The sequence below is a fragment of the Streptomyces sp. NPDC006326 genome, assembly GCF_040612915.1.
GTDB lineage: Bacteria > Actinomycetota > Actinomycetes > Streptomycetales > Streptomycetaceae > Streptomyces.
The window spans coordinates 1-57,671 of the sequence record NZ_JBEXRC010000042.1; the positions used below are offsets into that span (position 1 = coordinate 1).

A 57,671-nucleotide genomic window follows, 5' to 3' on the forward strand; every position below is an offset into this window, starting at 1 on the left:
TGTTCAGAAGTGTGCTATTCCGATCTGCTGCGGCTGCCGCCCCGGCACCGGCGGCGGCCGAGGCCGCCGAGCCGGCCGCCGAGGGCCGCCAGCCCGTGCTGGTGGGCTACGGGGTCTCGCAGGCCTCCACCAAGCGCCGCCCGCGCAAGGCCGTGCCGGGCGCCCCCGCCCAGAACGGCACCGCCGCCCCGGCGCCGGTGGCCCCCGCGGTCCCCGCCCAGCCCCAGGCGGCCCCGGCCGCCGGGCTGAACGGCAACGGGCACGCGGTGGCCGGAGCCGAGCGGCCGCTGGCGAAGCCGCCGGTGCGCAAGCTCGCCAAGGACCTCGGCATCGACCTGGCCTCCGTGGTCCCCACCGGGGACGGCGGGGTCGTGACCCGCGAGGACGTGCACGCCGCCGCGGCGGCCGCGCTCGCCCCGCAGGCAGCCCCCGCGGCGGCTCCGGCCGCCCAGGCCCCGCAGGCCACCCAGCCCGCCCAGGCGGCGGTTCCGGCCCCGGCCGCCGTGGTCCCGGGTGCGCGGGAGACCCGTATCCCGGTCAAGGGCGTGCGCAAGGTCACCGCGCAGGCCATGGTCGGCTCCGCCTTCACCGCGCCGCACGTCACCGAGTTCATCACCCTCGACGTGACGCGCACCATGAAGCTGGTGCAGGAGCTCAAGGCCGACCCGGACCTGGCGGGGCTGCGGATCAACCCGCTGCTGCTCATCGCCAAGGCGGTGCTGGTCGCCGTCCGCCGCAACCCGGAGGTCAACGCGTCCTGGGACGAGGCGGCCCAGGAGATCGTGCTCAAGCACTACGTCAACCTGGGCATCGCGGCGGCCACCCCGCGCGGCCTGATCGTCCCGAACATCAAGGACGCCCACGCCAAGACGCTGCCGGAGCTCTCCGAGGCCCTGTCCGAGCTGGTCGCCACGGCCCGCGACGGCAAGACCTCCCCGGCCGACATGCAGAACGGCACCCTCACCATCACCAACGTCGGCGTCTTCGGCGTCGACACCGGTACGCCCATCCTGAACCCCGGCGAGTCCGCGATCCTCGCGGTCGGCGCGATCAAGCTCCAGCCGTGGGTCCACAAGGGCAAGGTGAAGCCGCGCCAGGTCACCACCCTGGCCCTGTCCTTCGACCACCGTCTCATCGACGGCGAGCTCGGCTCCCGCTTCCTGGCCGACATCGCGGCGGTCCTGGAGCACCCCCGCCGCCTGATCACCTGGTCCTGACGGCAGCCCGACGGCCGGTCTCCCCCTGGTGGGGAGGCCGGCCGTCGGCGTACCAAAAAGAGCCGGCCGGGGCCCACGGCCGGTGATGATCATGTCCGGATGAGATTCCGTGCCGCCACCGCAGACCTCGCCGACCTCGACCGCGCCGCCGCCTACCCGGCCGACGGCCCCGTCGCGGCCCTCTCCGCCGGCCGGATCCGGGAGGAGCTCTGCGCGCACCGGTTCCGGCCCGAATGGATCTGGTTCGCCGAGGACGCGCAGGGCGAGGTCCTGGCCAGGGCGTTGTGGTGGGGGCGGGCCGACAGCGAACGGCCCGTCGCGCTCGACTGCCTCCAGGTGCGGGCCCACGTCCCCGACCCGGCCGCCGTCGCCGCCGGACTGCTGGCCGCCGGACACGCGGCCTTCGGCAACCGGCCGCTGTACAACATCTCCCTGCCCGGGGGCCGGCGGACCGGCCCCGAGCTGGTCGCCGCCGTGGACTGGCGCCGGGAAGCGGCGTACCGGACGGGCCTGACCCGGGAGATCGAGCGGCTGCGCTACGAGTGGACCACGAGCGCCGGGACGGCCGGCCCCACCGGGCGGCTGGTCTTCCGGGAGGGCACCGACGAGGAGTTCCTCGACGCCTTCGTCCGCGTGTCGCACGGCAGCCTGGACCTGGCCACGCAGAACGAGCTCCGCACGAGGGACGCCGAGCAGCTGGCCCGCGAGGACTTCGCGTTCTACCGGGACTGCCCCGGCGAACGCTCCTGGTGGCGGCTCGCGGAGCTCCGGGACGGCACCCTCGCGGGCCTGGCCGTACCGTCCGCGACGCCCTACCACCGCAATGTCGGCTACCTGGGCGTCGTACCGGAGCAGCGCGGCCGGGGCCTGATCGACGAGATCCTGGCCGAGATCACCCGCTTCCACGCGGCGCAGGGCGCGCAGCGGATCACGGCGACCACGGACACCGTCAACACCCCGATGGCCGCGGCCTTCGACCGCGCCGGCTACGAGGTCACCGGGATCCGGCTCGTTCTGGAGGAACCGCCGGGGGCCTGAGTACCGTTTTCCCTTCGGGGCGGGAGCGCCCGAAAGGGGGATGCAGACCATGCAACTTGCCGAAGAAATCGCTGCATACCGGGCCGGAAGGGGCAACCCGGGCCGTCTGGTCGGGGAGTTCCGGCGGGCCGTGCTGCTCGCTCCGCTGGCCGACGGTCCCGGGGGCGGCCTGATGTCCGCCGTCGAGGGCGGTATCCGCTGGCTGTACGCGTTCACGGACGAGGAGGCGCTCGCCCGGTTCGCCGAGGCGCGCGGGGCCGCCCACCGGGAGTGGGAGTACCTGTCCGTCCTCGGTGCCCGCCTCGTCGACGCGGTCGTCCCGATGGCGGACGGCCCGGCGGGCGTCGCCGTCAACGTGGCCGACGAGGACGGTTCGATGCTGTTCCCGCCGGTCGTCGGCATCGTCCCCGACGCGTACGCGGTCGACCGTGCGGATGGCGCCTGATGGCCGGCGACGGGGACCTGGAGGTCTCCCCCCAGGCGGTCGCGGCCATCAAGAAGGGCCTGCGGGCGGCCATTTCGGAGCTGCGCGAGTCGTCGGACGCGGCGGGAGCGTCCCAGGGCGAGGGCTTCGGCGACCTGGCGATGACCGGCATGGAGGCCGGTCACATGGGTCTGGCCAAGGACTTCGAGGACTTCTGCGAGCGCTGGGAGTGGGGCGTGCGCTCGCTCGTGCAGAACGCGAGCACGCTCGCCGCCAACCTGGGCATCGCCGCGGGCACGATGTGGGAGGAGGACCAGTACGTCCAGGGTGCGTTCAAGGTCGCCGCGAACGCCGCGTACGGCAATCCGCACGCCAGTGAGGACGAGATCGAGCAGAAGAGCTGGGGGGACATCTTCCGGGCCGACGTCTACAAGCCGGATTACAGCGCGGAGTCCTTCCGCAAGAGCGGCGAGGACATCGAGAAGACCTGGTCGGACACGAAGGACACGGTGACGTCCACGGGCCGGATCGGCTCGTTGAAGGACCTGCTGGACCAGGCTGACGGGGGGAGCCGCTGATGGGGTGGCGGGATTTCGTGCCGGACGTCGTCGAGGACGTCGTCGAGGACGGCGCCGAGAAGGTCGGCGACTTCGTCGAGTGGGGCGGTGACAAGGTCGCCGACCTCGCCGACGAGGTCGGGCTGGACGATGCGGGCGACTGGATCCGCGACAAGAGCCGCTCGGCCGCGAACCAGCTCGGCGCCGATGTCTCCGAGCTGGAGCTCGGCCAGACCGAGGATCCGAAGAAGCTGGTCTACGGCAGCGTCTCCAAGATCCGCGCGCAGGTGTCGCACCTGAGCGACTTCGAGGTGTCGTTCACGCTGGTCGGCAACGGACTGAAGTCCCTGGCGGAGCCGGACGGGCTGAAGGGCAAGTCCGCGGACGCGTTCCGCGAGGCGGCCGCGAAGGAGCCGCCGCGCTGGTTCAAGGCGGCGGAGGCCTTCGGCAAGGCCGCCGACGCGATGAACCGGTTCGCCGACACGGTGGAGTGGGCGCAGGGCAAGGCGAAGGAGGCCCTGGAGGACTACAACAAGGCGAAGAAGGCCTCCCAGGACGCCCGCGACGCCCACAACAAGGCGGTCGAGACCTACAAGGACGCGGTCGAGGCGAAGAAGGACACGCTGCCGCCGAAGCCCGGAGAGTTCCACGATCCCGGGACCGCCATGGCCAAGGCCGCCCAGGAGAAGCTCGACCACGCCCGCACCGAGCGCAACGAGGTGGCCGAGACCGCCGCCGCGGCGGTCCGCGCGGCCCGCGACAAGGCCCCGCCCAAGCCCTCGTACGCGGAGCAGCTCCAGGACGGCATGGACTACCTGGAACTGGCCAAGACGCACCTGGCGGGCGGTGTCGTCAAGGGCACGGCCGGCCTGGTCAACTTCGTCCGCGCGCTGAACCCCACCGACCCGTACAACCTGACCCACCCCGCCGAGTACCTGACGAACCTCAACTCCACGGCCGCCGGCCTGGTCACGATGGCCAACGACCCGTGGGGCGCGGGCAAGCAGATGCTCGACGAGTTCATGAAGGACCCCTCCGAGGGCATCGGCAAGATGCTGCCGGAGCTGATCGGGTCCAAGGGCATGGGCTCCCTGAAGAAGGTGGGCTCGGCCGCCAGGCACCTGGACGACCTGGACGACGTCAAGGGCCCGGGGCGCAACAGGCTGGACGAGCACGGCCCGCACCACGGCGAGCGGCCGGACCCGGACAAGCCCAGCGAGGGGACGGACCCCGTCGACCTCGCCACCGGGCGGATGTACCTGCCGCAGACGGACGTGGTCCTGCCCGGAGTCCTCCCGCTGGCCTTCACGCGCCGCGCGGAGTCCGGCTACACGGCGGGCCGCTGGTTCGGTCCCTCCTGGGCGTCCACCGCCGACCAGCACCTGGAGGTCGACGCCGAGGGGATCGTCCTGGTCACGGAGGACGGCCTCGTCGTCGGCTACCCGCATCCGGCGCCGGGCGTGCCCGTCCTCCCGACCGCCGCGACGGGGCCGCAGTGGCCGCTGGAGCGCGCCCCCGACGGCGACTGGACCCTGACCGACCCGGAGACCGGCCACGTCCGCAGGTTCGGCCCTCCGGCCGACGGCGCGGCGGACGGCATCGCGCCGATCGTCCAGCTCGCCGACCGCAACGGCAACCGGATCGAGTTCGAGTACGACGCGCAGGGCACCCCGCTGGGCATCGCCCACTCCGGCGGCCACCGCCTGCGCTTCGACACGGCCGGCGGGCGCATCACCGCCCTGCACCTGGCGGGCGGCCCGCGCATCCTCGCGTACGGCTACACCGACGGGAACCTCACCGAGGTCGTCAACTCCTCCGGCCTGCCGCTGCGCTTCACCTACGACGACCGCGCCCGCATCACCTCCTGGACCGACACCAACGACCGCCGGTACGAGTACGCCTACGACGGCCTCGACCGCTGCATCGCCGAGGCCGGCGAGGCCGGCCACATCGCCCTCACCTTCGGCTACGACGAGGTGGACCCGCAGACCGGCCACCGGGTGACCCGGATGACCACCGCGGCGGGCCACACCCACCGCTACCTGATCGACGACCGGTACCGGGTCGTCGCCGAGACCGACCCGCTCGGCGCGGTCACCCGCTACCAGTACGACGGCCGGGGCCGGCGGATCGCGCGCACCGACCCGCTCGGCCACACCACCCGCAGCAGCTACGACGAGGCGGGCCGGCTGGTGTCGGTCGTCCGGCCCGACGGCCGCGAGGCGAGAGCGGAGTACAACGAGCTCGGCCGCCCGGTGAAGGTGGTCGCACCGGACGGCACGGTCGTGCGGCAGACCTTCGACGAGCGCGGCAACCGCACCTCCGTCACCCGGCCCGACCGCACCGTCACCCGCTTCACCTACGACGAGCGCGGCCACCTCACCACGGTCACCGACCCGCTGGGCGCGGTGACCCGGATCGCCACGGACCCGGCCGGGCTGCCGCTCGCCGTCACCGACCGGCTCGGCGCCGTCACGACGTACGAGCGCGACGGCTTCGGGCGCCCCACGGCCGTCACCGACCCGCTCGGCGCGGTGACCCGCACGCAGTGGTCGGTCGAGGGCAAGCCGCTGCACCGGAGCACGCCCGACGGCGGCCGGCGCTCCTGGACCTACGACGGCGAGGGCAACTGCCTGACCGTCGAGGACGCGGACGGCGCGGTGGTGCGCTTCGAGTACACCCACTTCGACCTCGTCGCCGCGCGCACCGACGCGGACGGCTCCCGGCACGAGTACACGTACGACGCCGCACTGCAGTTGACCGCGGTGCGCAACCCGCAGGGCCTGACCTGGGAGTACGTCTACGACCCGGCCGGCCGGCCGATCGAGGAGAAGGACTTCGACGGCCGCGTCCTGAGCTACGAATACGACCCGGCGGGGCGGCTGGCCGCCCGCACCGACGCCCTCGGGCAGCGGACCGCGTACGAGCGCAACGCCCTGGGCCAGGTCCTGCGCAAGGACGCCGCGGGCGCGGTGACCACGTACGAGTACGACGTCTTCGACCAGCTGGCCTCCGCGGTGCGCGGGGACTGCGCGCTGACGCGGCTGCGGGACCGCGCGGGCCGGCTGCTCCAGGAGACGGTGGACGGCCGCACCCTCACGTACGCCTACGACGACGCGGGCCGCCGCACCCGGCGGACCACCCCCTCGGGGGCCACCGCCGCGTGGTCGTACGACGCGGCGGGCCGCGGGGACGCCCTGACCACGTCCGGCCGCCGGATCGCCTTCACCCGGGACGCGGCGGGCCGCGAGCTCACCCGTGCCTACGGGGACGAGGTCAGCCTCGACAGCCGGTGGGACGGGGCCGGCCGGCTGACCGGCCGGCAGCTGACCGGCCACGACCGGCGCGTCCTGCAGCGCCGCGGATACACGTACCGGGCCGACGGGGCGCTGACCGGCATCGACGACCTGCTGGCCGGACCCCGCACCTTCGACCTCGACCAGCGCGGCCGGGTGACGGCGGTGCACGCCGGGGACTGGACCGAGCGGTACGCCTACGACGAGGCGGGCAACCAGACCTCGGCGTCCTGGCCGCCCTCCCACCCCGGCGGCCAGGAGGCCACCGGGCCCCGGGTCTACGAGGGCACCCGGCTGCTCACCGCGGGCCGGGTCCGCCACGAGCACGACGCCCTCGGACGGGTCGTGCTGCGCCGCAAGGCCCGGCTCTCGCGCAAGCCCGACACCTGGCGGTACGAGTGGGACGCCGAGGACCGCATCACGGCCGTCACCACCCCGGACGGCACCCGCTGGCGGTACACGTACGACGCGCTGGGCCGGCGCACCGCCAAGGAGCGGATGACGGCCGACGGAGCGGAGGTGGCCGAGCGGACGGTCTTCACCTGGGACGGGAACGTCCTGTGCGAGCAGACCACCACCGCGGCGGACGCCGACCACGAGATCGCCGTCACCTGGGACCTCCAGGGCCTGCACCCCCTCGCACAGACCGAACGGATCCTGACGGCCGACCAGGAGGTGGTGGACGAACGCTTCTACGCCGTCGTCACCGACCTGGTCGGCGCGCCCACCGAGCTCGTCGACGAGCGGGGCGCACTGGCCTGGCGCAGCCGGTCCACCCTGTGGGGGGCGACCGCCTGGAACCGGGACGCCACCGCCTACACCCCGCTGCGGTTCCCCGGCCAGTACTTCGACCCCGAATCGGGGCTGCACTACAACTACTTCCGCACCTACGACCCCGAGACCGCGCGCTATCTGAGCCCGGACCCGATGGGGCTCGAACCCTCGCCCAACCCGTCGGCGTACGTCGCCAACCCGCACCGGTGGTGCGACCCCTTCGGGCTGGCGCCGTACTCGGACAGCACCCGGGCGGCGCAGGGGGTGGACCACCAGCTCAACGAGGCGGAGAGCGGCAAGTCGAACCACTACCTGGAGGGCATCGGCGGCGACGAGGCCAAACTGGACCGGTATCTGAGGAGCCATCTGCAGGGGCCCGCCAACTACGTGGACTCGGAGTCGGGGGCACGGATCATCATCGACCGCAGCCTCGACCCGTCGAGGCCGGTGGCGATCATCCGCCAGGACCATATGATCCACGCCTACCACATCGACGAGTCGGACCTCTCCAACTACATCACCCCGAGGGACGGCAAGGATGCGGCGAAGTGGCGAACCCCGAAACCGGAAGAGTTGAATGAGTAGCGAGGACCCTGGAACGGTGTGGCCGGGCTACCGTACGAAGCCGGGTTACGACCCCGGTCAGAGCCTGGTCTTCCCCGCCCCCGTGCCCGCGGAGCTGCGGGCGCTCGGGGAGGCGGTCCGGGCCGCCGACTGGCCGGTGCGGCTCGCCTTCCGTGCGTCGCGGATCGCGCTGCTGGACACTCTCTGCCGGTGGCAGACCCTGCGCGCACTGGCCTGCCTGCACCTCCTGGCCGCCCGGACGGCGGACGACCGGCTGCCGGCCGCCCTGCGCGTGGTGCCCGGCCCGGAGACGGCCGCCGATCCGGCCCTGCCCGCCCTGCTGGCGGAGCTGGAGCGGGCTGCCCTGGACCTCCCGGCTGATCTCCTGGACGCGGTCGTCCGGGACAGCGGCGGTCTGCTGGCCGACAACCGCTTCGCGGCCTCGGTCCTGGCGGCCGGCCTCACCGCCGACTCCCGCCCGGCGGACACGGACGAGGCGGTCTCGCGCGCCGTGGTGCTCACCAGCTACTGGTACGAGACCCCGGCGCAGCGCGGCGCCCTCGCCCTGGCGTGGAGCGCGAACCTCTTCCTCCGGCGCTGGCTGGACTGGTCGGGACGCCACGTCTACGGGGACCCGGCCGGCGGCATCGGCATCACGGCCGACCCCCGCCCGCGCCGGCCGCAGGCGGCGGCTCTCCCGGACTGGGCGGTGCCCCTGCTGGAGCGCCTCACGGCGCCCGACGCGTAGGGGGGCGCGATGGCCATCGCCGAGCTGCAGGTGTACGAGGTCGAAGAGGCGGACGTCTCGGGCGGGGTGTGCATCGTCCGCGTGATCGGCGGCGTCGCCCGCCCCGGGCAGGTCTACGCCGCGGGCGGACTGCGCCTGCGTCTGACCCGCATCGAGGCGTGGGGCGGCCCCCGCGACCTGGTCGACCCCCCGCACGCGGCGCGGGCCCACCTCACCGGCCCCATGGTCGCCCTGCTGGCGGAGGGGCAGGTGCTCACCTGCGTACCGCCCGCCGGGCACACCCTGGCGGACCTGGAGACCTGGCTGGCCGGTGATCCGCCGCTGTGCGAGGAGCCGCATCCGGAGCCGCTGCGGGCCCTCGCCGTGAACGGCATGCACGACGAGGACCTGCCCGAAGCGGTCCGGCTGCGCTGGGGGAGGGTGGCCCTGGCCGCGATCGGCCGGATGGAGCATCCGGACGCTCCGGCCCGCGCGGCCGGCCTGGTTTCCGTACGGGGCTACCTGATCGGGCGGTTCGGGCCCGGCCGCGGCGGTGACCCGGCCGAGCTGTGCCGCGAGCTGCTGGCCCTGCCGGCCCTGCTGGGTCTGACCCCGGAGCAGGCGCGGGAGCAGGCCCGGGACTGGCGGGCGCTCCCGCGGGGAGGGGCCAGGCGGCTGCGGCAGATCAAGGGCCTGCTGCCCTGGCTGACGCTGGCCCGCCCCCACCTGGCGGCCGACGACCCCCTGCGGGCGGACGTCGACGCCTGGCTGGAGGTCGGTCCCGCACTGCCGTAGGCCGCCTCGCCCCCGGAGCCGTCAGCCCGCCTTCGCGGCGTTGCCGAGGACCTTGGTCGGGGTGATGCGGACGACGACCCTGAGGTTCTCGGCCGGGGCCTCGGCGTACTCCTTGCCGCCGCCCGGACCCAGGTACTCCTCGGCGATGCGGACGGCGACCGCGCGGTCCGTGTCCTCGGTGACGGTGGCGGTGCCGCGGATCTCCACGTACACGTAGGGATTGGCGGTGTCGAAGACGGTCAGTCCGACCCGGCCGTCCCGGACGATGTTGCGCTCCTTGCGACGCCCCTGTTCCGTGGAGACCAGCAGCTCGCCGCCGTCCCGGGACACCCACACCACCGAACTCTGGGGGCTGCCGTCGGGGTTGAGCGTGGAGAGGACCGCCGGGTGCGGGGCGTCGAGCAGCCTGCGTACCGTGTCGTTCAGAGCAATGGTCATGCACAGCAGGCTAGTTGAGGTGGACCGAGCGCCCGGCCCGGTTCCCGTGCCGTCGGGCGGACTACGGGAAGTCGTTCAGTTCCAGGGCAGGTTGAGCCAGGGACTGCCCGGGTCGGACATCAGTGCCTGGTGGGTGGCCGCCATGTCCGTGTACCAGTGCCCGTACTCCTCCTCGTCGAACTGGAGGCAGCGGCCCAGGATGAAACCCGCCGAGAGGTCCTCCCAGGACCGGTACGCGATCCGGCAGACCCGGCCGGCCCGTATCACGGCGTCCTCGGCCTCCTCGACGGTGCCGAAGCGCGCGCCGAGGCCCCAGCGGGCCATCTGGGAGGCCCGTCCGTAGTCCCAGGCCTCCACGGACCGGACGAACCTGTCCTCGCCGAGAATCCCGTCGGCGCGGAAGCGCTGCTCGTAGCGGGCGATGCGGCCGATGACCCGCTGTACCCCGGCGATCTCCCCTTCGATCTCCGCGGTGGAGCGGGGCCGGGCGACGGTGACGCCCTCGGGGGTGATCCGGGGCTCCGCGGCGCGTTCGGCACTGGCCCGCAGGGTGGCCTCGGTGGTGTGGCGCCAGTGTTCGATGTCCACCGGCCCCGCGAACTCCTTGGCCAGGGCGGCGCGGATCCGGAGCGTGAACTCCCACACCGCGCTGACCATGTCCGCCGCCAGCAGCCGCTCGGTGCTGCGCAGCCACTCCTCGCGGGTGGTGACGCCCCAGGAGTCGCGCAGCCTCTCGCGCTGGGCCGTGTATCCCGCGCCGTGGTAGGCGAGGGCGTTCCAGAAATCCCCGTTGCGTACGGCCAGGTGGGCGCCGCAGGCGAGTCCGAAGGCGACCGGCCCGTGCAGCGGTCCGCCGACATGGAGGGCGTGCACCGTGTTCTGCGGCAGTCCGTGGTCGGTGCTGCGGTCCCAGTGGTACATCCACACGGCCCGGTCGGCGGGCGAGGCCGGCAGGAAGGCCTCGCAGGGAGTACCCGGGTTGACCGCCAGGTAGGCGGGGTTGCCGGTTCCGAACCGCTCGGCAACCCAGTCGAGGCCCACCTTCTCGAAGACCGGGTCGGGAACGGGCGCGGGCAGCATGCCGGCGGTGTGGACGACGTAGGCGTTGCCGCGGATCTGAGGGAAGTAGAGGGGCTGGAGCCGCACGAAACCGGGGTGCGCGTCCTGGTACGCACGGGACTGCGGGGTGAAGAGCCAGGAGCGGGCGAGGGTGTCGAAGTAGGCGGGCCAGTCGCTGCGGGTCTTGGCTTCGTACAGCTCTCGCTCGATGGCGCTCGGCGCCTTCCACGTCCCCATGGGGGAACCCTAACCGGGGCCCCTGGTCAGCCCGTCGGTGGTGGGCGGGTCACCATCGGCGGCCACGGCGGTGGTGGGGGGAGCACCACCCGGCGGGGGTGCGGCCGGGCTGGTACGGGTGGGGCGGATGGTCCGGCCGGGCTCCGGCGGCCCTCGACGAGTCTGCGACCGGTCTCCGTCCAGGCCAAGGCCCTGTTGCGCACTTCGTCAAATGATCAACCGCTCCCCGGACGCCGGCGGGGGCTGATGGCCCGCCGTGCACGGGCGGGCCGATCTGTGTGACGGCTCCACCTGGTTCTCCCGCCGTCCCCGAACGCAGGGTTGAGGGGCTGGAGAGAACGCCGGGGGAAGGGATGGATCCATCATGAGCGCACCGAGTCTCGAACGCTTGGAGACCCTGAGCAGCCGGTTCGTGCCGGACCTGATCGTGGACGAGCTCTGCGCCGAGCTGTTCGCCTCGCTGCCGCGCAGCGATCAGCGCCGCAAGGGGGAGGTCTACCTGCGCGGTCTGCTCAAGGCCGAGGGCCGCAAGTCCATACGGAACATCGCGGCGCACGTCGGTGACCGGGCGGCCGAGCAGAGCCTGCACCACTTCGTGGTGTCCTCCACCTGGGACTGGGGCCCCGTACGGGCCGCCCTCGCCCGGTACCTGGAGCGGGCGCTGCGCCCCCGGGCCTGGGTCGTCCAGCCGGTGGTCATCTCCAAGGCCGGTACCGAGTCCGTCGGGGTGGCCCGCCGGTTCGTGCCGGAGCGGGGGCAGATGGTCAACAGCCAGGTCGCCTTCGGGGTGTGGTCGGTCGGCGAGGAGCAGAGCTGCCCGGTGAACTGGCGCCTCGCGCTCACCCAGAAGTGGCGGGACAGCCTGGGCCCGCTCTCCCCCAACGTCCACGAATCGGAGCTGGCGACCACCCCGCTCGAATGCGCCGCCGGAGCGGTCGAGGAACTGCGGGACTGGGTGGGGCACGTCCACCGGCCCGTGGTGCTGGACCTGCCCGACGTCGACCCGGGCGCGGTGGCCCGGCGGCTGGGGCCCTCCGGGACGCACTTCGTGGCCGCCGCCCGCGGCTCGCTGCGGGTCAAGTGCGCCGATCCGGTGCTGCCGTCGAGCGGGAACCGCGAACTGGCCGCGCACCAGCTGCTGTTGATGGCCCGTACGCTGCGCCGCCCGGTGACCTGGATGGATCCGGTGACCCTGCGTCCGCGCACCACGCTGGTGGTCGGCGTACGGGTGGAACTGCCGCAGTCCCCCCGTCCGCTGCTGCTGTTCGGCGAGTGGAACGACCCGCGCGGCTGGCCCGAGCAGTGCTGGATCAGCGATATGACGCAGGCGCCCCCGGGAGCGCTGCTGCGGCTGGCGAAGCGGTCCCAGAACGTCGAGGCCGACTTCGCCAGCATCTCCCGGAAGGTGGGGCTCACCGACTTCGGCGGCCGGTCCTTCGGGGGCTGGCACCGCCACACCACCCTGGCCTCCGCCGCGCACGCCGTACGGATGCTGACGCAGCGCGCGCAGGAGAGTGCCTGACCGCGCACGTGCCCGGCGGGGGCGGCCGGCCTCCGGGGGATCAGCCGATGGTCTGGCGGGGCGCGCCGCGGCGGCCCTGGTTGAGGGCCCGGCGGGTGCGCTGGAGCTGGAGTGCGAGCTGGACCTGGAGGGCCTGGGTGGGCTTCTGCCAGTCCTCGCCGAGGATCTCCGTGATCCGCTCCAGGCGGCGGGAGACCGTGTTGGGGTGGACGTGCAGCGACTCGGCGGCCCGTGAGGGGCTGTTGGCCGAGGCGAAGTACGCCTCCATCGTGCGGATCAGCTCCGTGTACTGCTGGTCGTCGTAGTCCAGCACGGGGCCGATGGTGTCGTTGATGAACCCGGCGATGTCCGGCTTCTCGGAGAGCAGCACGCCGAGGAAGCCGAGCTCCTCGGGGGAAGCGGTGCTGCCGGTGCCGGTGAGCGCCGCCACCGCGTCGAGGCAGCGGCGGGCCTCCTGGTACATGCGGACGATGCCGACCGGGTCGTCGACGGGACCGGCGGAGCCGGCCGTCACCGGCTTGCCGAGTACCTCGGAGAGCTCCTTGGACGCCGTACGGGCGATGGCGCCCGCCTCGGTGCCCGGCAGGAGGAGCACCACCACGTCGCCGTCCACGCTCTTGAGGCCGTGGTGGCGGTTGGCGTACGAGGCCGCCCAGGCGAGCACGCGGCCCTGGACCCCGCCCTCGGGGCGGGCGATCACGATGACGTGGGGTTCGTCGAGGTTGAGCGCGAGCCGGCGGCTCTGCTCGGCGATCTGTACGGGGGACAGCGAGGTGCCCCGGAGCAGGTCGTGGAAGAATTCGTCGCGCATGTGACCTTCGGCTGCGGCCATGCCCTGCTCCATGAGCAGGACCACGGCGGTCACCTGGGCGGTGAGCGCGAGGAGTTGGATCTGGCGGTCGGTGACGGGCTCTTCGCAGACCAGGATGAGCGTGCCCAGCATGTCGTCGCCCGCCGCGACCGAGGCGACCCAGGCGCCGTCGCTCGTGCTGCGCGGCTGCCGGTCGGTGTGCGCGTCGAGCAGCACCGTGCGGATCTCCGCCTCGTTGAGCTGCGGGGGCTCCCCGCCCGGGCAGGCGAGGTCGCGGCCGGCGGCGTCCCGTACCAGCAGGGTGCCGTCGAGGCCCTTGACCGCCTCGGCGGCCAGGTTGCCGAGGCCGGCGCCCTGGAGCACCAGGTCGAGCAGACGGCCGTGCGTCTCGCGGAGCTGGCGGGCGGTGGTGGAGGAGTCCAGGGCGCGTGAGGTGTCCTGCTCCAGTTCCTCCACCTCGTACCGGGTCTGCTCCAGCAGCCGGGCCTTTTCGATCGCAACGGTTGCAAGGTCGCCGAGCGAACTCATCAGCGACACCTCGTCGGGGGTGAAGTGCCGGATGTGCCGGTCGGCGACGTAGAGCGCGCCCAGGGCGGTTCCGGCGTGCCGCAGCGGCACGGCCATCACGGCGTGCAGCCCCTCGGCCTGCACCACCTCGTCGATCACCGGGCTGTGCTGGAAGGTCTTGTCGTTCATGTAGTCGGCCGACCAGAACGGGGCCGAACCGTCCGAGGCGCGCTTGCCGACGCCGCCGCCGGTCAGCGGGATGGCGAAGCCGATGGTCAGCGCGGAGGCGTGGCCGTCCGCCGAACGCACCCGGGACACCTGCGCCTCGCGGTCGTCGAAGCTCACCCAGGCCATGTCGAGCCCCAGCAGCAGGCGGGCGCGCCGGGTGATCACCTTGAGGAGTTCGTCGAGGTCGTACGGGAGGGTCAGGTCCCGCGCGGTGTCGACGAGCGCGGCGAGGCCGGCTTCGCGCTGCTGGCGCCGCACGAAGAGGGCGCGGATGCCGAGGCTCTGGTCCCTGGCCCTGCTGAGCTGGGCGAGTGCGTCCCCGGACAGACCGGATTCACGTGCTTTGCGGACCACCTCGTCGAAGGCAGCCGCAGGCGCCTCTCTGTTCAGCAGTTCCAGCATTTCGTAAGCGTGGTCAACCACGACTTCCCCCGACCCCCATAAAGCCGTTCACGATTGCACCAACTGAGATGCAAGCAATCCCTGGCCCGCCTGAAAGTATCGCTTGGGGCAAGAATCGGTCAAGAAACGCCGAGCAAGTGATCACAGGTCAGCGACGCGGAGGGTGATCGGATCACCACTCTCCATGAGTGATGCTGTCACCTGGGCACCTTCTGGTCCAGGACCACTCAAGGGCAGGCTGAGCGCCGAGCGTTCCGGTGCCGGCACCACCGCCGGCACCCCACCGCGCCGTCCAGAGCCCGTACGTCTTCACGAGGAGTTCGCATGTCTCAGCTGTCTCAGCTGGATCAGCTGTCTCAGCTCCAGAGCTACGAGCGGTCGCTGCTCCGCAGCCGGCTGTCCCTGACCAGGGAGGACCGTCCCCGGGTGTTCACCCTCGGCGACCGCGAGTGGGACCTGTTCGACGAGGTCTTCGCCCCCGTCTACTCCCCGTCCACGGGGGTGGCACTGGAGCTGCTGGGCCTCAACGTCCCGCAGGAGACGCCGCGTTCGGGTTCGTTCCTGGAGATAGGCTGCGGGACCGGTGTGATAGCCGTGACGGCGGCACTGGCCGGATACGACCGGGTGGTCGCGGCCGACATCAGCCCCTCCGCCGTGGAGAACGCCTCCGTCAACGCCGAGCGCCACGGGGTGGCGGACCGTCTGCAGGCCGTGCACAGCGACCTCTTCTCGGGTCTGCGCGAGGAGGAGCGGTTCGACCTCGTCTTCTGGAGCTCCAACTACGTGATGGGGCCGGAGAGCTACGAGTACAAGTCGGTGCACGAGCGGGCCTACGTGGACACCGGCTACCAGACGCACCGCCGCTACCTGGAGCAGTCCGTGCACTGGACCGCCCCGGGCGGCCGCGTCCTGCTGCACTTCAGCGACCGCGGCGACCTGGCCGCGCTGCACGAGATCGCCGACGCCTGCCGGCGCGAGCTGGAGACGGTGGCCAGCTGCCGGGTCCGCGAGGGGGAGTACGGAGAGGACATGGTCGAGCACATGCTGATCGAAATCAAGCCAACTGCCGCAAACTAGGCCTGAGCCGCTCCGGGGGGAGATTTCATCGTGCGTACGCTTCTGGTCGACAACTACGACTCTTTTACCTATAACCTCTTCCACTATCTGACCGAGGTCAATGGTCGGGAGCCGGAAGTTGTTCGAAATGACGACCCTCATTGGAAGATCGAACAACTGGCCGCGTTCGACAACGTGGTCGTCTCGCCCGGCCCCGGGACACCGCGCCGCGCCGCCGACTTCGGCATCTGCGCCGAGATCGTCCGGCACTCGCCCGTGCCGCTCCTGGGCATCTGCCTCGGCCACCAGGGCATCGGCCACCTGCACGGCGCCACCGTCGACCGGGCCCCCGAGCCCCGGCACGGCCGCACCTCGCCCGTGCTGCACGAGGGCACCGGCCTGTTCGCCGGACTGCCCTCCCCGATGGAGGTGGTGCGCTACCACTCCCTCGCGGTGACGGACCTGCCCGAGGAGCTGGAGGCCACCGCCTGGACGCCGGACGGCATCCTGATGGGGCTGCGCCACCGGAAGAGACCCCTGTGGGGGGTGCAGTTCCACCCCGAGTCCATTTGCAGTCAGTACGGAACCGAGCTGCTCGCGAACTTCGCCGAGCTGACCCGCTCCCACCAGGCGGAGCACCGGACCGTCCGCCCCACCGCCGCGGCCCCCTCACCGGCCGCGGCCCCGGCCCCGGCCCCCGCCCCGGCCCCCGCCGCCCCGGCGCCCGAGGCCGCGCCCGCCGCAGCCCGCCGGCTGCGCCTGACCACCCGCCGGCTGCCCACCCGCTGGGACGCCGAGACCGTCTTCGACCAGCTGTTCCGCGGCAACGACCACGCCTACTGGCTGGACAGCAGCCTGCCCGGCGGCGACCGCGGCCGGTTCTCCGTCATGGGCGACGCCACCGGACCGCTGGCCCGTGTCGCCACGGCCGACGTCTGGAGCGGGGTCGTCACCGTCACCTCCGCGGGAGGCGACAGCGAGCTGGTCGCCGGCGCGTTCCTGGAGTGGATCGACCGCGACCTGCGCTCCTTGCACACTGAGCTCCCCGCACCCTCCGAGCTCCCCTTCGACTTCACCCTCGGCTGGGTCGGCTACCTCGGCTACGAGCTCAAGGCCGAGTGCGGGGGCGACCTCGTGCACCGCTCGCCCGTCGCCGACGCCACCATGGTCTTCGCCGACCGGGCCCTGGTCCTCGACCACGCCACCGGCACCACCCACCTGCTCGCCCTCGTCGAGGAGCAGGGCGCTCCGCACGCGGCCGAAGCCGCCGCCGAGGCCTGGCTGATCGGCACGGCCGAACGGCTCGGACGGCTCGCCGGCCTGCGCCTGCCGGCCCCGCCGCCGGCCGCCGCCGGCGGGGAGATCACCCTGCGCCACGACCGCGCGGCCTACCTGGACCTGATCGACACCTGCCTGGAGGAGATCTCCGCCGGGGAGACCTACGAGGTCTGCCTCACCAACATGGCCGAGGCCGAGACCGGGCTGGACCCCTGGACCGCGTACCGCACCCTGCGCCGCACCAGTCCGGCACCGTTCGCCGCGCTGCTCCAGTTCGGCGAACTGTCGGTGCTCAGCACCTCGCCCGAGCGGTTCCTGCGGGTCTCCCGCGACGGCCTGGTCGAGTCCTCGCCCATCAAGGGGACCCGGCCCCGCGGCGCGACGCCCGCCGAGGACGCGGCGCTCGTCGCGGACCTGCTGGGCGACGAGAAGGACCGCTCCGAGAACCTCATGATCGTCGACCTGGTCCGCAACGACCTCGGCCGGTGCGCGGTACCGGGCTCGGTCGAGGCCGAGGAGCTCTTCCGGGTCGAGACCTACGCGACCGTCCACCAGCTGGTGAGCACCGTACGGGCCCGGCTGCGGCCGGAGGCGAGCGCCGTCGACTGCGTACGCGCCGCCTTCCCCGGCGGTTCGATGACCGGCGCGCCCAAGCTGCGGACGATGCAGATCATCGACCGGCTGGAGGCCGGCCCGCGCGGGGTCTACTCGGGCGCCATCGGCTACTTCTCCCTCTCGGGCGCCGCCGATCTGAGCATCGTGATCCGCACCGCCACCGTCACCTCCGGCCGGGTCTCGTACGGGGTGGGCGGAGCCGTGGTGGCGCTGTCGGATCCGGCCGCGGAGTACGAGGAGACCGCGGTCAAGGCTGCTCCGCTGCTGGCGCTGACCGGTACTCGCTTCCCGGAGAGGCAGCGAGACCGGATCCCCTCCTGAGCAGCCAGCGGTGCTGGAGGCGGGCGAGCTCCGCCGTCTCCAGCACCGCGGCGACCTGCGCCGCCGGGACGCCGAGCCGTTCCAGCGCCTGCAGGGCGCAGGTCGCGGCCCCGTCCCCGTTCAGCAGGGTGTCCCCGGACAGCTCCGCGTCCTGCGCGGCCTCCTCCAGGGTGTCCACGGACAGGGCGAGGGCCGTGTTCCAGCCGATGAGCGTGCCCACACTGCCGTCGGCCCCGGTCCCCCACAGCAGCCGCGGCTGCGGCGCGCCGTTGGCCCGCAGCACCCGCCACCAGTCCCCGGAGAGCCGCTCCTCGCGCAGCCGGTACATCCTGCGGGCCACGGCCAGTCCGGCGGCCCCGCGGACCTCGTGGCCGGGGTCCACCCCCAGCTCGTCCAGCCGGGCGTCGACCTCGGCGTCGAAGAGGCCCACCGCGAAGGAGGCCACCATCGGGGCCTCGCCGAGCGGCCGGCCGGAGGCGAGGGACCGCTCCAGCCCGTCGACGTACGCGTCGAGCACCTCGGCGTACCGCTCGCCGGAGAACACCATCGAGGCGTGCACCCCGATCCCCTCGGCGAGGCAGTCGGCGAGCGCCTCCAGGCCCGCCGCGGTCATGGGAAGGCGCACCAGTGCGTTGGCGCGCGCCACCGAGCGGTGCACGGCGCGGGCCGCCGTGGCGAGCGCCCTGGCGTCGTGGGCCCACCGGGGCGACACCGCCACCGAGACGTGGCCCACGGTGCCCTTGCTCACCTCGTAGACGGGGAGCAGGAGGTCGCAGGCCCGGCGCAGCTGGGCCAGGGTGCTTCCTGCGGGCGCCAGGGCGTTGTGGAAGTGGGATCCCAGCGTCGGATACCGGACCCCGGCGTCGAACTCCTCGGGGTCGTGCGCGCTCAGCCAGGGCGAGACACCCTCGGACACCAGTTGCTTCAGCAGCGCTCCAGCTCCTTGACTAACCACGATCCCGACCTTAGAACGTCACGACATGCGCCTGAAATAGTGCGGTGATGGTGTGTCAAGTGCCGCTTCTTGCATGTGCTCTGTGCCTCACCACGTGTGCGGACCCTAAAGGGTCCGGCGGCCGGTCCGTCCCGCGCGTCGGGGTAGTGCGTCAGGTGTATTCCGCGCGCCCGCTCACGACCTGACCGAACGCGCCCCCACCTGACGAAGTGGGGAATCTCTGGTGGTTCACCCGTTTCCCCGTTTCACACACTTCTCGCTGCATCTGATGTCACGGCAGGTTCAGCACTGGGAGGTGCCACATGTACGGTGTTGCACGCTGGAAATCATTGCCCGCGGGCCAACAGCCCGTTTGGCCGGACGAAGAAGCCCTGGACAATGCCAGGGCGGAGCTCGCGGACGCCCCGCCCCTCGTGCGCCGGGAGGACGTCGACGCCCTGCGGGCCCTGCTCGCCGCGGCGGCGCGGGGCGAAGTGCAGGTCGTCCAGGGCGGGGACTGCGCGGAGGACCCCGCCGAGTGCACCCCCGGCTACGTGGCCCGCAAGGCGGCCCTCCTCGATGTGCTGGCCGGTGTCATGAAGACGCGCTCGCTCAAGCCCGTGATCCGGGTGGGCCGGCTCGCCGGGCAGTTCGGCAAGCCCCGCTCGAACCCGACCGAGACCGTCGCCGGCGTCGAGCTGCCGGTCTACCGCGGGCACATGGTCAACAGCCCGGAGCCGGACCCCGAGCTGCGCCGCCCCGACCCGCAGCGGCTCGTCGCGGGCTACCGGGCCGCGGCCGGCGCCATGGAGCTGCTGGGCTGGCACGGCGAGCAGCGCCCCTCCGCGGCCGAGGCGCCCGTGTGGACCAGTCACGAGGCGCTGCTGCTCGACTACGAGGGGCCGATGGTGCGCACCGAGCCGGACGGCTCGCGGCTGCTCACCTCGACGCACTGGCCGTGGATCGGTGAGCGCACCCGCGAGCTGGACGGCGCCCACGTCGAGCTGTTCGCGACCATAGCCAACCCGGTCGCGACCAAGGTCGGACCGAAGATGACCCCGGCCGAGCTGGTCGAGCTGTGCGGGAAGCTCGACCCGGACCGCGAGCCGGGCCGCCTCACGCTGATCTCCCGGATGGGCCAGGGCACCGCCGCGGCGAAACTGCCGGAACTGGTCCGAGCGGTCCGCGAGGCCGGCCACCCCGTGCTGTGGATGTGCGACCCGATGCACGGCAATACGGTCAGCGCCCCGGGCGGGGTGAAGACCCGCTATGTCGAAACCGTCGTGCGCGAGGTCGAGGAATTCCAGAAGGCCGTGGTCGAGAACGGCGGCGTCGCGGCCGGACTTCATCTGGAAACGACCCCCGACCAGGTCCACGAATGCGTTGCCGACGAATTCCACGTCGATGAACTGGGCGAGAAGTACACCTCGTTCTGCGACCCGCGTCTCAATTCCGACCAGGCCGTCGAGGTCGCCTCGGCCTGGCGCGGCTGAGGCCGAAGAAACAAAGGGGGTTACTCCATCATGGAAGGAAAGATCGCTCTGGTCACCGGAGCGGCCGGCGGCATAGGCGAGGCCATCGTCCGCGCCCTGGCCTCCCGGGGCGTACGGGTGGCCGCGGTGGACCGCGATGCGGACCGGCTGCGCGAGGTGGCCAAGTCCGTCGGCGAGCAGGGCGGCCGGGTCGACCCGTTCCCGGCCGACGTCACCTCCAGCGCGGACGTCGAGGCGCTGGTGGACGACGTCGAGGCGCTCGTCGGCCCGCTCGACTTCCTCGTGAACGCGGCGGGCGTGCTGCGGCTCGCCGAGGCGCGCAAGCTCACCGACCAGGAGTGGAGCACGACGTTCGCGGTCAACACCACGGGGGTCTTCTTCGTCTCCCGCGCGGTGGTCAACCGCATGGTGCCGCGCCGGCGGGGTGCGATCGTCACGATCGCCTCCAACGCCGCGGGCACCGCCCGTACGGAGATGTCCGCGTACGCCGCCTCCAAGGCGGCCGCGACCATGTTCACCAAGTGCCTGGGGCTGGAGGTGGCCAAGTTCGGCATCCGCGCGAACCTCGTGGCGCCGGGCTCCACCGACACTCCGATGCTCAGCTCCATGTGGCAGGACGAGAGCAGTGCCCGCGCCTCCATCGAGGGCGTGCCGGACGCGTACCGCGTGGGCATCCCGCTGGGCAAGCTGGCGCGTCCCGAGGACGTCGCCGAGGCGGTCGTCTTCCTGCTCTCCGACAAGGCCGCCCACATCACGATGCACGACCTCACCGTGGACGGCGGTGCGGCGCTCGGTGCCTGAGACCGGTGCAAGCAGTCAGCGAACCGTGAACGAGAGCGTGAACGAGAGGGAGAAACGCATGGCAGGGATACCTGCGATCAGCCCGTATCCGATGCCGGCGGCGGCCGACCTGCCCGCCTCCGCCGTCGACTGGGAGGTCGATCCGGACCGCGCCGTCCTGCTGGTGCACGACCTGCAGAAGTACTTCCTGGCCGCCTTCCCCGCGGGTGAACAGCCCGTCGTGGACCTGTCCCGCAACGCCGGGGAGCTGCGCGTCCGCGCGGCCGAGCTCGGCATCCCCGTCGCCTACACCGCACAGCCGGGCGGGATGACGCCCGAGGAGCGCGGTCTGCTCAAGGACTTCTGGGGCCCCGGCATGCAGCCGAGCCCGGAGCACCGCCAGGTCGTGGACCCGGTGGCGCCCGCCGACGGCGACTGGATGCTGACGAAGTGGCGCTACAGCGCCTTCTTCAAGACCGACCTGCTGGAGCGGATGCGCGCGCAGGGCCGCGACCAGCTGATCATCTGCGGGGTGTACGCCCATGTCGGCGTGCTGATGACCGCCGTGGACGCCTTCACCAACGACATCCAGCCCTTCCTGGTCGCCGACGCCATCGCCGACTTCAGCTGGGAGGACCACCGGATGGCGCTGGAGTACGCCGCGGGCCGGTGCGCCCGGCTGACCACGACCAAGGAGCTCCTGACGGCCCTGCCCGAACGGGTGGCCGCGTACGCGGGAAGGGAATCCGCATGACCGGGGACCTGCTGGGCCGGATCCTCACCGGCCGGCCGCCGGCCTTCGCCCTGATCCACCGGCCGGAGACGACCGTCTCCCGCCACATCGACCTCTTCCTCGGCGAGTTCACCGAGGCGGACACGCTGGCCGACATCCCGCTGCGGGACCCGGAGGCCGGTGCCGGCGCCCGTCAGGACGTGCTCACCCTGGTCCCCTACCGGCAGCTCGCCGAGCGCGGCTTCGAGGCGCCCGACGACGGCACCCCGCTGCTCGCCATGGTGATCGAGGAGCAGGCGCAGCTGCCGCTGGAGACCGTGCTGGGCCGGATCGCCGACGCACCGGTGCACCTGGCCGCGGGCGGCGACTTCGACATCGACGACGACACGTACGCCGAAACGGTCCGCCGGGTCATCGCGGACGAGATCGGCACCGGTGCCGGCGCCAACTTCGTGATGAAGCGGTCCTTCGTCGCCGACATCAGCGACTACTCCGTCGACGCGGCGCTGCGGTTCTTCCGCCGCCTGCTGGAGCGGGAGACCGGCGCGTACTGGACCTTCATCGTGCACACCGGCGACCGCACCCTCATCGGCGCCTCCCCGGAGCGGCACGTGAGCGTCAGCGGCGGCCGGGCCGTGATGAACCCCATCAGCGGCACCTACCGGTTCCCCGCCTCGGGCCCCGAACTGCCCGGCGTCATGGACTTCCTCGCCGACCGCAAGGAGGCCGACGAGCTGTACATGGTCGTCGACGAGGAACTGAAGATGATGGCCCGGATCTGCGAGTCGGGCGGCCGGGTGGTCGGCCCGTACCTCAAGGAGATGGCCCGGCTGGCGCACACCGAGTACTTCATCGAGGGCCGTACCTCCCGCGACCCTCGGGAGATCCTCCACGAGACCCTGTTCGCGCCGACGGTCACCGGCTCCCCGCTGGAGAGCGCGGGCCGCGTGATCAGGAAGTACGAGCCCCAGGGCCGCGGCTACTACAGCGGGGTGCTGGCCCTGATCGGCCAGGACGAGAACGCCGGGCAGACGCTGGACTCGGCGATCCTCATCCGCACCGCCGACATCGACGGCAGCGGCCGGATGCGCATCGGCGTCGGCGCCACCCTCGTGCGCCACTCGGACCCCCTGTCGGAAGTCGCCGAGACCCGGGCCAAGGCCGCCGGTCTGCTGGCGATGTTCGAGCAGTCCGGGCCGCGGCGCTTCGGTGACCACCCGGACGTACGGGCGGCGCTGAGCCGGCGCAACGCGACCATCGCCGGCTTCTGGCTCGACGACGACGCCTCCCGCACCCGGCCGGTCCCGCTGCTGGTGGGCCGCAAGGTGCTGGTCGTCGACGCGGAGGACACCTTCACCGCGATGATCGAGCACCAGCTGCGGGCCATGGAGGCCGACGTCACGGTCTGCCGCTTCGACGAGCCGTACAGCTTCGCCCCGTACGACCTGGTCGTCATGGGACCGGGGCCGGGCGACCCGCGGGACGTGGACCACCCGAAGATCGCGCACCTGCGGTCCGCGGTGGACACCCTCCTCGCGGAGCGGCGGCCGTTCCTCGCGGTCTGCCTCAGCCACCAGGTGCTCAGCATGAAGCTGGGCCTGCAGCTGCGGCGCCGGGAGCACCCCAACCAGGGCGTGCAGCGGGAGATCGAGCTGTTCGGGCGGCGCGAGCGCGTCGGCTTCTACAACACCTTCGCCTCGCAGAGCGCCGCGGACACCGTCGAGGTGCCCGGCATCGGCACGGTCGAGGTCTGCCGGGAGGCGGAGACGGGCGAGGTGCACGCGCTGCGCGGGCCCGGCTTCCGCTCGATGCAGTTCCACGCCGAGTCGGTGCTCACCGAGGACGGCATCCGGATCGTCGGCGACGCCCTGTCGGGCCTGCTCCAGGAGCAGTTGGTGTGAAGGCGACGGTGGCCTGGTGGGACCTGTCGGGGTCGGGGCACAGCATCGCCTCGCTGCGGGCGTACCTGCGCGATGAGGCGGTCGACCGGTTCGCGGCCGTCGAGGGCCTGCGGCTGAAGTTCTGGATCGCGGACCCCGCGACCGAGCGGTGGGGCGCGGTGCTGCTGTGGGAGTCGGCGGAGGCGGCGGCCCGTCCGCTGGCCCCGCGGGCCGCCGAGCTCATCGGGCGGGCACCGGTGCAGTACTCGGTGTTCGACGTCGAGGCGACGGTCGAGGGCGTCCACACCCTGCCCGCGCTGCCCGGGCTCGACCTGATCCGGGAGGGCGGGCCGCTCGCGCAGGGCGGGCAGGACGGCCGGACCGGGCCGGGCGCCGTCGCGCAGGCGGCGCCGGCCTGAGCCGGGGCGTACGCGTACGGCCCCTCACTGCCCCTGCGGGCCGTGGGGGGCCGTCGTCGTGGCCGCATCGGCCGCGGAGCCCATCATGACCCGGTGCAGCACCTGGGTCATGGCCTCCAGCGTGCCGTGGAAATCGCAGTCGAGGTCGCGCAGATAGGTGTTCTGCGCCAGGATCGCGGCCGCCGGGCGCTCGGTCAGGGTGATGCTCAGCGTCAGCGTGAGCCGTCCCCGGTCGTCCTCGCCGATCTCATTGCGGATCTCCGCGATGTCGGTGTCGTCCAGATGCCGGTAGGTAATGCGCCCCGCGCTCTCCTGCGGGGTGACCCGCTGCAGGAACGTCTGGTCGCCGCGCCGGATTTCGCGGAGAAAACCATCGGCGTACCACTCGGCGATCCGGCATTCCGTAATGGCCGGAACATAGTCCACCGGGAACTGCGCCTTGTGTAGCAGCGCCTGCCACAGGTTCTCCCGCGTCGGACCGCCACCACACTCCTGACCTGCGTCGACTACCGGACGGGTCCATGAAAGCGTCAGCATCGATCTCCCTTTTCCGCCGCTGGGCCGGCGTGCAGCATCAGCCGGGAGAACGCCCCTGTCAAAGCCGCTCACAGCATTACGTCAGATGCCCTCAGGACCTGACGAAGTGACCGAACCCCACTGCCCCGGGGACCCCTCTTTCTTGCAGGGTGACGGTTGGTTGATGGCGTTCCACAGAGCGCCTTTCCCGTTAAATCCGACGCGGAGAATCAGGAGAACGCTGATGTCTGAACGGTTCGACGGCCAGGTCGTCCTCGTCACCGGAGGAGGCGAAGGCATCGGCCGGGCAGCGGCGGTTGCCTTCGCCCGGCTCGGCGCCCTCGTGGTGGTCGCGGGCCGCCACCCGGAGACGCTCGAAGGAACGGTCAAGCTGATCCGTGACGCGGGCGGCCGGGCCGACAGCGTGACCGCCGACGTGTCGGACACCACGGCCGGGGCCGGCGCGGCCCACGTCGTCGCCGAGACCGTACGCCGCCACGGCGCCCTGAACGTGGCCTTCAACAACACCACCGAACTGGGCCCGCACCAGAGCGTCGCCGACATCGACGAGACCGTCTGGGCCGAGACCCTCACGGCCAACCTGACGGGCGTCTGGCTCTCCATGAAGCACGAGATCGCCCACATGGAGACCGCCGGCGGGGGAGTCATCGTCAACACCGCCAGCAACATCGGCGCGCAGGGGATGCTCCCGGGCCTCGGGGCGTACGCCGCCTCCACGGCCGCCGTCAGCGCACTGACCCGGACCGCGGCCCGCGAGTACGTCGGCCAGTCCATCCGGATCAACGCCATCAGCCCCTGCCCCCTCGGCCGGGGCGCCGGCGTCGAGGAGATCGCCGACACCGTCGTCTGGCTGGCCTCGGACGCGGCCGCCTACATCGTCGGGCACGACCTCGTGCTCGACCGCAAGACCAGCGAATGAGCAGCGGACGAGCGGCGAGCGAGCAGCGACCGAGGAGCGCGCGGCACGACGTGTGCCCCGGCGCGTGACCAGCAAGTGAGCAGTGCCCCGGCGCCCCCGGGGTCCGGCCGAGCAGAGGAGCCCTGAGCAGAGCGGTGAGCACAGCGGTGATCAGTCCCACGCAGACATCCCCGACATCCCCCCGTCCCTTCGAGTGGAGCGGCCTCCACCGGCGCGCCGTGGACACCGCCCGGGCCCTGGCCGTCGAGGCCGCGGGCCACGGCCGCGCGGGCACCGCCACGAGCCCCGCCCCCGCCGCCCACCTGCTCTTCCAGCGGCTGCTGCGCAACGACCCGGGCGACCCGGGCTGGTCCCACCGCGACCCCGAGGAGGGGCGCGCCCCGGCCGTGCACGGGGCCCTGTCGGCCGCCCGGGAGGAGACCGGGCGGCCTTCGCTCGTCGCGCTGCGCACCCTCACCGGCCGGCCCTCCCCGAGCGGGCGGGACAGCGGGCGGGACGGCGCGCGCGACGGCGGGCAGGACCTTCCGGTGCCCGACCGCTGCGGCGCCGGCGGGACGGAGCCCGCCGAGGGCACCGCGCGCGGCGGCTACGTCCTGGCCGAGGCGGAGGGCGGCGCCCCGCAGGTGGTGCTGATCGCCACCGGGAGCGAGGTGCCCGTCGCCCTCGACGCCCGGGCCATCCTCCAGCGCGAGGGCATTGCCGCCCGGGTGGTGTCCATGCCGTGCCCCCAGGGGTTCCGGGAGCAGAGCGCCGCCTACCGCGAGGAGGTGCTGCCGAGCGGTGTGCGGGCCCGGGTCTCCGTGGAGGCCGGCTCCGCGCTCGGCGGGTACCAGCTGTTCGGCGACGCCGGGATCCCGGTCGCGCTCGGCCAGTTCGGTGCGGGGGCCCCGTACGCCCCCCTCCACCGGCAGCACGGCTTCACCGCGGAGCGGGTGGCCGCCACCGCCCGGGCCGGTCTGGCCCGGGCCGCGCACCGGGAGGCGAGGTGACCGCCACCGTGTTGACCGCCCGGATCCCCGGCTCGAAGAGCATCACCAACCGGGCGCTGCTGCTGGCCGCCGCGGCCGACGGGGTCTCCCTGCTGCGCTCGCCGCTGGTCAGCGAGGACACCGTCGCCTTCCGGGAGGCCCTGATCGGCCTCGGCGTGCCCGTCGAGACGGGCGTGGACGGCTGGAAGGTGTGCGGCAGCGGCCGCGCCCCCGCCGCGGGGGGCACCGTGTGGTGCGAGGACGCAGGCACCGCCGCCCGGTTCCTGCCTCCGTTCGCGGCGACCGGAGCGGGCACCTTCACCTTCGACGGCACCGGCCAGCTGCGGGCCCGCCCGCTGCGGCCGCTGGCCGACGCGCTCGGCCGGCTCGGCGCGGACGCCCGGGTGACCGAGCCGGTCGGCGGTCTGCCGCTGACGGTCACGGCCGGGGGCCTGACGGGCGGGGAGCTGACCGTCGACGCCTCGCTCAGCAGCCAGTACCTCACCGGTCTGCTGATGGCCGGGCCGCTGATGCGCCGGCCGCTGACCGTACGCGGGCAGGGGCTGGTCAGCCGCCCGTACATCACCATGACGCAGGCGCTGATGCGCCACTTCGGCGCGTACGTCGACGAGTTCGAGGGCGGTGCCATCCAGGTGCTGCCCGGCGGTTACCGGGCCGCCGACCTCACCGTCGAACCCGACGCCTCCACCGCCTCGTACTTCTTCGCGGCGGCGGCCGTCACCGGGACCACCGTCACCGTCCCCGGACTGGGACGCGGCAGCGTCCAGGGGGACCTCGGCTTCGTGGAGGTGCTGCGCCGGGCGGGCGCCCGGGTGGAGATCGGCGAGCGGGAGACCACCGTCACCGGCACCGGGCCGCTGCGCGGCGGCTTCGACGTCGACATGGGGGACATCTCGGACACCTTCATGACCCTGGCCGCGGTGGCCCCGCTGGCCGACGCGCCCATCACCGTGCACGGCATCGCCCACGCACGTCTCAAGGAGTCCGACCGGATCGCCGCGGTCGAGGAGAACCTGCGGGCCTGCGGGATCCGCACCGAGTCCGGACCGGACCGGCTCACCGTCCACCCCGGCCGTCCCGCGGCCGCCGAGATCGCCTGCCGCCGGGACCACCGGATCGCCATGGCGTTCTCGGTGCTCGGCCTGCGGGTCCCCGGGATCACGCTCGACGACCCGTCCTGCGTCGGCAAGACCTTCCCCGGCTTCCACGCCGAACTGGAACGGCTCTTCCCGGCCCGTACGCGCCCCTACTCGGGCACCACCACCAGTCACTGACAACGAAAGGGATGTGAGACACCCATGGCCGACATACTCATCGCCGGCGGTGGCATCGGCGGCCTCGCCGCGGCGCTCGGGCTCGCCGGGCGTGGACACCAGGTCACCGTCCTGGAGCGCAGGGACGTCTTCACGGAGGTCGGCGCGGGCATCCAGCTCGGCCCGAACGCCTTCCACGCGCTGGACCTGCTCGGCGTGGGCCAGGAGGTCCGCGACCGCGCCGTCTTCATCGACGAGCTGCGCTTCATGGACGGCACGACCGGCGAGAAGGTCGCCGCGATGCCCGTGAAGGAGAAGTACCGCGCCCGGTTCGGGAACCCGTACGCGGTGGTCCACCGCGTGGACCTGTACCTGCCGCTGCTGGAGGCCGCCCGCCGGCACCCCGGCGTCGAACTGCGCGGCCGCCACCACGTGGTCGCGTACGAGCAGCGGGCGGGCGAGGTCACCGCCGTCCTCGCGGACGGCCGGCGCATCACCGGCGACGCGCTGATCGGCGCCGACGGCCTGCACTCGGCGATCCGGCAGCAGATGGTCGGCGACGGGGCCCCGCGGGTCTCCGGGCACACCATCTACCGCTCGGTGATCCCGATGGAGGAGGTGCCCGAGGAGCTGCGCTGGAACACCGTGACCCTGTGGGCGGGCCCCAAGTGGCACTTCGTGCACTACCCGATCGCGGGCTCCGAGCACTTCAACCTGGCGGCCACGCGGGACGACGGCGCCACCGAGGCGGTGGCCGGCGTGCCCGCCGAGCACGAGCACGTGCTGAACTCCTTCCCCGAACTGTCCGGTGCGGCCCGCAGGCTGCTGGAGCTGGGCCGGGACTGGAAGTCCTGGGTGCTGTGCGACCGCGACCCGGTCGACCGGTGGACCGAGGGCCGGGTCGCCCTCCTCGGCGATGCCGCACACCCGATGCTCCAGTACGCGGCCCAGGGCGCCTGCCAGGCCGTGGAGGACGCGGTGCTGCTGAGCGGACTGCTCGACGGCTGCCCGGCGGACTACGAGCAGCGGCTGGAGAAGTACAACGCGGCCCGGCGCGAGCGGACGGCCGAAGTGCAGCTGGTGGCCCGCGAGATGGGGCGCCGGCTCTACCACGCGGCAGGCGGGGCCCGCATCGAGCGCAACGCGATGCTGGCCTCGCTGTCGGACGACGACATGTACGACAAGGTGGCGTGGCTGCACGGCTCCCGGGAATTCGGAGCCGCTGCGGGCCGTTGACCGGGCCGGCCGCGCAACCGGCCGGGACGGTGGGCGCACGGGCGCCGTACGTGCCCCCCACCGCCCCTTGCGCCGCCGTTGTCGCCGTTGTCGCCGTGCGGGGGACTCGGGTCCTCTTTAAGCTGGATGTGCTCGGGGACTGCGCTCCATCAGTCTGTGAGGCAGAGCCATGCGAGGAGCATCCTGGCTTGCGATCACCGCTGCCCCGGTACTCGTCACCTCGGTCGCCTTCGGTCCGGCCGTGGCCGCGCCGGCCGCGCCGGCCGCCCCCGCCGCCAAGTGCTCCATGAGCAGGGACGACCTGAACTCGGAGCCGGGCAAAACCGTGTACCTGCTCCGCGGGAAGGGCTTCACTCCCGGGGCCACCTTCGAGCTCCGCGGGGAGTGGGTCACCAGCGGCAACGGTGGCATGGGGGCCGGCGGAACCGTTCCGGCCAACGGCACCATCACCCTCTCCGAGCTGCCCGCCGGCACGTTCTTCGTCAGCAGCAGCAAGGACGGGGACGTGTTCTGCGGCGCCACACCCAAGGAAAAGGCGGGCAAGAGCCGCCAGTACCGCAAGGGGTACGACCGGGGCTACGCCGACATCCGGCACAACTGCCGTGCCAAGCCGCCCCGTGACATCAACCGGCAGAGCATGGACTGGCGGGAGGGCTACCAGGACGGGGCCGCGAAGGCGACCGAGAAGTTCTGCCATTGACGTTGCCGGCCCCGGCAGGGCGGGTGCCGTGCCGGGGCCGGGGTGTACCGCCCGCGGTCAGATGGTGAGGACGATCTTGCCCGTAGTGTGCTTCGACTCGCTCAGTTCGTGGGCCTTGCGCACGTCCTGGAGCGGGAAGGTCTCGGCGACCACCGGGCGGATGCGGCCCGCCTCGGCGAGCTCGGCCAGCTGCTCCAGGACGGCGTGGTCCGGCGCCACGTTGACCGTGATGCCGCGCAGCCCCAGCGCCTCGGCCTTCGCCTTGATCTCCTCCAGGGCGAGGGGATTGGTCGCGCCGATGTAGGTGCCGCCCGGGCGCAGGATGCGCAGCGAGCGGTCCTCGTAGTCGCCGCCGATCAGGTCGAAGACGACGTCCACGTCCTGGACGGCCTCGGTGAAGTCCTGCGCCGTGTAGTCGACGAGCTCGTCGGCGCCCAGCTCGCGCAGCAGCTCGTGCTTGGCGGCGCTCGCCGTGCCGATCACGTACGCGCCGCGGGCCTTGGCGATCTGGACGGCCATGTGGCCGACCCCGCCGGCCGCCGCGTGGATGAGCACGCGCTGGCCCGGCTGGATGTCCGCGCCGTCCACGAGCGCCTGCCAGGCCGTCAGGCCGGCCATCGGCAGGGCCGCCGCCTTGACGTGGTCCAGGGCCTGCGGCTTGCGGGCGAAGTGGCGCGCCGGGGCGGCGACGTACTCCGAGTATCCGGCGGCCTCGTTCGGGAAGGACGGGAGGCCGAAGACCTCGTCGCCGACCTGGAAGCGGTTCTCGCCGGGCGAGACGGCCACGACGGTGCCGGAGACGTCCCAGCCGACGCCGAACGGCGGGGTGAGCCACAAGCCGAATTCACGGATCTTCCAGTCGATCGGATTCACGCCGGCGGCGTGGGTCTTTACCAGGATCTCCGTGGAATTGGGAGCGGGAATCGGGGAATCTGTCAGGTCGAGGACCTCTATTCCGCCGAGGGTTTCCTGACGTACGGTGCGCATGGTCTCTGTCATGCTGTGCATGATCCGCAAAGCCCGCGCGAGTTGTAAAGCCGCCTCTCCGTCTTCCGTCGAATTCAGGCCAAGTGGAACCTGACACAGCCATCGGGAATATCTTTTGAGGGCCGGTGCGCTGCCCAATGCTGGACGATATGACTCAGCTGCGATCACTTGGTTCGGCCGGCCCTGAGGTTTCCGCTCTCGGCCTCGGCCTGATGTCCATGTCCGACTTCTACGGCCCCGCCGACCGGGCCGAGGGAGTCGCCACCGCCCACGCCGCCATCGACGCGGGCATCACCCTCCTCGACACCGGCGACTTCTACGGCAGCGGCCACAACGAGCTCCTCCTGCGCGAGGTGCTGCAGAGCCACGACCGCGAACAGCTCACGCTCAGCGTCAAGTTCGGCGTGCTGCGCGACCCGGCCGGCGGCATCCTCGGCGTCGACAACCGCCCCGAGGCCGTCAAGAACTCCCTCGCCCAGACCCTCCAGCGGCTCGGCACCGACTACGTGGACGTCTACCGCCCGGCGCGCCTCGACCCGAACGTGCCGATCGAGGAGACCATCGGCGCCATCAAGGAGTGCATCGAGGCCGGCTGGGTCCGCCACATCGGCCTGTCCGAGATCGGCGCCGAGACGCTGCGCCGCGCCTCCGCCGTGCACCCCATCGCCGACCTCCAGATCGAGTACTCGCTGCTGTCCCGCTCGATCGAGGACGAGATCCTGCCGACGGCGCGCGAGCTCGGCACCGCCATCACCGCGTACGGGGTCCTCGCCCGCGGCCTGCTGTCGGGCCGCTGGAACCACCAGCGCGCCGCCGCGACCGACGACGGCCGCAGCAACTTCCCCCGGTTCAGCGGCGAGAACCTCGACCGCAACCTCCAGCTGGTCGCGGCCCTCGGCAAGGTCGCCGAGGCCAAGGGCGTCACCACCTCGCAGCTGGCCATCGGCTGGGCCATGGCCCAGGGCGTCGACATCGTGCCCGTCGTCGGCTCCCGCCGCCGCGAGCAGCTCACCGAGGCGCTCGGCGCCCTCTCCCTGGAGCTGACCGCCGAGGACGTCGCCGAGATCGAGCGCGCGGTGCCCGCCGAGGAGGTCGCCGGTACGCGCTTCGACGCCGAGGGCATGGCCATGCTCGACAGCGAGAAGAAGGGCTGAGCGTGAAGCCCATCGGCAGCGCCGCCCAGTGGCAGGCCGACCGCCTCGACGTCCAGGCGTACCTCGACCGCCTGGGCATCACCGGGCCGCTGCAGCCGGACGCGGAGACCCTGCGCCGGCTGCACCGGGCGCACGCCCTCGCCATTCCCTTCGAGAACCTCGACATCCTGCTGGGCCGGGGCATCGACCTCGACATGGACGCCATGCAGTCCAAGCTCCTGCGCAGCAGCCGCGGCGGGTACTGCTACGAGCACAACATGCTGTTCGCGGTCCTGCTGGAGCGGCTCGGGTACGAGGTCACCCGCCTGTACGCCCGCCCGCTCCTGGACGCGCCGAAGCCGCTGCCGCGGACGCACCTCGTGCTGAGCGTGGCCGTCGGCGACGAGACGTACCTCGCGGACGTCGGCTTCGGCGACGAGGGTCCCCTGGAGCCGATCCCGGTCTCCGACGGCATCGTCCGCGACCAGGGCGGCTGGGTGTACCGGCTGGCCCGGGTCGAGGGTTCGGACAAGGAATGGGTGCTCTCGCTGAAGCGGGAGGACGACTGGTTCCCGCTGTACTGGTACGCCACCGAGGCGCACCACCACATCGACTGCGTCGTCGCGAACTACTTCATCTCCACCCACTCCAGCTCGCCCTTCACCGGGCGGGTGTTCCTGGAGCGGATCGCCGAGGGATGGCGGCTCAACCTCAACCACCGCAAGCTCACGCTGACCCGGGCGGACGGCACGGTCGAGGTCAGGTCCGTCGTGGACGAGGAGGTGGCCGGCCTGCTCGCCGAGCAGTTCGGCATCGAGCTCACGCCGGACGAGGTCAAGGTGGTCGTCGCGGCGCTGCCGGCGCCCGACCCGGCCTGATCCCGGACACTGCCGCCGCGGGGCCCGTCACCTGGGTGACGGGCCCCGCTCGTGTGCCCGTACTCCCTGCGCAGCCGCGCGCACGCCGAAAAGCCGTACGGGCCCGGCGGGGGGGAGCCGGGCCCGTACGGGCGCTGGGGAAAGGGCGAGGGGCGGCGGGGTGCCTAGCGCGGCTGGACGGCGATGCGGGTGGCCTTGCCGGTGGAGGCGCCGCCGGTGACGAAGGTGCCGTCCAGGTTGTTGATCTGGAAGGCGAAGTCGAAGTTGGCGGTGTTGCGGCCCGTCACCGTGATGTTGGCCTTGAAGGTGATCGTGGAATTGGCCTTGCCGTCCGTGCCGATCAGGAAGGCGGTGTCGGTGTCGGAGTAGGTGCCGCAGCCGGTCTGCTTCCACTCGCCGTGCGAGGCGGTCGTGGTGTTGTTCGGCGAGGTGAAGTTGACGACGCCGGAGGTGGCGGTCGCGCTGCCGTGGTAGCTGCCGAGGAAGGTGTCGTGGGTGTTGTCGTCGACGACCTTCCAGCTGCCCGGCAGGGTGTAGCAGCCGCTGCCGCCCTCGACGGCCGCGGACGCCGGACCCGTGACGGCCGTCGCGGTGGCCAGCGCGGCGACACCGGCGAACACGGCGACCTTGAGACGGGTGCTCTTCAGCATGTGATTCTCTCCTTGAAAGGGAATGGGGGCGGCTTTCCCTTCCATGATGGCGTCCTTTTTCCCGTGGAGGTATGGACCAGTTGTCGATTCGTCAGGTCCATCTGCGGTGGAAAATGCAGGAATCCCCGCGCCGGCCGGCGCGGGGATTTCCGCGGGGAAGGGAAGATATAAAGGGAAAGGGTCAGTCGATTTGCATGATGATGCGGATCGCCGGGTCGACGTCCGGCTGCTTCGGCATGGCGGCCGGGTCGATGACGACGCCGAAGTGCTCCTCGTAAGCGGCGCGCAGGGCGTCGTCGTCGGCCAGCTCCACCGTCGTGGTGCCGCTGCCGTCCGTGCGCGTGAGTTCCCGGCCGTTGACGGTGACCCGGCCGGACTCGTTCTGGATCGAGCAGATGAGGTTGTGCAGGAACACCGAGTCCGGCGCCGTGCGGTACCACCACAGGGTCGGGTAGAAGTCCCCGATCCGCACCGGCCGTTCGTCCAGCCGGTACTGGATGTTCCCGTTCAGCTCGACCTGGACGAAGCCGTCGTCGGTCCGGACCACCCGGTAGTCCCCGTGCGGGTCCTTCTGCACCTCCGCCGAGTCGATCTGCAGCGGGAAGCGGCTGTTCTTGCCGAAGCCGGCGTCGACCAGCCAGTCCTGCCCGTCCAGCCGCACCCGCAGCGCCAGGTGGCACAGCGGGGCGCCGAAGGCCCCGCCGAGGAACACCTGGCCTGCCAGGATCTCCACGGAGAAGCCGAGGGCCTCCAGCAGGTGCCCGAAGGACGGGTTCAGCTCGTAGCAGCCGCCGCCGCGGCGCCGCGTGACGATCTTGTCGTAGAGGAAGTCCCGTTCCAGGCCCAGCTCGGCGCCCTCGACGTGGTAGTCGATGTTCTCGAACGGCACCGACAGCACGTGCCGCTCCTGCAGGTGCCGCAGCGCGTGCAGGTCGGCCCGCTCGGGCCGGCGCGCGCCGATGCGCTCCAGGTACGCGTCCACCATCGCTTCGCTGAGCATGTTCTTCTTCGTCTCCTGTGTCATCGGGACTGCCACCCGGTGGGCGGGATGTTGTGGTTCACGCGGAACACGTTCTGCGGGTCGTACGCGTCCTTGACCGTGACGAGCCGGGCGTAGGTCTCCTCGTCGTACGCCGACTTCAGGTGCTGAGGGGAGCTCTCCAGCGCGCTGATGAAGCTGAGGAACGGGCCTCCGATGCGCCAGGGCTCCATCGTCTCGATCAGCCGCTCCTGGAACTCCCGCACGTCCTGGACGTGCTCGGGCCACACGGGGGCCCCGGCGAACAGCGTGTACGCCGTCTCGCGGTGCGGCAGCGCGTTGGCGTGCTCGGGCTGCCGGCCCAGCGCGCCGCCGAGGTGGCGCAGTTCGATGCCGGGGCGCACCGCGTCCGCGCCCTCCTTGATCAGCGGGAGCAGCGTGTCGATCGCCGCGTCGTCGAGCTCGCGGATGCGGGTGGAGCGCTCGTAGTAGACGAATGGAACGGTCGGGTCCATGTTGATCTCCGCGACCCGCGTGTACGGCATGTCCGCGACGGTGTCGAGGACCGGCTCGGCGATCTCGCGCAGCGGGCGCACCAGCGCCTCGCCCTCCTCGTTGGACCCGTTGAAGGCGATCCGGATGTGGGCGAGGAAGCGGCCGCGGACCGGCTCCGGCAGGACGTCGATGTCCGGGAAGCGCATCACGGCGATGGAGGACTGCATCCGGTCGGGGACCGTCCGCGTCCAGTCCCGCCAGGTGCGCAGGATCGTGTCGATGTGCTCGCCGGGCAGGAACAGGCCGCCGCCGTAGAGCCGGGCCACCGGGAAGAGGCCGATCTCCAGGGAGGTGACCACGCCGAAGTTGCCCTTGCCGCCGCGCAGCGCCCAGAACAGGTCCGGGTGCTCCTCGGGGGAGACGTGCCGCAGTTCGCCGTCCGCGGTGACCAGGTCGATGTTCTTGACGTGGTCGGCGGAGTAGCCGTACGAGCGGCCGAGCGGGCCGAGGCCGCCGCCGAGCGTGTACGAGACCACGCCGACGCCCGGGGAGGCGCCGTTGAGCGGTGCCAGGCCGAAGGCGGCGGCCTCCTCGATGACCCGGCTCCACTGGACGCCGGGCTCGACGCGGGCGGTGCGCGCGCGGGGGTCGATCCGTACGCCCCTGAGGTTGCGGGTGTTGATCAGCACGGCCCCGTCGGCGGGCAGCGAGACGCCGTGGCCGGTGGCCTGGACCGCGACGGCGAGGCCGTGGGCTGCGGCGAAGCGCACGGTGGCGAGGATGTCGGCGGTGCCGTCGGCCACGACCACGGCGGCGGGCCGGCTGTCCGGCAGGATCCGGTTGAAGCCGAGCGTCTCCTCCTTGTAGGCGTCGGTGCCGGGCAGCAGCAGCGGGCCGCGCAGCTCTGCTCCGAGGGCGGAAAAGTCGGGGCTGGTCACAGGGGTTCCTTTCGGTAACGGGGTGTTCACCGGGCGGCCTTGCCGGAGGTCCGCAGGCTCGGGAGGGTGAGCGCGGTGAGCAGGACCACGACCCCGCCGAGCCAGGCCACGGTGATCAGCTCCACCTGGTCGACGATCAGACCGCCGACGAGTGCGCCGAGCGCGATGGCGAGGTTGAAGACCGACACCCACAGCGCGGAGGCGGCCTCCATCGCGTCGGGCGCGGACTTGAGCATCCAGGTCTGCAGGCTGACGGAGACGCCGCCGAAGGCCAGGCCCCACAGGATCAGCAGCGCGATGCCGCCGGCCTGGGTCTTGCCGAGCAGCGGGAAGAGCAGCATCGCGGCGGCCAGGGCGACGATGATGACGGCCATGGTGCGGCCCAGGTTCTTCGCGACGGCCGCTCCGGCGACGAAGTTGCCGACGATGCCGGCGACGCCGAAGCCCAGCAGCAGGACGCTGATCAGGTCCTCGTCGATGCCGGAGACCTGCTGGAGCATCGGGCTGACGTAGGTGTACGCGGCCAGGTGGCCGGTGACGATGAGGGCGGTGGCGATGATGCCGGCCCGTACGCCGCGGTTGGCGAACTGACCGATCAGCTCGCGCACGCCGACGGGCCGGGTGGCGGGCAGCGCGGGCAGCAGGGCCAGCAGGGCGACGAGCACCGCGAAGGCGAGGACGCCGAGCGTGGCGAACGCGGTGCGCCAGCCGGCCAGCCCGCCGATCAGGGTGCCGGTGGGCACGCCGAGGACGTTGGCGGCGGCGACGCCGCCGAAGATGAGCGCGGTGGCCCGGGGGATCGCCGCGGGCTGGACCAGGCGGAAGGCGAGACCGCCCGCGATGGCCCAGAAGCCGCCGATGGTGATGCCGACGAGCACGCGCGAGGCGAGCAGTACGCCGAAGTTGGGTGCGAGGACGGTGACCAGGTTGGCGACCGCCATCACGGTCATCAGGCCGACCAGCAGGAAGCGCCGGTCCAGTCGGCCGACGAGCACCGGGATCAGCGGCGCGGACAGCGCCGCGACGAGGCCGGGCACCGTGACCATCAGTCCGGCGGTGCCCTCGGAGACGTGCAGGGCGGAGCCGACCGAGGTGAGCAGGCCGATCGGCAGCTGCTCGGCGGTGACCAGGGTGAAGATGCCGACCGCGACGGAGACGACGGCGAACCAGGCCTTCAGCGGGGTCCGCTGCGCCACCTCCTGTTCTGCGGCGGTCTCGGCGGTTGTTTCCAGGGTTGCCATGGCAAGAACCTCATTCGTGTCTCTGGGGGCGGGTGCGGCCGCCGCGCCGGGTTCGCCGTCGGGGCGGCCGTCGGAGCAGGTCAGGGGCGGGGGACCCAGCCGGCCTCGTCCCAGAACCGCAGCTGCCGGAGCTTCGACGTGGTCGCGGTCTGCGCGATCCGCTCACCGCCGAGGACCAGGGTGCTGGGCCGCTCGGGATCGAAGACCGGCCACTCGGGGGCGCCGGGAGCGGCGGGCACGCCGTCGCGGGCGAAGGCGGCCACCAGGTCCATGAAGGTTTCGGAGACGGCGCGTTCCTGCGGGCGGTCGTGGAAGAGGGGCGTGGCCTGCGGTACCGGGTAGGTCGCGGCGATCGCGGCGGTGTCGGCGTAGGTCCCGAAGAGGAACGGCGAGGTCGCCTCGTGCGGGGTGCCGTGGTGCGGGGGCCGGACGGGCTGGGCGAACTCCATGACCCACTGCGGGGAGCGGCCCTGGCGGGCGTGCCGCTCCGAGAGCCGCATGATCTGGTAGCGGAACAGCGCGTCGCCCCAGATCTCCGTCCACAGCGACAGCGGGTCCTGCGGCAGCCCGTCGGCCGCGGCCGCCTCGCGGTAGGCGGCGATGCAGGCGTCGACGAGCTCGTACGGGACCTTGGCCATGCCCTTCTCCAGGACGCCCCGGACGGCCTCCCGCAGTTCGGCCGCGTCGGCGGGCGGCGGGGTCGGGGTGGGCTGCGGCGGGCACGGGCCGGTGTAGAAGGAGCCCTCGGTCCGGGTGTGCACGGCCAGGACCGGCACCTCGGGCGTGGGCAGTTCCCAGTCGAAGGCGCTCATCCAGCGGCCGTCGACGACTGGCCCGCGGAACTCGCGGCCGCTGCCCACCGCGCGCTCGCCCGGCAGCCCGCCGAACAGCTCCTCCCAGGCCTCCATCAGCGCGGGGGCGGGCACCTCGCGCAGCCCCGGCACGGTGGTGCCGAAGCGCTGCGCGAGCAGCTCGTACGCCTGGCGGGAGTCGGCCGGGGTCAGCGAGGTGGAGGGGTCCCACACGTGGCAGGCGCTGATGGGGACGATCCGGCGGATGATGTGTGCCAGTTCGGGCATGAGCGCGAGCTGCCAGGTGCTCGCGCCGCCCGCCGAGGTGCCCGCGACGGTGATGTTGCCGGGGTCGCCGCCGAAGGCCGCGGCGTTCGCGTGGACCCAGCGCAGCAGGGCCGCCTGGTCCTGGAGCCCCCAGTTGGCGAAGTCGCCGGTCTCCGGGTCGGCGAGCTCCTCGTGCAGGCCGAAACCGAGGGCGCCGAGACGGTAGTTGAAGGTGATGACGACCAGGTCGCCGCGGTCGGCGAGGCGGGCGCCGTCGTAGACCGGCAGGCTGCCGCCGCCGACCATCCAGCCGCCGCCGTGGATGTAGACGAGCACCGGCCGGCTGCCGTCGGTGGCGGGCGTCCAGACGTTGGCGTAGAGGGAGTCCTCGCCGCTGGCCGGGATGATCGGCTGGAGTGACTCGGGGGCGAAGGCCGTGGCGTCGCGTACGCCGCTCCACGGGACGGGCGGCCGCGGCGAGGCGAAGCGCAGGGCGCCGACGGGCGGGGCGGCGTAGGGCACCCCGCGGAAGACGGACAGCCGTCCGGCGCGCTGCCCGGCGATCACCCCGGCGCCGGTGTGGACCAGCACGGCCGCTGCTGCGGCCGCGGCTGCGGTTGCGTCGTCGGTCTCGTTTCCGGTCCGGTTGTCCGGTGAAGGGCTGGTGGCGGCGGAGAGGGACATGGCCGTGAGTACTCCATCGTCGGCGACGGGCGGTCAGTCACGCCGACTCCACGGTGATGCCCATTCGAACCGAATGTGCCGCGTCGGATGACTCTGGACCATCCGATGCTGGTAACCGCGCAAGAAGGCGGCAACAAAGCGAAGGGCACTGTGTCAGGTGCCGGGTTGTCCGTCAGATCGAGCCGGGAGCAGGCCGGTGCCGTGTTTTCATTCGGCGTACGCTGCCGGGTTCGAATCGTCAAGGAGAATGCGATGCTGGACGAAGCGGAAGTGGCCGAATACCTCGACAGGATCGGCGCGAAAAGGCCGGAGGAGGCGGATCTCGAAGGGCTGCGCCACCTCCAGGAGCGCCATGTCCTGTCGGTGCCCTTCGAAAACATCGACTACCACCTGGACCGGACGATCCACCTCGGCGAGCAGGTCGTCGACAAGATCGTGCGCGGGCGCCGCGGCGGCGGCTGCTACGAGGTGAACTCGGCCTTCGCCGTCCTGCTGGGCTCCCTCGGGTACGCCGTCGAGATCCTGCCGGGCCGGGTGTACCGGCCGGACGGCCTCGGGCCGGCGATGTGCCATCTGGCGCTGCGCGTGACCGTCGGCGGCGAGCCCTGGCTGGTGGACGCCGGATTCGGCCGCAACAGCCGCCACCCGCTCCGTCTCACCACCTCTGACCTGCAACAGGACCCGCACGGGGAGTACCGGGTCAGCCCCGCGCCGGGCGGCGGCCACGACGTGGAGCTCGACGGCAGGCCGCTGTACCGGCTCGACGACCGGCCCTGCCGCCTGGACGACTTCGGTCCGACGCTGTGGTGGTGGCGCACCAGCCCGGACTCCCCGTTCCTCCAGGAGCTGTTCTGCTCCATGCCGCTGGCCGACGGCCGGGTCACGCTCAAGAACAACCGCCTGGTCCGGATCGAGGGCGGAGCCCGCACGATCGAGAAACTCGACGGCGAGGAGGCGGTTCTGGCCGCTTACCGCACCCACTTCGGAATGATTCTCGACGAACTCCCGCAAGGCGGTGGCGCGAACCGGACCGTCGGGATCCAGCTGACCTGACACAGACAGTTGACGTACTCACCGGAAGGGCGTGGACCCGGCCGCGGGGCTCCGCGCACGATGCGAAGAGTACGGCGTTACTCCGTACCCGGAAGGAGCATTGTGTCCACCGTTGATCCCTTGCTGGAATTTCCACTCGACACCCAGCCGGACCCCGACGAATTCCTGCGCGCCGCGCTGCGCTGGCATTTCTCCCCGGAAACGGGTTCGCCGTTCTGGCTGGAACGCGCGGGAAGCCTCGGATTCGACCCGCTGACCGACATCGGCGGATTCGCCGACCTGTCCAGGTTCCCGAACCTCGCGAACGAGCTGCGCCACGTGCGCGCCGAGGACCTCATACCGCGCGGCTACGGGGAGAACCCGGATGTCGTGGGCGTCTACGAGAGCGGCGGCACCACCGGCGCCCCCAAGCGCATCGTCCTGCTCCAGGAGTGGCTGGACCGGCTGCTGGCCTGGAGCAGCGCGCAGCTGGACCGCCACGGCGTCCCGCAGAACGTGAACTGGCTCGTCGTCGCACCGACCGGCCCGCACATGGTCGGTGACGTGATCAAGCGGCAGACCGCCTTCCGCGGCGGCCTCGCCTTCACCGTCGACCTCGACCCGCGCTGGGTGAAGAAGCTCATCTCCGAGGGCAAGACCGCGGAGGCGGGCGCCTACGCCGAGCACATCGTCGACCAGGTGGCCTTCCTGCTCCAGACGCAGGACATCGGCGTCCTGATGTGCACCCCGCCGGTCCTGGAGCGGCTCGCCCGCCGCGAGGACCTCGCCAAGCTCATCGACGACAAGGTCAAGGCGATCAACTGGGTCGGTACCCAGATGGACGCCGACACCCGCTACCTGTACCGCACCGAGGTCTTCCCCAAGGCGCACCTCTACAGCGGCTACGGCTCGACGATGATCCTCGGCAACGCCAGCGAGCGCCCGGGCCTGACCGACGACGACCCGTGCATCTACGACCCGTTCTCCCCGCACATGGTCTTCGACGTGGTCGACCCCGAGACGCGGCAGACCGTCCCGTACGGCGAGCGCGGCCAGGTCGTGATGCACCACGTCAGCAAGAGCCTGTTCATGCCGAACAACCTGGAGCGCGACTACGCGACCCGCGTCCCCGCGCCCGAGGGCGTCTGGCAGCTCGGCGACTCCGTGGCGGACATCGCCCCGGTCCAGGAGTTCGACAACGAGACCGTCATCGAAGGGGTCTACTAATGGATGCCGGGAGCGCCGGTCTGATCACGCTGGACGCGCTCGGGCCCTCGGGACCCTTCCGCGCGCGCAAGCGGATGACCGTCACCGATGTGACGGGCGCCCCGGCCGCCGAACTCAGCCTGGTGCCCAAGCTGTTCGTGACGCGGGCGATGGACGCCCTGCGCAAGGCCCGCACGCTCCCGCTCGACGAGCGGACCGCCGCGCTGGCCCGGGCCGGGAAGATCTTCGCCGAGGAGACCATCGACGGCCTGTCGTTCGCGGAGTACGAGCGTACGGTCGCCCGGGTCTCCGGGGTGCCGCTGGGTGTCGTACAGGCCGCGACGGCCGCCATCATCGAGGCCACCGAGCTGTCCCGGTTCGCCGCCTACCAGGCGCGGCCGGCCGGCGCGGTGGAGGACTGGCGTGCCGAGGGCACCCGCGGCGGCAGTGCGGTGTGGACCCGGCGCGGCGACGTGTTCGCGGTGCACGCGGCCGGCAACCACCCCGGGCCGCACTCGCTGTGGGTCGAGGCCCTCGCGCTCGGCTACCGGGTCGCCGTACGGCCCTCGCGCCGCGAGCCCTTCACCCCGCACCGGCTGATCTCGGCGCTGCGGGCCGCGGGCTTCGCGGGCGACCAGGTCGTGCTGCTGCCCACGGACTACGACGCGGCGGACGAGATCCTGCGCAGCGCCGACTTCGGCCTCGTCTACGGCGGCGACGACGTCGTGCGCAAGTACGCGGGCACCAACGTGCTCCCGCAGGGCCCCGGCCGCTCCAAGATGCTGATCCCCGCGGGTGTCGACTGGCGCGACCACCTCGACACCATCGTGGACTCCATCAGCCACCAGGGCGGTGTGGCCTGCATCAACGCCACCACCGTGCTCGTCGACGGCGATCCGGCCCCGCTCGCGCAGGCCATCGCCGAGCGGCTCGCCACCATCCCCAGCCTGCCCCCCGAGGACGAGAAGGCCGTCCTCGCGGTGCAGCCGGTGGAGGGGGCGCGGGCCATCGAGAAGTTCCTGCTCGCCAAGGCGGCGGGGACCACGGCGCACCTGGGCGGCGACGGCATCGTCGAGGAGCTCGGCGACGGCAGCGCCGTACTGCGCCCGTCCGTGCACCAGCTGGAGCGGCCGGACGCCGAGCAGGCCGGCATCGAGCTGCCCTTCCCGTGCGTGTGGGTGGCCCCGTGGTCGCCGGCCGACGGGATCGGGCCGCTGCGCAACTCCCTGGTGCTGACGGCCTTCACGGACGACGAGGCGCTGATCGACGAGCTGCTCGCGGAGCCCACCATCAGCAACGTCTACCTCGGCGACCACCCGACCTACTGGATCCGGCCGGGTGTTCCGCACGACGGCTACCTCGGCGAGTTCCTGATGCGGACCAAGACCGTCATCCGCGACTGAGCCGCCGTCCCACCGCAAGACCGGGTGGGTCCGGCCCGCGGCGTGCACAGCGCCCGGGCCGGACCCGTCCTGCTCATCCCGTCCCTCCATCCCGCACCCACCCGTCACTCACCAAGGAGCATCTTTGTCATGCCCATGAACGGAACGGGCACTTCCAGACCCGCGAGAGCGCCCAGGCTCGACTCCCTGACCGGTCTGCGCTTCCCCGCGGCCCTCCTGGTCTTCTTCTTCCACGCCTCCCTCGGCGTGCCGTGGATCAGGCTGTTCCAGGAGGACTCCGCCAACGACGCCCTCGCGAAGTACGCCTCGCAGGCCGGCGCCCTCGGCGTCACGTTCTTCTTCGTGCTCAGCGGTTTCGTCCTGACCTGGTCGGCCCGGGACCAGGACACCATGCGGGCCTTCTGGCGCCGCCGCTTCGTCAAGATCTACCCGAACTACGTGATCACCTGGGCGCTCGCGCTGGTCACCTTCGCGGCGGTCATGACGAAGCCCTGGCAGGCCGTGGTCAACCTGCTCATGCTCCAGGTGTGGGTGCCCGACTTCGCCACCAACTTCAGCGTGGACCCGCCGAGCTGGTCCCTCGGCGCCGAGGCGGTCTTCTACCTGTCCTTCCCGGTGCTGTTCCTGCTGATCAAGAAGATCGCGCCGGCCCGGCTGAAGTACTGGATCGCGGGTGTCGTCGCCGCCGTCCTGCTCACCCCGACGCTGACCTACGCGGTCATCGAGAACACCGGCATGCAGATGCCCGGCGCCGACGGCACCTCGACGGTGCAGTACTGGTTCGCGTACGTCCTGCCGCCCGTCCGGCTGCTGGACTTCGCCCTCGGCATCCTCGTCGCGCGCGCCGTGATGGCGGGCCGCTGGCGCAACATCGGCATGACCTGGTCGGCGCTGCTGCTGGCCGTCAGCTACGCCGTCGCCATGTACGTCCCCCACCTGTACGGGCAGCGCTCGGTCACGCTCATCCCGATCGTGCTGCTGATCGCGGCCGTCGCCTCCCGTGACGCGGAGGGCAAGCCCACGCCGTTCAAGAACCGCTTCATGATCTGGCTCGGCGAGATCTCCTTCGCCTTCTACCTGCTGCACTACATCGTGCTCGCCTACTCCCGCTCCCTGCTGGGCGACCAGCTGTTCTCGACGCCCGTCGGCATCGCCCTGATCGCCGGCCAGATCGTCGCCACCGTGCTGCTGTCCTGGGCGCTGTACGCGTGGGTGGAGGCGCCGATCACCCGCCGGTTCTCCAGCTCCCGCAAGGCCAGGGCGGCCAAGGCCGCGCGGGCCGGGGCCGCGGTCCCCGCCGGCGCCTCGCCGGAGGCCGAGGGCCGCACCCTCGAAACCGTCTGACCCCTCGCACCGACCCGCTCCACCCGCCGCCCTCCGGGAACCCCACGTCCCGGAGGGCGGCCGCTTCATGCCGCCTTCACGTCGCCTTCATGTCGCGGGAGCCAGCAGCCGGTGTCCCGCGGCCGGCAGTCCCCGGCCCACGAAGGGCCGTATCTCGCCGTACGCCCGGGCGTCGCCGACCAGGATCCCGCCCAGCAGGGTGCGGCAGTCCGCGGCCAGGACCAGCTTCGCGTAGGTCCCCGCCGTCTCGTCCAGGCGGCTCAGCTCCACCGCTCCCGCGCTGCTCGCCTGGGCGTCGCCGAAGCTCGCCACCTCCACCCCGAGCAGCTTCAGCCGGGTCGACAGGTCCGCCTCCCCGAACGGGTCCGCGGGCAGGTCCAGCAACTGCCGGGCGACCGAGGAGGCCATCCGGTAGCCCGGCGCGGCCAGCCCGTGGCAGCGCCCTTCCACCGCCGCGCACTCGCCGATCGCCCAGATCCGCCCGTCCCCGGTCCGGCACAGCCCGTCCACCAGGAATCCGCCGCGCTCGCCCGTGGCCAGGCCGGCCGCAGCGGCCAGTTCGTCCCGGGGCCGCACTCCCGCCGAGAACACCACCACGGCCGCCTCCAGGGACGTACCGTCGGCCAGGGCCACCGCGGCGGCCCTTCCGTCGGGACCGGCCTCGACCGCGGCCGTCGCCGTACCGCAGTGCACCCGCAGCCCCTGCTCCTCGACGCGCCGCCCGAGCACACCGCCGCCGGCGGCGTCCACCTGTACGGGCATCAACCGCGGGGCGAGCTCCACCACGTGCGGCTCCATGCCGAGCAGCCGCAGCGCGTTCGCCGCCTCCAGCCCCAGGAGGCCGCCGCCGATCACCACACCGGGGCGGCCCGGTACGGCCGCCCCGCGGATCGCGTCGAGGTCGTCGAGGGAGCGGTAGACGTGGCAGCCCGGCAGATCGTGCCCCGGCACCGGCGGGACGAACGGCCGCGAGCCGGTGGCCAGCACCAGGGCGTCGTAGCCCACCACCTCGCCGGAGGCGGTGACCACCGAGCGCCCCGCGCGGTCCACCGAGGCCACCGCGGTGCCCAGCCGCAGGTCGATCAGCGGGTCGTCCAGGAACCCGGGGGCCGCCAGCGTCAGGTCCGCCGCGCTCCTGCCGTCGAGGTAGGAGGAGAGCGCGACCCGGTCGTACGCGGGGTGCCGCTCCTCCGCCAGGACCACGATCCGCCAGGCTCCCGCGGTGTCGAGGGAACGCAGCTCCTCCACGAGGCGGTGGGCGGCCATGCCGTATCCGGCGACGACCAGGGTGCGCTGGGTGCGGTTCACGAGGTGCTGCTCCCTTCGATGCGGGCCGCGGCGCCGCACAGCGCGCGCACGGCGTCCGTGCAGCCGCCGCAGCCGGTGGTGGCCCGGGTCGCCGCGGCGATCTGCGCCACGTCGGCGGCGCCGGCCCGGCAGGCTTCGGTGATGGTGTGCTTGGTGACGGTGTTGCAGCGGCAGACCACCGCGTCGTCGGGCAGCTCGTCGCTCCCGGGGGCGGCCGGCGCGATGCCGAGCAGGAACTCCAGCCGCCCGGCCGGCACCGGCAGGTCCTGCTCGTAGAGCCGGCTCACGGCGGCCACCGCCCGGGGCAGTCCGAGCAGCACCGCCCCGGTGATCCGCCCGCCGTCCAGGGTCAGCCGGGCGTACCGGCCGCGCGCCGCATCGGCGAAGGCGACGACCTCCGAGCCCGCGGCCGGAGCCGCGCCGCCCCCCAGCCGGACCAGGTCGAGGCCGGGCACCCGCAGCCGGGCGACGTGCCGGGTCCCGGTGTGGGGCGCGGGGTCGCCGGCCAGCTGCCGGGCCAGCGACTCCGCCTGCGCCCAGGCCGGTTCGAGGTGCCCGGCGGTGTCGGCGGGGTGCTCGGCGCAGTCACCGATGGCGTGGATGCGCGGGTCGTCGGTGCGCAGCATGCCGTCCACCACCACGCCTGAGCGGACGGCGAGCCCGGCCCGGCGGGCGAGCGAGGTCTCCGGGACGGCGCCGGTGCACAGCAGCAGCAGGTCGGCCGCCAGCACCCGCCCGTCGTCGAGGGTGAGCTTGCCGGAGCAGTACCCGGCCGCCTCCCGCCCGGTGTGGACCTCCACCCCGAGCTCCTGGAGACGCCGGGTCAGGAGCGGGCCGGCGGTGGTGTCCAGGTGCCGGTCCAGCGGATGCGGACCGCGGTGGACGAGGGCCACCTCGTGGCCCGCCCGGCGCAGCGCGGCGGCCGCCTCCACCCCGAGCATCCCGGCGCCCAGCACCACCGCCCGGCCCGTCCCCTGGGCCCCGAGAAGCGCGACATCGGCGAGGGTCCGCGGGGCGGCCACCCCGTCCTGCGGGGACGGCACCCGGGGCAGTCCGGGGATCCGGGGGACGACCGGCCGGGACCCGGTGGCCAGCACCAGCGTGTCGTAGCGGTGCACGGAGCCGTCGGCGGTGTGCACCCGCCGACGGGCGCGGTCGATGCGGGTCGCGCCGACCCCGGTGCGCAGGCGCGTCCCGGGGGGCAGCGCGGGCAGGGCGAGGGCGTCCGGGCCCAGGGTGCCGTCCAGTACCGAGCCCAGCAGCACCCGGTGGTACGGGGCTTGCGGCTCGGCGCCGAGCACGGTGACCGGGCCGCGGTGGCCGTGGCGGTGCAGCCGCTCCACGAACCGGTGCGCGGCCGGGCCGCCGCCGACGACCAGCACCTCGCCCGCGCTCACAGCCCGGCCTCCGCCGGCTCCAGCCGCACCGCGCAGACCTTGAACTCGGGCATCCTGCTGCGCGGGTCGAGGGCGGGGCTGGTGATCAGGTTGGCCCGGCCGGCCCCGGCGAAGTGGAACGGCAGGAACACCGTGTCCGTGCGCAGCGAGCCGATCAGGCGGACCCGGGCGAGCGCGGCGCCGCGCGCCGAGACCACCCGGGCCATCGCCCCCTCGTGCAGCCCGTGCCGGCGCGCGGTGTCGGGGTGCACCTCGACGAAGGCCTCCGGTGCGGCCGCGGCCAGCTCGGGCACCCGGCGGGTCTGCGCGCCCGACTGGTACTGGGCGAGCACCCGGCCGGTCGTGGCGTACAGCGGGAAGTCCGCGCCGGGGGTCTCGGCGGCGTCGCGGTGCTCGACCTCGGCGAAGCGGGCCAGCCCGTCCGGGTGGGCGAAGCCGTCGAGGAAGAGGCGGGGCGTGCCGGGGTGGGCCTGCGCGCCCGCGCCGGTGTCGGGGCACGGCCAGTGCAGGGCCTCGCCCGCGTCGAGCCGTTCGTAGCTGATGCCGGAGTAGTCGGCCTTCCCGCCGCGCGAGGCCCGGCGCAGCTCCTCGAACACCTCGCGGGGCGCGGTCGGGAAGCGGCCGGGGTCCTGGCCGAGCCGGACGGCGATGCCGTGCAGCACGTCCAGGTCGCTGCGGGCCTCTCCGGGCGGCGTCAGCAGCCGGCGCCGGCGCAGCACCCTGCCCTCCAGGCTGGTCATGGTGCCCTCCTCCTCCGCCCACTGGGTGACGGGCAGGACGACGTCGGCCAGTTCGGCGGTCTCCGAGGGCACGAAGTCGGCGACGACCAGCAGGTCCAGCGACTTCAGCCGGTCGGCGATCCGGGCGGCGCGGGGCGCGGAGACGACCGGGTTCGAGCCGAAGACCAGCAGGGCGCGCGGGCCGCCGTCCGTGCCGAGCGCGTCGAGGAGTTCGTACGCGCTGCGCCCGGGGCCCGGCAGCTCGTCCGGCGACACCCCCCACACCTCGGCGACATGGGCGCGCGCGGCGGGATCGGCCAGCATCCGGTAGCCGGGCAACTGGTCGGCTTTCTGGCCGTGTTCGCGTCCGCCCTGGCCGTTGCCCTGGCCGGTCAGGCAGCCGTAGCCGCTGCCCTCCCGGCCGGGCAGGCCGAGGGTGAGCGCGAGGTTGATGAAGGCGGCGACCGTGTCGGTGCCCTTGCTGTGCTGTTCGGCGCCGCGCCCGGTCAGGACGTACGCCCGCCGCGCGCCCGCCAGCAGCCCCACGGCCTCGCGCATCTCGGCCACGGGGACCCCGGTGACGCGCTCCACCCGCTCCGGCCACCAGGCGGCGGCCCGCTTCCAGGCGGCCTCGAAGCCGGTGGTGCGCTTGTTCAGGTAGCCGTGGTCGGCGTGGCCCTCGGTGACGGCGAGGTGCAGCAGCCCCAGGGCGAGCGCGAGGTCGGTGCCGGGGGCCGGCTGGAGGTGCAGGGCGGCGGCCTCGGCGGTCGGGGTGCGGCGCGGATCGATGACGATCAGCTGCGCGCGGGCCAGGTGGCGCATCAGCGGCGGCATCGTCTCGGCCGGGTTGGCCCCGGCGAGCAGGACCACCTCGGCGGCTGCGAGGTCGGTGACGGGGAAGGGCAGGCCGCGGTCGAGTCCGAAGGCCGCGGTGCCGGCGGCGGCGGCGGAGGACATGCAGAACCGGCCGTTGTAGTCGATCTGGCTGGTGCCGAGCGCGACCCGGGCGAACTTGCCGAGCTGGTAGGCCTTTTCGTTGGTGAGACCGCCGCCGCCGAACACGCCGACGGCGTCCGGCCCGTGTGCGGCGCGGATCTCCCGGAGCCGGCCGGCGATGGTGTCGAGGGCCTCCTCCCAGGTGGCGGGGGCGAGCCGGCCGTCGGCGCCGCGCACCAGCGGGCGGGTGAGCCGGCCCGGGGTGTCGAGCACGGCCGGTGCGGTCCAGCCCTTCTGGCACAGGCCGCCCTGGTTGACCGGGAACGCCGTCGGCTCGACGCGGGTACGGCCGTCCTCACGGGTGAGGCGGGTGCCGCACTGCAGGGCGCAGTAGGGGCAGTGGGTCTCGACGTCAGCCACGGGAGACACCGGCCAGTTCGCGCCGGGCGGCGGCGGCGTCGCCGTCGGTGGCGGGGCGGCGGCGCAGGTAGACCGCCCAGGTGACCAGCACGCACACCAGGTAGAAGCCGAGGAAGGCCAGGAAGGCGGGCTCGCCGGAGGCCGAGGGGCCGCTGTAGGCGCTGCGGAAGGCCAGGTTGACGCCGACTCCGCCGAGCGCGCCGACCGCGCCCGCGATGCCGATCACCGCGCCGGAGAGCCTGCGGGCCCGGGCGAAGGCCCCGGCCGCGTCGTGGCCGGAGGTGACCTCGTCCTGCGCCTGCCGGGCGAAGGCGGCGGGGATCATCTTGTAGGTGGAGCCGTTGCCCGTGCCGGTCAGCACGAACAGGGCGGTGAAGCCGGCGATGAACAGCCCGTACGAGCCCTGCGCGGAGGCCACCAGCAGGACCCCGGTCCCCGCGGCCATTGCGCAGAACGTCACCAGGGTGACCCGCGCCCCGCCCCACCGGTCGGCCAGCAACCCGCCCACCGGCCGGAACAGCGAGCCGAGGAGCGGCCCGAGGAAGGTGTGGGCGGCGGACTGAAGCGGGGTGGCCCCGAACTGGCTCTGCAGGACCAGGCCGAAGGCGAAGCCGTAGCCGATGAACGAGCCGAAGGTGCCGACGTACAGCAGGGAGATCCACCAGGTGTGCGGATTGCGGGCGGCCTCGCGCTGGGCGCCGGGCGCGCTGCGCACGGCCGCGAAGTTGTCCATCTTCAGCGCCGCGAGCAGCGAGGCCAGGGCGATCAGCGGGAGGTAGACGGCGATGACGTACGCGGGGTGCGTGCTGCCCGCGGTGGCGATCACCAGCAGGCCGATGAGCTGGATCGCGGCGACCCCGAGGTTGCCGCCGCCCGCGTTGATGCCGAGGGCCCAGCCCTGGAGGCGCTGCGGGAACAGGGCGGTGATGTTGGTCATCGAGGAGGCGAAGTTCCCCCCGCCGACCCCGCCGGCCGCGCCGATCAGCAGGAACACCCACAGCGGGGTGCCGGGCCGCTGGACGAACCAGAACGCGGCGAGGGCGGGCAGGAGCAGGACCGCCGAGGCGAAGACGGTCCAGTTGCGGCCGCCGAAGCGGGTGACCGCGTAGCTGTAGGGCAGGCGCAGGGCCGCGCCGACCAGGGTGGGCACCACGACGAGCAGGAACTTCTGCGAGGCCGTGAAGCCCAGGCCTATCTCGGGTGACATGAAGAGCACCAGGACCGACCACATGCTCCACACGGAGAAGCCGATGTGCTCGGAGAGGACCGAGAGGATCAGGTTGCGGCGGGCGATGCGCTTGCCGGAGCGCTGCCAGAACTCCTCGTTCTCCGGGTCCCAGTCCTCGATCCAGCGTCCGGTGGCGGGCCGTGCGGGCGGCGTCATGGCTCCTCGGCTTTCTACTCGGGGTCCGACTTCACTGAACTATACAGTTCAGTTCAGTCACGCTCAATGGGTCGGCCCCGCCGAGTCGTTCGAAAGATCAGCCCCGCCGCGTCAGTGCCCGGTCCACGAGCGGCCCCGCGCCCCCGGTGTACGTCGCCGGGTCGCACAGCGCCGCCAGCTCCTGCCTGCTCCAGCGCCCGTCGAGCAGCGGTTCCCCGGCGAGCAGTTCGTGCAGCGGGCGTCCGCTCTCCTCGGCTTCGGCCGAGACCCGGGTCAGCAGCTCCTTCGCCGCCGCCTTGCCCAACTGCGGCGCGAGCACGGCCGCGACCCGCTCGGAGACGATCCGGCTGCCGGTCAGCAGCAGGTTGGCGCGCATCCGCCCGGGCCGGGCCTCCAGGCCCTCGGCGAGTTCGACCGCGGTGTGGGCGGCGCCCCCGGCGAGGCGCAGGCATTCGCGCAGCAGCTGCCATTCGGCGTGCCAGGCGCCTGCCGAGCGCTCGTCCTCGGACACCAGGCACTGCACCAGCCCGGTGGCGAGCACCGGCACCTGCAGGGCGGCGCTGCGCAGCAGGGTGCTCAGGACCGGATTGCGCTTGTGGGGCATGGCCGAGGAGCTGCCGCGGCCGGCCACGGCGGGTTCGGCGACCTCGGCGACCTCGGTGCGGGACAGGTTCTGCACGTCGACGGCGATCTTGCCGAGGGCGCCCGCGGTGAAGGCGAGGGCCGCGGCGAGGTCGGCCATCGGCGTGCGCAGCACGTGCCAGGGCAGGGCGGGCCGGGCGAGTCCGGTCTCGGCGGCGAAGGCCTCCACCAGCCGGTCCAGGTAGGCGCCCGGCTCGGGCTGCCCGCCGGCGTGGTCGATGCGGGCGTACTCCAGGTACCCGGCCAGCGTCCCGGCGGCCCCGCCGAGCGCCACCGGCAGACCGCCCTCCTGGACCCGGGCCAGCCGCTCGTCCGCGTCCAGCACCAGCTGCCGCCAGCCGGCCGCCTTCAGCCCGAAGGTGGTGGGCACGGCCTGGAGGGCCAGGGTCCGTCCCGCCATGGCCGTGTCCCGGTGCTCGGCGGCCAGGCGGCCCAGCGCGGCCGCGGTGCGCCCGAGGTCGGCCCGGACGAGCCGCAGCGTGCGGTCGGCGACCAGCATGGCTCCGGTGTCGAGGATGTCCTGGCTGGTGGAGCCGCGGTGCACGTACTCGGCGGCCTTCGGGTCCTCCTGCGCCACCACCCGGGTCAGCGCCTGCACCAGGCCGACCACCGGGTTCGCCGTCTCCCGGGCGGCCAGGGCGAGCGCCCGCAGGTCGAGCCGGTCCGCGCGGGCCGCCCGGGTGATGGCGTCGGCGGCCTCCTGCGGGAGGGTGCCGAGCGCGGCCTGGGCCCGCGCCAGGGCGGCTTCGGCATCGAGCATGGCCTGGAGCCAGGCCAGGTCGGACACGGCCTCCTCGGCGGGGGTACCGGCGCGCACGGGCGAGAGCAGTCCGGCGTCGGTCAGGAGGTCCTGGCGCGGCAGGGAGCTCATACCAGGACCCCGGTCAGGTCGGTCTCGGCGGGCAGCGGGGCGACCCCGGAGGGGACCGTGGCCGCGGCCGGAAGGGCCAGGACGGAGCGGGCGATCGCGTCGGAGTCCCCGAGGGTGACCGAGTCGACGCCGGGGCGGATGCCGGCCGCGGTGACCCAGTGCACGGACTCCGTGGGCACCCCGTAGGCGAACCGGCGCGGGTGGGCGCGGCCGCGTGCGTCGAGCAGCCGGTACGGGCGCTCGGTGACGGCGAGGCCGCCCGACTCGTAGCTGGTGCCGTCGGACCCGGCGATCCGGTAGGTGGTGCACTGCTCGGTGTCGAGCAGGTGGCGCAGCAGCGGGTCGTCGGTGCGCCGCAGGTCGGGCTCGGGCAGGCGGGCCTCGATCAGCACGGTGGCGCGGACCACCGGGCCCGGGACGGTGCGGGAACTGGCGACGAAGGTGGCCTGGTCGCCGGCGGCGGTGTCGACGCGGATCTCGGTCCCCGGACCGGTCAGGACGAGCACCCCCGCCTCGATCAGGGCGATCATCTCCTCGATGCGGGAGGCCGGCGGGCCGATGGACAGGAAGGCGTTCAGCGGGGTGTACCAGCCCTCCAGGTCGTCGCGGTGCGAATCGCCGTCCAGTCCGCCGTGGTCGACGGCGAGGCGGATCTCGTTGCGCAGGTCGCGCATGACGTCCAGGGCGGCCTTCAGGGGACCGCTGAGATTGCCGGCCCTGGCCTGCGCGACGTCCTGCTCCAGGTATCCGACGAGCCACTGCCGGAAGTCCTCCCGGCTGGTGAACTCACGGTCGCCGTACGGACGGGAGAGCTTCTCCCAGTCCCAGCGCTGCTCCTCCTCGATGCCGTGGACGTCCAGCAGCGAGGCCCGGTCCTCCTCGTTCTCCAGCGACAGGAAGCGGGTGGTGAAGCCTTCGCGTTCGTCGCCGCGGCCCCGGGTCTCCAGCAGGGTGCCGTAGTAGACGCTCTCCGTCTCGCGGGAGATCAGCGGCCACAGGTCCGCGGAGAAGCTGATGCCCTCGCCGCCCCGGGAGCGGGCACGCAGGCCGGCGATGGCCTCGGGGGTGAGCAGCCGCGGCAGGTAGCGGCCGTACGCGCCCTTCTCGTTCTCGCCGCGGGCATGGTAGGGGATGCCGCGCCGGGAACTGGCGTACAGCACCGGCTCGTTGCCGGAGGGCCGGTAGGCCAGGCGGCCGTCCTCGCCGCGGACGAAGGTTCCGCCGCGCCCGGCGGTGAAGAGCGCCATGTGGTCGAAGAAGTTCAGCCCGAGACCGCGCAGCAGGACGTTCTCGCCGGGCTTCACGGCCTTGAGGTCCAGGTCGGCGGGGTTGGCGGGCGTGACGTAGGTGAGGTGGTGGATCCGGGCGAGGCTCGCGGTCTTCGCCTCGCGGGGGGTCAGCCGGGCGGGTACGTGCCCTTGCGCCATGACGATGGCGTCGAGGTGGTCGAGCCGCGTGCCGTCCTCCAGCCGGACGCCCTGCCGGCCGCCGGGCGTGCCGTGCGTGTCGGCCATGGCCACGGCGCGGGAGCGGTGCACCTCGACCGTGACGTGCTCCGGGGCGCCCTGCACGACGCGCTCGAAGGTGGCGCTCAGGTAGCTGCCGTAGAAGGCGCGGGTGGGGTAGGTGTTCGGTCCCAGGCGGCGGGCCTCGGCGAGGGTCGCCCCGTCCGCATCGCCGTTCGCGGCGATGGCCTGGGCCCACTCGTACAGGCTGGGGCCGGGCTCGATCGGGCCCTCGGTGCGGACGCTGTCGTCGGTGTAGACGGTGATCTGCGAGGCGACCGTGTTCATCAGCAGGTGCTGGGACTGGTCGGGGCGCCAGACCTGGCCGGCGCCGGGGGCCGAGGGGTCGACCACGTGGACGGTGACCGCGCTGTGGGCCGGGTTCTGCCGCTCGTTGGCGCACAGGCGCTCCAGCACGGACAGGCCGCGCGGTCCGGCGCCGATGATCGCGACCTGGATCCGGCCCTGGTGGACGCTCATCGCTGGACTCCGTTTCGGTCGGTGGTGCCGGTGATCCCGGTGGGCTCGCCGGTCGTGCGGGCGCCGTGCATCCAGGCCACGTAGTCGTGGAGCTGGTCGGGGGTGAGGGCGGACAGGGCGGCGTTGCGGTCGCCGGCGGCGGACCCGGAGGTGTGCCAGAGCTTGATGCTCTCGCGGGCCAGGAGCTGGATCCGGGCGGTGCGCTCGCGCCGGTCGGCGTTGAACTTCTCGAAGCGCTGCGGGAGTTCACCAGTGGAGCAGTCGAGCAGGTCGCCGAGGATCACGGCGTCCTCCAGGCCCTGGCAGGCGCCCTGCGCCACGTAGTGGAGCATCGGGTGGGCGGCGTCGCCGAGGAGGGCGACCCGGCCGTCGGTCCAGGTGTCGACCGGGTCCCGGTCGACGAGGACCCAGGACTTCCAGCCCTCGCCGAGGGCGAGCAGGCGCTGCGCGTCCTCGCCGAGGGAGGCGAACTCGCGGCGGATGTCGCCCTGGGTGGCGGGGACCCCGGCGAGCATCTCGGTCGCCTTGTTGTCGCTGCTCGCCGCCAGGTTGAGGTACTTGCCGCCGGCGATCGGGTAGTGCACGAAGTGGCAGCCCGGCCCGGTCCACCAGGTCACGGAGGTCAGGTGGCGCAGCTCCGCGGGGACCTGCTCCATCGGGATGACGGCGCGGTAGACGGTGATCCCGGAGTTGCGGGGCGCGCCGTCGCCGACGAGCTGGGCGCGGATCGCGGAGTGGATGCCGTCGGCGCCGATCAGGGCGTCGCCGGTGATGCGTTCGCCGCCCTCCAGGAGGACGGTGGCGCCGTTCGCGTCCTGCTCGTAGCCGACGGCGGCGGCGGCGCTGCGCAGTTCCACGGCGTCCTCGGCCCGGCAGGCCTCCAGCAGCGTGGTGTGCAGCTCGGCGCGGTGGACGACGGCGTACGGGTTGCCGAACCGCTCGCGGTAGCGCTCCGTCAGGTCCATGCTGACCACGTGCTCCCCGGTGACCCCGTCCATGAACCGCAGGGCGTCCATCCGTACGGCGGTGGAGCGGACGGCCTCGCCGAGGCCGAGGCGGTCCAGGGCGTGCAGGCCGTTGGGGGCGAGCTGGATGCCGGCGCCGATCTCGGCGAACTCGGGGGCGCGTTCGAGGACCAGGACGCGGTGTCCCTGCCGGGCGACGGCGAGGGCCGTGGCCAGCCCGCCGATTCCGCCGCCGACGATGATCAGCTTCGACATCAGACCTTCTCCTCAATGCCGGCGGGGGAGGGGGCGCCGGCGGTGAGCAGCCGGGCGAGCTCCAGCCGCTTGATCTTGGTGGTGGCCGTCTGCGGCAGGTCGGACTGGCGCCACTGGACGGGGTCGGCCATCGGGGGGAGGCCGGCGGTGGCGGCCTTCCAGGCCTCCGGGTCGAGCGGCTTGTCGTCCTTGGTGCAGACGACGGGGACGGCCCGGCCGGTCTCGTCGGGGATGATGATGACCTCGGCGAGCTCCTCCAGCCGGGTGAACAGGGTGTCCTCGGCGGCGAGGGTGGAGCCGAATCCCTCGATCAGGTCGACCTCGCGGTCCAGCAGGTGCACGCAGCCCCACTTGGTGCGGTAGCCGACGTCGCCCATGCGCCACCAGCCGTCGTTGACCTGCTTGTCGTAACGTTCCTGCTCGCCGAGGTAGGTGACGATCCGGCCGTCGCTGCGTACCTCGATGAAGCCCGGGTTGGTCTCGGACGGCGGCAGGCCGTTGCGGCTGACGACGCGGACGTCGGTCATGCCGGGGAAGGGCATGCCCACGCAGCGGCCGTCGGCGTCGAGCCCGCGGCGCCTGGAGAAGGAGCGGGCGACGGCGGGGCCGATCTCGCTCTGTCCGTAGAGCTGGCCGAAGACGGCGCCCTTGCGCCGGGTGGCGGCGAGCAGCCGCTGCACCGTGCGCGGGTGGATGGCGTCGAAGGTGCTGCTGAAGAGCTTCACGTTCGACAGGGGTCCGCGCGGGTCGTCCGCGAGTTCCTCCCACTCCATGAAGGAGTTGGGGTGGGCCTCCAGGATGCCGGGACGCAGCCGGGCGAAGAGGTCGGCGGCGTGCTTGGGGTCGGAATCGGCGAGGACGACGATGGGGAAGCCGCGGAAGAGGGAGATGGCGAGGGCGGTGATCAGCCGCGAGTGGACGAAGGAGACGTGCATGGCGATGGTCTCGCGGCCCGGGAGCAGCGGCTTGGCGATCGCCGCCTGCGGGCGGTAGCGGGCCTGCAGGGTGGCCCCGGTGTGTACGGCCAGCTTCGGGGTGCCGGTGGTGCCCGAGGTGTGGGTGATCAGGGTGGGGTGCTCGGGCGGCATGGTGACGGCCGGGACCCGGGGGGAGCCGGCCAGCGAGGCCAGTTCGGTGGCCTGCTGGTAGCTGCCGGAGGTCAGCAGGACCTGCGAGGCCTCCTCGAAGACCGAGGCGGGCAGCTCGGTCTCCAGCTTGTTCTGGTCGGTGATCAGGTAGGGCTGGTCGGTACGGCGTACGAGTTCGGCGACCGTCTCGCCGTCGAGCTTCGGCGACAGCAGCACCGGCACCGCGCCGATGCGGGCCACCGCGCAGGCCAGCAGGGTGATGTCGAAGCCGTCGGACTTGTAGACGACCACGCGGCGGCTGGGGCGGACGTCGGCGGCCCAGAGCCGGGAGGCGATGTCGTCGATCAGGTCGGCGACCTCGGCCACGGTCGCCCGGCGCCCCAGTGAGGGGGCGATGTCCAGGTCGTGATCGAGGATCACGACGTTCGTCGGGTGCTTGGCGGCAGCCCGTTCGAAGAGCGTTCCGAGCCGGATGCCCTTGTTCCCGATGCGCTGGAGAATCATCGTCTAGCCTCTCTGGGGTCCCTTGCGGTGGAGTCGGTCACGGGGTGGGGCGGGTGCTCAGGCGGGCTGCCCGGCGAGGTCCTTCTCGATGACGGCCTTGATGCGCTCCAGGGTCCGGGCGAGGTCGCCGGCCACCTTCTCGCCCCACTCGGCGAAGAACTGCTGCTTCTGCGTCTCGTCCATCTCGGCGGTGATCCCGCGGATCCCCTCGGTGGCGGAGCCCATCCGGAAGTGGTGGGCGAGCAGGCTGCCCTCGCCGTCCGCCTCGATGGAGAAGCCCCAGACGCTGTCCTGCTTCTCGCCGGAGCTGTTGTGCATGGCCCACTGGAAGGTCCGCCCCGGCTCGGCGGCGACGACCTCGGCGTACGTCGTCCACTTGCCGCGCACCACCGGCGCCCAGGCGACGACGTCCTCGCTGCGCTCGTTCTCGCCGCGGAACACCGAGCCGACCGCGCCCGGGGCGCCGGAGCTCCACTCCCCGCCGAGGCACTCGGGGCTCCACTCGCCGCTGCGCGCCAGGTCGCTGACGACGGCGTAGACCTCGGCCGGTGCGGCGTCGACCCGGACCTGGGCGCGCGACCGGAAGAGGGGAGTCTGGGTGGCGCTCATGGGTGGGTCCTCCTGTTGCGTGTTCGGATGCTTCAACTGCCGTACTGGTGCGCCCCTTTCGGCGCCTCGGCTAGATGAACCATACAGTTCAGTTCAACTGAACGCAACGGTACAGTTCAGTTGGGATCTAGACTGGAGCCCGCAGCCGAGGAGTAGGGATCGACATGAGCGCACGGACCGGCACCAACGAAGCCCCCCAGCCCGTCCCCACGGGGGCGCGTGCCGCGCGCAAGCGCCAGGCCATCCTGGAGGCGGCGCGCACGGTCTTCCTGCGCGAGGGCTTCGGGGCGGGGGTGGACCAGCTGGCCGCCGAGGCGGGCGTCTCCAAGGTCACCATCTACAACCACTTCGGCAGCAAGGAGAACCTGTTCAACGCGGTGATCGGGCAGACGCTCGACGAGGCGCTGGAGGTGGCCCAGTCGGTGATCCAGGCCAGGCTCGCCGAGTCCGACGACGTCCGCGCCGACCTGCTGGAGGCCTGCCGCACCTGGGTCGCCGGACTCACCTCGCCGGAGGTCCTGGCCCTGCGCAACGTGATCGCGGGCGAGCGCCACCGCTTCCCCGAGCTCGGCACCACCTGGCAGGAGGAGGGCCCCGGCCGCCAGCACGCGGCCCTGGCGGCGGCCCTCGGCCGGCTCGACCGGCGCGGGCTGCTGCGCATCCCGGACATGGAGCTGGCGGTGCTCCAGCTCTCCGGCCTGGTCCTCTCCCCGCACCTGGTCTACGGCGTCTACGGCACGGCCCTGGACGCGGACCTCGCGGAACGGCTGGTGCAGGGCGGAGTGGACATGTTCCTGAACCAGTACGGGGTCAAGGAGTAA

Annotated in this window: 47 protein-coding genes; 27 read left to right on the forward strand and 20 right to left on the reverse strand. The window is 72.7% G+C overall.

The window, feature by feature from the left end:
• From ABZ128_RS27180 to ABZ128_RS27210, 7 genes are all read left to right on the forward strand, one after another.
• The coding region (locus ABZ128_RS27180; RefSeq protein WP_356851490.1) for a dihydrolipoamide acetyltransferase family protein at nt 1–1,217 on the forward strand (1,217 nt) is incomplete at its 5' end.
• Between the two features lie 99 nt (nt 1,218–1,316).
• Nucleotides 1,317–2,255, forward strand: coding sequence for a GNAT family protein (locus ABZ128_RS27185; protein WP_356851492.1), 939 nt, complete (start codon nt 1,317–1,319; stop codon nt 2,253–2,255).
• Nucleotides 2,256–2,304: 49 nt separating this feature from the next.
• The gene (locus tag ABZ128_RS27190) at nt 2,305–2,700 is read left to right on the forward strand and encodes an SseB family protein (protein WP_356851494.1); all 396 of its coding nucleotides are present in this window, start codon (nt 2,305–2,307) and stop codon (nt 2,698–2,700) included.
• Complete coding sequence (locus ABZ128_RS27195; protein ID WP_356851496.1) at nt 2,700–3,257, forward strand: hypothetical protein; 558 nt, start codon at nt 2,700–2,702, stop codon at nt 3,255–3,257. Before ABZ128_RS27190 ends, ABZ128_RS27195 begins: the two co-directional genes overlap by 1 nt.
• Nucleotides 3,257–7,891, forward strand: a complete 4,635-nt coding sequence (locus ABZ128_RS27200; protein ID WP_356851498.1) for a putative T7SS-secreted protein — start codon at nt 3,257–3,259, stop codon at nt 7,889–7,891. Before ABZ128_RS27195 ends, ABZ128_RS27200 begins: the two co-directional genes overlap by 1 nt.
• Complete coding sequence (locus tag ABZ128_RS27205) at nt 7,884–8,618, forward strand: hypothetical protein (protein ID WP_356851500.1); 735 nt, start codon at nt 7,884–7,886, stop codon at nt 8,616–8,618. Before ABZ128_RS27200 ends, ABZ128_RS27205 begins: the two co-directional genes overlap by 8 nt.
• 9 nt (nt 8,619–8,627) lie before the next feature.
• Entirely contained in the window at nt 8,628–9,392 is a 765-nt protein-coding gene (locus ABZ128_RS27210) for a hypothetical protein (protein WP_356851502.1), read from the forward strand.
• 21 nt (nt 9,393–9,413) lie between these two features.
• Here the strand turns inward: ABZ128_RS27210 and ABZ128_RS27215 are convergent, their stop codons facing one another.
• Together ABZ128_RS27215 and ABZ128_RS27220 are read right to left on the reverse strand one after the other, a co-directional pair.
• A complete protein-coding gene (locus ABZ128_RS27215; protein ID WP_356851503.1) occupies nt 9,414–9,830 on the reverse strand; it encodes a PPOX class F420-dependent oxidoreductase in 417 nt (138 codons plus the stop codon).
• Nucleotides 9,831–9,905: 75 nt separating this feature from the next.
• Complete coding sequence (locus ABZ128_RS27220) at nt 9,906–11,126, reverse strand: DUF1266 domain-containing protein (protein ID WP_356851505.1); 1,221 nt, start codon at nt 11,124–11,126, stop codon at nt 9,906–9,908.
• Between the two features lie 364 nt (nt 11,127–11,490).
• Here ABZ128_RS27220 and ABZ128_RS27225 point away from each other — a divergent pair, with 364 nt between their 5' ends.
• Nucleotides 11,491–12,648: a transposase gene (locus ABZ128_RS27225; protein WP_356851506.1), complete on the forward strand. Its 1,158-nt coding sequence runs from the start codon at nt 11,491–11,493 to the stop codon at nt 12,646–12,648.
• 40 nt (nt 12,649–12,688) lie between these two features.
• Here the strand turns inward: ABZ128_RS27225 and ABZ128_RS27230 are convergent, their stop codons facing one another.
• On the reverse strand, nt 12,689–14,596 hold the full coding sequence (locus tag ABZ128_RS27230; protein WP_356851507.1) for a helix-turn-helix domain-containing protein: 1,908 nt from the start codon (nt 14,594–14,596) through the stop codon (nt 12,689–12,691).
• Nucleotides 14,597–14,920: 324 nt separating this feature from the next.
• On the opposite strand from ABZ128_RS27230, the gene ABZ128_RS27235 reads away from it, so the two are divergent.
• Together ABZ128_RS27235 and pabB are read left to right on the forward strand one after the other, a co-directional pair.
• On the forward strand, nt 14,921–15,673 hold the full coding sequence (locus ABZ128_RS27235; RefSeq protein WP_356851509.1) for a class I SAM-dependent methyltransferase: 753 nt from the start codon (nt 14,921–14,923) through the stop codon (nt 15,671–15,673).
• Between the two features lie 30 nt (nt 15,674–15,703).
• Complete coding sequence (gene pabB / locus ABZ128_RS27240) at nt 15,704–17,866, forward strand: aminodeoxychorismate synthase component I (protein WP_356851511.1); 2,163 nt, start codon at nt 15,704–15,706, stop codon at nt 17,864–17,866.
• On the opposite strand, the gene ABZ128_RS27245 is transcribed toward pabB, so the two are convergent.
• Complete coding sequence (locus tag ABZ128_RS27245; protein WP_356851512.1) at nt 17,793–18,821, reverse strand: transaldolase family protein; 1,029 nt, start codon at nt 18,819–18,821, stop codon at nt 17,793–17,795. The two genes, pabB and ABZ128_RS27245, sit on opposite strands and share 74 nt — an antisense overlap.
• 302 nt (nt 18,822–19,123) lie before the next feature.
• On the opposite strand from ABZ128_RS27245, the gene ABZ128_RS27250 reads away from it, so the two are divergent.
• Genes ABZ128_RS27250 through ABZ128_RS27270 form a run of 5 tightly spaced genes read left to right on the forward strand, consistent with a single transcriptional unit; the run spans nt 19,124 to nt 24,105 of the window.
• Nucleotides 19,124–20,293 (forward strand): 3-deoxy-7-phosphoheptulonate synthase, encoded by a 1,170-nt coding sequence (locus tag ABZ128_RS27250; protein WP_356851513.1) that lies wholly within the window; start codon nt 19,124–19,126, stop codon nt 20,291–20,293.
• Nucleotides 20,294–20,323: 30 nt separating this feature from the next.
• Entirely contained in the window at nt 20,324–21,094 is a 771-nt protein-coding gene (locus ABZ128_RS27255; RefSeq protein WP_356851515.1) for a 2,3-dihydro-2,3-dihydroxybenzoate dehydrogenase, read from the forward strand.
• 58 nt (nt 21,095–21,152) lie between these two features.
• Nucleotides 21,153–21,827, forward strand: a complete 675-nt coding sequence (locus ABZ128_RS27260) for an isochorismatase family protein (RefSeq protein ID WP_356851517.1) — start codon at nt 21,153–21,155, stop codon at nt 21,825–21,827.
• On the forward strand, nt 21,824–23,707 hold the full coding sequence (locus ABZ128_RS27265) for an anthranilate synthase family protein (RefSeq protein ID WP_356851519.1): 1,884 nt from the start codon (nt 21,824–21,826) through the stop codon (nt 23,705–23,707). Before ABZ128_RS27260 ends, ABZ128_RS27265 begins: the two co-directional genes overlap by 4 nt.
• Nucleotides 23,704–24,105 (forward strand): hypothetical protein, encoded by a 402-nt coding sequence (locus ABZ128_RS27270; protein ID WP_356851520.1) that lies wholly within the window; start codon nt 23,704–23,706, stop codon nt 24,103–24,105. Before ABZ128_RS27265 ends, ABZ128_RS27270 begins: the two co-directional genes overlap by 4 nt.
• 24 nt (nt 24,106–24,129) lie before the next feature.
• Here the strand turns inward: ABZ128_RS27270 and ABZ128_RS27275 are convergent, their stop codons facing one another.
• A complete protein-coding gene (locus ABZ128_RS27275) occupies nt 24,130–24,642 on the reverse strand; it encodes an AtaL-like protein (protein ID WP_356851521.1) in 513 nt (170 codons plus the stop codon).
• Nucleotides 24,643–24,865: 223 nt separating this feature from the next.
• Between ABZ128_RS27275 and ABZ128_RS27280 the strand changes: the two genes are divergently transcribed.
• The 5 genes from ABZ128_RS27280 (at nt 24,866) to ABZ128_RS27300 (ending at nt 29,739) form a co-directional block, all read left to right on the forward strand.
• A complete protein-coding gene (locus ABZ128_RS27280; RefSeq protein WP_356851522.1) occupies nt 24,866–25,561 on the forward strand; it encodes an SDR family oxidoreductase in 696 nt (231 codons plus the stop codon).
• Nucleotides 25,562–25,779: 218 nt separating this feature from the next.
• Nucleotides 25,780–26,550 (forward strand): transketolase C-terminal domain-containing protein, encoded by a 771-nt coding sequence (locus tag ABZ128_RS27285; protein WP_356851524.1) that lies wholly within the window; start codon nt 25,780–25,782, stop codon nt 26,548–26,550.
• A complete protein-coding gene (aroA, locus tag ABZ128_RS27290) occupies nt 26,547–27,824 on the forward strand; it encodes a 3-phosphoshikimate 1-carboxyvinyltransferase (RefSeq protein ID WP_356851525.1) in 1,278 nt (425 codons plus the stop codon). The genes ABZ128_RS27285 and aroA overlap by 4 nt, the downstream gene beginning before the upstream one ends.
• A 24-nt stretch (nt 27,825–27,848) precedes the next feature.
• The gene (locus ABZ128_RS27295) at nt 27,849–29,039 is read left to right on the forward strand and encodes a 3-hydroxybenzoate 6-monooxygenase (RefSeq protein WP_356851527.1); all 1,191 of its coding nucleotides are present in this window, start codon (nt 27,849–27,851) and stop codon (nt 29,037–29,039) included.
• Nucleotides 29,040–29,208: 169 nt separating this feature from the next.
• Nucleotides 29,209–29,739, forward strand: coding sequence for a hypothetical protein (locus ABZ128_RS27300; RefSeq protein ID WP_356851529.1), 531 nt, complete (start codon nt 29,209–29,211; stop codon nt 29,737–29,739).
• Between the two features lie 57 nt (nt 29,740–29,796).
• Here the strand turns inward: ABZ128_RS27300 and ABZ128_RS27305 are convergent, their stop codons facing one another.
• Nucleotides 29,797–30,738 (reverse strand): NADP-dependent oxidoreductase, encoded by a 942-nt coding sequence (locus tag ABZ128_RS27305; RefSeq protein WP_356851530.1) that lies wholly within the window; start codon nt 30,736–30,738, stop codon nt 29,797–29,799.
• Between the two features lie 137 nt (nt 30,739–30,875).
• Between ABZ128_RS27305 and ABZ128_RS27310 the strand changes: the two genes are divergently transcribed.
• Both ABZ128_RS27310 and ABZ128_RS27315 read left to right on the forward strand, forming a co-directional pair.
• Nucleotides 30,876–31,880, forward strand: coding sequence for an aldo/keto reductase (locus ABZ128_RS27310; protein WP_356851532.1), 1,005 nt, complete (start codon nt 30,876–30,878; stop codon nt 31,878–31,880).
• Nucleotides 31,881–31,882: 2 nt separating this feature from the next.
• Entirely contained in the window at nt 31,883–32,737 is an 855-nt protein-coding gene (locus tag ABZ128_RS27315) for an arylamine N-acetyltransferase (RefSeq protein ID WP_356851533.1), read from the forward strand.
• Between the two features lie 164 nt (nt 32,738–32,901).
• Here ABZ128_RS27315 and ABZ128_RS27320 read toward each other — a convergent pair whose 3' ends face one another.
• The 5 genes from ABZ128_RS27320 to ABZ128_RS27340 form a co-directional block, all read right to left on the reverse strand.
• The gene (locus ABZ128_RS27320; RefSeq protein WP_356851535.1) at nt 32,902–33,387 is read right to left on the reverse strand and encodes a hypothetical protein; all 486 of its coding nucleotides are present in this window, start codon (nt 33,385–33,387) and stop codon (nt 32,902–32,904) included.
• 181 nt (nt 33,388–33,568) lie between these two features.
• Nucleotides 33,569–34,411 carry an arylamine N-acetyltransferase gene (locus ABZ128_RS27325; protein WP_356851536.1) on the reverse strand — a complete coding sequence of 281 codons (843 nt, stop codon included), beginning with the start codon at nt 34,409–34,411 and terminating at the stop codon, nt 33,569–33,571.
• Complete coding sequence (locus tag ABZ128_RS27330; RefSeq protein ID WP_356851538.1) at nt 34,408–35,799, reverse strand: FAD-binding oxidoreductase; 1,392 nt, start codon at nt 35,797–35,799, stop codon at nt 34,408–34,410. Before ABZ128_RS27330 ends, ABZ128_RS27325 begins: the two co-directional genes overlap by 4 nt.
• Nucleotides 35,800–35,825: 26 nt before the next feature.
• Nucleotides 35,826–37,040 carry an MFS transporter gene (locus tag ABZ128_RS27335; RefSeq protein ID WP_356851540.1) on the reverse strand — a complete coding sequence of 405 codons (1,215 nt, stop codon included), beginning with the start codon at nt 37,038–37,040 and terminating at the stop codon, nt 35,826–35,828.
• Between the two features lie 80 nt (nt 37,041–37,120).
• Complete coding sequence (locus tag ABZ128_RS27340; protein ID WP_356851542.1) at nt 37,121–38,782, reverse strand: carboxylesterase family protein; 1,662 nt, start codon at nt 38,780–38,782, stop codon at nt 37,121–37,123.
• A 252-nt stretch (nt 38,783–39,034) separates the two neighbouring features.
• On the opposite strand from ABZ128_RS27340, the gene ABZ128_RS27345 reads away from it, so the two are divergent.
• The 4 genes from ABZ128_RS27345 (at nt 39,035) to ABZ128_RS27360 (ending at nt 43,767) form a co-directional block, all read left to right on the forward strand.
• Complete coding sequence (locus ABZ128_RS27345) at nt 39,035–39,835, forward strand: arylamine N-acetyltransferase (protein WP_356851544.1); 801 nt, start codon at nt 39,035–39,037, stop codon at nt 39,833–39,835.
• A 102-nt stretch (nt 39,836–39,937) separates the two neighbouring features.
• The gene (locus ABZ128_RS27350) at nt 39,938–41,041 is read left to right on the forward strand and encodes an AMP-binding protein (protein WP_356851545.1); all 1,104 of its coding nucleotides are present in this window, start codon (nt 39,938–39,940) and stop codon (nt 41,039–41,041) included.
• Nucleotides 41,041–42,423, forward strand: coding sequence for an aldehyde dehydrogenase family protein (locus ABZ128_RS27355; protein ID WP_356851547.1), 1,383 nt, complete (start codon nt 41,041–41,043; stop codon nt 42,421–42,423). Before ABZ128_RS27350 ends, ABZ128_RS27355 begins: the two co-directional genes overlap by 1 nt.
• Before the next feature lie 129 nt (nt 42,424–42,552).
• Entirely contained in the window at nt 42,553–43,767 is a 1,215-nt protein-coding gene (locus ABZ128_RS27360) for an acyltransferase (RefSeq protein ID WP_356851549.1), read from the forward strand.
• 87 nt (nt 43,768–43,854) lie between these two features.
• Here ABZ128_RS27360 and ABZ128_RS27365 read toward each other — a convergent pair whose 3' ends face one another.
• From ABZ128_RS27365 to ABZ128_RS27405, 9 genes are all read right to left on the reverse strand, one after another.
• The gene (locus ABZ128_RS27365) at nt 43,855–45,075 is read right to left on the reverse strand and encodes an FAD-dependent oxidoreductase (RefSeq protein ID WP_356851550.1); all 1,221 of its coding nucleotides are present in this window, start codon (nt 45,073–45,075) and stop codon (nt 43,855–43,857) included.
• A complete protein-coding gene (locus tag ABZ128_RS27370) occupies nt 45,072–46,472 on the reverse strand; it encodes an FAD-dependent oxidoreductase (RefSeq protein WP_356851552.1) in 1,401 nt (466 codons plus the stop codon). Before ABZ128_RS27370 ends, ABZ128_RS27365 begins: the two co-directional genes overlap by 4 nt.
• Nucleotides 46,469–48,556, reverse strand: a complete 2,088-nt coding sequence (locus tag ABZ128_RS27375) for a molybdopterin oxidoreductase family protein (RefSeq protein WP_356851553.1) — start codon at nt 48,554–48,556, stop codon at nt 46,469–46,471. The genes ABZ128_RS27370 and ABZ128_RS27375 overlap by 4 nt, the downstream gene beginning before the upstream one ends.
• Complete coding sequence (locus ABZ128_RS27380) at nt 48,540–49,931, reverse strand: nitrate/nitrite transporter (RefSeq protein ID WP_356851555.1); 1,392 nt, start codon at nt 49,929–49,931, stop codon at nt 48,540–48,542. Before ABZ128_RS27380 ends, ABZ128_RS27375 begins: the two co-directional genes overlap by 17 nt.
• Before the next feature lie 97 nt (nt 49,932–50,028).
• Nucleotides 50,029–51,444 (reverse strand): 3-carboxy-cis,cis-muconate cycloisomerase, encoded by a 1,416-nt coding sequence (pcaB, locus tag ABZ128_RS27385; RefSeq protein ID WP_356851557.1) that lies wholly within the window; start codon nt 51,442–51,444, stop codon nt 50,029–50,031.
• Nucleotides 51,441–53,429 carry an FAD/NAD(P)-binding protein gene (locus ABZ128_RS27390; RefSeq protein WP_356851558.1) on the reverse strand — a complete coding sequence of 663 codons (1,989 nt, stop codon included), beginning with the start codon at nt 53,427–53,429 and terminating at the stop codon, nt 51,441–51,443. The genes pcaB and ABZ128_RS27390 overlap by 4 nt, the downstream gene beginning before the upstream one ends.
• Nucleotides 53,426–54,649, reverse strand: a complete 1,224-nt coding sequence (locus ABZ128_RS27395; protein ID WP_356851559.1) for an FAD-dependent oxidoreductase — start codon at nt 54,647–54,649, stop codon at nt 53,426–53,428. The genes ABZ128_RS27390 and ABZ128_RS27395 overlap by 4 nt, the downstream gene beginning before the upstream one ends.
• The gene (locus ABZ128_RS27400) at nt 54,649–56,241 is read right to left on the reverse strand and encodes an AMP-binding protein (RefSeq protein WP_356851561.1); all 1,593 of its coding nucleotides are present in this window, start codon (nt 56,239–56,241) and stop codon (nt 54,649–54,651) included. The genes ABZ128_RS27395 and ABZ128_RS27400 overlap by 1 nt, the downstream gene beginning before the upstream one ends.
• A 57-nt stretch (nt 56,242–56,298) precedes the next feature.
• Nucleotides 56,299–56,850 (reverse strand): SRPBCC family protein, encoded by a 552-nt coding sequence (locus tag ABZ128_RS27405; RefSeq protein ID WP_356851562.1) that lies wholly within the window; start codon nt 56,848–56,850, stop codon nt 56,299–56,301.
• A gap of 164 nt (nt 56,851–57,014) precedes the next feature.
• On the opposite strand from ABZ128_RS27405, the gene ABZ128_RS27410 reads away from it, so the two are divergent.
• Entirely contained in the window at nt 57,015–57,671 is a 657-nt protein-coding gene (locus ABZ128_RS27410) for a TetR/AcrR family transcriptional regulator (RefSeq protein ID WP_356851564.1), read from the forward strand.

Coding starts and splice junctions, on each gene's coding strand:
- ABZ128_RS27185 (WP_356851492.1), top strand. CDS start 1,317: ATGAGATTCCGTGCCGCCACCGCAGACCTCGCCGACCTCGACCGCGCC.
- ABZ128_RS27190 (WP_356851494.1), top strand. CDS start 2,305: ATGCAACTTGCCGAAGAAATCGCTGCATACCGGGCCGGAAGGGGCAAC.
- ABZ128_RS27195 (WP_356851496.1), top strand. CDS start 2,700: ATGGCCGGCGACGGGGACCTGGAGGTCTCCCCCCAGGCGGTCGCGGCC.
- ABZ128_RS27200 (WP_356851498.1), top strand. CDS start 3,257: ATGGGGTGGCGGGATTTCGTGCCGGACGTCGTCGAGGACGTCGTCGAG.
- ABZ128_RS27205 (WP_356851500.1), top strand. CDS start 7,884: ATGAGTAGCGAGGACCCTGGAACGGTGTGGCCGGGCTACCGTACGAAG.
- ABZ128_RS27210 (WP_356851502.1), top strand. CDS start 8,628: ATGGCCATCGCCGAGCTGCAGGTGTACGAGGTCGAAGAGGCGGACGTC.
- ABZ128_RS27215 (WP_356851503.1), bottom strand. CDS start 9,830: ATGACCATTGCTCTGAACGACACGGTACGCAGGCTGCTCGACGCCCCG.
- ABZ128_RS27220 (WP_356851505.1), bottom strand. CDS start 11,126: ATGGGGACGTGGAAGGCGCCGAGCGCCATCGAGCGAGAGCTGTACGAA.
- ABZ128_RS27225 (WP_356851506.1), top strand. CDS start 11,491: ATGAGCGCACCGAGTCTCGAACGCTTGGAGACCCTGAGCAGCCGGTTC.
- ABZ128_RS27230 (WP_356851507.1), bottom strand. CDS start 14,596: ATGCTGGAACTGCTGAACAGAGAGGCGCCTGCGGCTGCCTTCGACGAG.
- ABZ128_RS27235 (WP_356851509.1), top strand. CDS start 14,921: ATGTCTCAGCTGTCTCAGCTGGATCAGCTGTCTCAGCTCCAGAGCTAC.
- ABZ128_RS27250 (WP_356851513.1), top strand. CDS start 19,124: ATGTACGGTGTTGCACGCTGGAAATCATTGCCCGCGGGCCAACAGCCC.
- ABZ128_RS27255 (WP_356851515.1), top strand. CDS start 20,324: ATGGAAGGAAAGATCGCTCTGGTCACCGGAGCGGCCGGCGGCATAGGC.
- ABZ128_RS27260 (WP_356851517.1), top strand. CDS start 21,153: ATGGCAGGGATACCTGCGATCAGCCCGTATCCGATGCCGGCGGCGGCC.
- ABZ128_RS27265 (WP_356851519.1), top strand. CDS start 21,824: ATGACCGGGGACCTGCTGGGCCGGATCCTCACCGGCCGGCCGCCGGCC.
- ABZ128_RS27275 (WP_356851521.1), bottom strand. CDS start 24,642: ATGCTGACGCTTTCATGGACCCGTCCGGTAGTCGACGCAGGTCAGGAG.
- ABZ128_RS27280 (WP_356851522.1), top strand. CDS start 24,866: ATGTCTGAACGGTTCGACGGCCAGGTCGTCCTCGTCACCGGAGGAGGC.
- ABZ128_RS27295 (WP_356851527.1), top strand. CDS start 27,849: ATGGCCGACATACTCATCGCCGGCGGTGGCATCGGCGGCCTCGCCGCG.
- ABZ128_RS27300 (WP_356851529.1), top strand. CDS start 29,209: ATGCGAGGAGCATCCTGGCTTGCGATCACCGCTGCCCCGGTACTCGTC.
- ABZ128_RS27305 (WP_356851530.1), bottom strand. CDS start 30,738: ATGACAGAGACCATGCGCACCGTACGTCAGGAAACCCTCGGCGGAATA.
- ABZ128_RS27310 (WP_356851532.1), top strand. CDS start 30,876: ATGACTCAGCTGCGATCACTTGGTTCGGCCGGCCCTGAGGTTTCCGCT.
- ABZ128_RS27320 (WP_356851535.1), bottom strand. CDS start 33,387: ATGCTGAAGAGCACCCGTCTCAAGGTCGCCGTGTTCGCCGGTGTCGCC.
- ABZ128_RS27325 (WP_356851536.1), bottom strand. CDS start 34,411: ATGACACAGGAGACGAAGAAGAACATGCTCAGCGAAGCGATGGTGGAC.
- ABZ128_RS27335 (WP_356851540.1), bottom strand. CDS start 37,040: ATGGCAACCCTGGAAACAACCGCCGAGACCGCCGCAGAACAGGAGGTG.
- ABZ128_RS27340 (WP_356851542.1), bottom strand. CDS start 38,782: ATGTCCCTCTCCGCCGCCACCAGCCCTTCACCGGACAACCGGACCGGA.
- ABZ128_RS27345 (WP_356851544.1), top strand. CDS start 39,035: ATGCTGGACGAAGCGGAAGTGGCCGAATACCTCGACAGGATCGGCGCG.
- ABZ128_RS27355 (WP_356851547.1), top strand. CDS start 41,041: ATGGATGCCGGGAGCGCCGGTCTGATCACGCTGGACGCGCTCGGGCCC.
- ABZ128_RS27360 (WP_356851549.1), top strand. CDS start 42,553: ATGCCCATGAACGGAACGGGCACTTCCAGACCCGCGAGAGCGCCCAGG.
- ABZ128_RS27380 (WP_356851555.1), bottom strand. CDS start 49,931: ATGACGCCGCCCGCACGGCCCGCCACCGGACGCTGGATCGAGGACTGG.
- pcaB (WP_356851557.1), bottom strand. CDS start 51,444: ATGAGCTCCCTGCCGCGCCAGGACCTCCTGACCGACGCCGGACTGCTC.
- ABZ128_RS27390 (WP_356851558.1), bottom strand. CDS start 53,429: ATGAGCGTCCACCAGGGCCGGATCCAGGTCGCGATCATCGGCGCCGGA.
- ABZ128_RS27395 (WP_356851559.1), bottom strand. CDS start 54,649: ATGTCGAAGCTGATCATCGTCGGCGGCGGAATCGGCGGGCTGGCCACG.
- ABZ128_RS27400 (WP_356851561.1), bottom strand. CDS start 56,241: ATGATTCTCCAGCGCATCGGGAACAAGGGCATCCGGCTCGGAACGCTC.
- ABZ128_RS27405 (WP_356851562.1), bottom strand. CDS start 56,850: ATGAGCGCCACCCAGACTCCCCTCTTCCGGTCGCGCGCCCAGGTCCGG.
- ABZ128_RS27410 (WP_356851564.1), top strand. CDS start 57,015: ATGAGCGCACGGACCGGCACCAACGAAGCCCCCCAGCCCGTCCCCACG.